Below are 43682 nucleotides of genomic sequence, written 5' to 3' on the forward strand. Positions count from 1 at the left end.
TGGGCGGCGGTAATACAGGCTCGATTAACGTCCACAGTGCATCATCCAAAATTGGTTTCGCCATGACAGCACCTCCTTGTGCTGCTACTACTGTAATTCACCCAAACAATATGCCCTAGGTCATTTTGTTAGACGCTCTAAGTCAACTTCGTTCGCAGTTGTCAAAGCTAACCAGTAATACTGAGGGCTCGATCCAGATTATGGCGGACAGTCCCTTGACTATCCCCCAATCTTTGTACCAGGGTCAGTGAGAGAATCAGGGTTAGTGGTTTGCGTGTGCTGCTGTAGCGCAGGCGTAGCCGGAGCGGAAGCAGCACACGCGGCGGCGAAGGCCGCGGGGGTCTGGTAATCCAACGCACTATGAATACGGCGGTGATTGTAGTCCAAGCGCCAACGATCGATCACCCACCGTGCCTCGTTCAAGCTCAGGAATAGCTCCCGGTTCAACAGCTCATCGCGGAGCTTGCCGTTGAAGCTCTCCACGTAACCGTTCTCCCAAGGACTGCCCTTGGCAATGAACAGGGTCTTCACATCGGCCTGAGCCAGCCATCTTCGAACGGCTTGAGCCACAAACTCCGGTCCGTTGTCACTCCGCAAATGTTCCGGCCGACCACGCACTGCGAACAGATACTGCAAATTCTCGACCACATTCTGGGCCGTGAAGGAGCGTGACGCCTCCAAGGCCAAGCACTCTCGGGTGTACTCGTCGATCACCGCCAAGAACTTCAACTGGCGGCCATCTTCCGTGCGATCCACCAGGAAATCGTACGACCAGACGTGATTGATCCGCTGGGATCGGTGTCGAATACAGCTGTTCTCACTGCTGCCAGGTAACCGGCGTCGACGATGCTGCTTGCTCGGCACTTGAAAGGACTCCTGTTTCCACAGTCGATGAATTCGTTTGTGGTTCACTTGCCACCCATTGGCTAACAACAGTTCATGAATGCGAGGGCAACCGAAACGCGGACGTTGTCCCGTCAAACGACGCATGACACCCAGAAGTTGCGGCTCGTCTTCCGCTCGGCGAGCCTGGTAACGTTGCGTGCCGCGGGGTTGACGCAGCACCCGGCAGGCTCTTCGCTCAGAAACCGATTTGGCCCCAAACGACGACGGACCTCAGTCACCATCCGTCTGCGTCGTTCGGGGCTCACCAGTTTGGGCGGGCGGCCTCCCGCAGAATCTCCATGTCCAAGGCCTGGTTCGCCACCAACTTCTTCAACCGCGCATTCTCCTGCTGGAGAGCTTTCATCTCCTTGGCCATCGTCGGTGCCATCCCGCCGTACTTCTGCCGCCAACGATAATAGGTCTGCTCCGTGATCTCCAACAGCTTGCAAACTTCAGGAACCTTCCGCTGTTTGCCCAGCTCCACGTCCGCTCGACGTAATTTGGCAATAATCTGCTCCACACTGTGACGCTGCTGCTTCATAAAAGAATCCTTTCCGGGCGACTTGGCCCGTCAGGATTCTCTCACAACCTCTGGCTCAATTTTAGGGGAGATGGTCAGAGATGGTCAATTGAAATGTACTCGCAAACAAGGGGAAACACATGGCAAGCATCTCTCAATTGAAGGGCGGTTTTAAGATCATCCAGTTCATCAATGGGGCTGGAAAGCGCAAATCCTTGCGGCTTGGAAAACTTTCCATGCAAGATGCGGAAATGATTCGCACCAAGATTGCCGAGTTGAACATAGCCAAAATCGCGGGAACGGACCTAAAGGTGGAAACCGCACGCTGGCTTGCCGACCGTCCCGACACGTTCTACACGAAGCTGGTCGCGGTCGGATTGGCTGCACCGCGTATCTCGGAACTGGACCCGGAGCCAATTGAAGCGCCGTTGATTTCAAAATTTATGGACGATTACATCGCTAAGCGTGGCGACGTGAAGCCCGCTACGAAAGAGATTTGGGGGCAAGGCAAACGGGGCTTGGTTGATTTCTTGGGCGCTGATAGGCGACTCAATCAAGTCACTGCGGGCGATGCGCAAGATTACAAAAGCAAAATGCTAAGGGATGGTCTAGCACCGTACACGATCAGTAAACGATTGCAGTTTGCCAACAAGATTTTCATTTACTCTGTCGATCACGAGCTAATCTCCAAAAACCCGTTCGCCAAAGTCAAAATCGTCAAGACAATGGCAGACCGTAAGCACTTTGTCAGCCCACAAGATACTGCCAAACTTTTGGAAGCCGCGCCCGATCAAGATTGGCGAATGATAATTGCCCTGGCGCGATTGGCGGGCCTCAGAACGCCAAGCGAAGTTCTTTCCATCAAATGGAGCCATATTGACTGGGTCGAAAAAATCGTCACGGTCCCGAGTCCTAAAACAGAACACCATGCCGGCAAAGCATCTCGCATCATTCCGTTGTTCCCGGAGCTGCGAGCCGAATTCGCGCGGGCGCTTGAGGTGGACCCTCAATCCGAGTATTTGGTTGACAATCCAAAATTTCGCAGAGGGTCGATTGGTCTCCACGGATGGCGAAATTGCAATTTGCGAACGACATTCCAAAGGATCGTCAAACGAGCAGGCTTGAAGCCGTGGCCGCGACTGTTCCACAATTTGCGGTCGAGCCGTCAAACCGAACTGGCTGAGAATTTTCCGCCCCACGTCGTTTGCGCTTGGTTAGGCAACTCGCCCAAAATTGCAGATAAGCACTACAACCAAGTCACTCCCGATCACTTCGCACGGGCAATTGGCAAATCTGGACAATCTGGGTTTGAAGAAGCGCTGCAAAAAGCGCTGCAGTCAGGAACGATTTCGGGTAGTACGGCGTCTCACCCCGTCACACGAAGTGTTGAATTTCCCGAAGGAAACGAAAATCGCCTGAACAGTAAAACTCAAAAACGGAGAGGATGGGATTCGAACCCATGGTGGGCTGTGACACCCACACCGATTTAGCAAACCGGCGCTTTCGACCACTCAGCCACCTCTCCAGCGATGGCAAACCATTCCGAACGCCAGTGGCGTCGCACAACATGTCGTGCTTCGCCGCTGCAATCATTGCATCCAGGCAACTCTGAATTGAATTGGCAACCTTCGGTGAACCGGCGTCATACTGTGCGACGCCACCGGACCGTCATTCTATGAATTCCACGGCCAACCGCAAGGTTCATTCCGTGCCACACGGCGCCGCGGTCCGTCACTTGGAGGAGTTGGGCTCGTAGGGTGCCGGCTCGGTGGAAATATCCCACTCGGTTATCGTTCCTTCCGTGGTCGAATCTGTTCCGACGATAGGAATAACCCATTGCCTATCCTTGTCGTTGGGCGTAACGATAATCGTGTTGCTGTCGGACCTGTTTGCAAGCTTTCCTTCTGGGTTGGTACGGTCAATATATCGAACCGTGTATTTAGCAGTCACCGCAAGCTTTTTATCCGTGGGATTGTTCAGCACCGCGATAATTTGGCCGGCGTTCGAACTGGTATGGTTAAATTTATTCGATTCGCTTTTACCATCAGCTTTTACTTGCTCTTTGGAAGATCGCTCGGAGTGATGCGTATCTTTATCGTGTTCGGCATAGCCCGGCGCGCCGTACCCGTTTCCATATCCTGGCGCATAGGGCGCTCCCGCATATCCGTAGCCATAACCATAGCCGGTTCCCACTTGGGCGTGCTCATTCACGGAATCGCTTTTTGATTCGGTCTTCCTGTCGTGATTATCGTTGTACTTCTTTTCCAGGCGCTCCAAGGACCAATCGCCCTGATTGAATTTGAAACTCACCAACTGAACGAGCACCGGCTTGTGTAAGTCTTTGTCTTCAACGGACACTTCAAATTCGCCCCCCGGAGGCAAGCCTGGGCTGCGCTCTTTCAACTGGTGTGTTTTCCCGTCGTTGGTTTCCACGTCGTACTTAAGCATCGAGGTCATCAATTGCTGTCCGCCGGGGCTGAAATATTTGGAGTCGCCGGAGGCAACTTCGACCCGCCAAGTATTAGCTTTCGGATCGCGCAATTGATCAATCTCTGCCTCCTCCCCGATGCCATTCTTATAACTTGTGACCCACACCTTGATGGGCTGCTTGGAGTTGTTCAGAAACCGGACGCGGCCGTTCAGTTTTGCCTGTGCCTCCACAGCGCTGTCCCAGAGGTGCGTCTTGCGGTTGAAGGTTAACTTGTCGTCATTCATCCGCACTTCGGTAATATCGCGGCCGGGCTTGTATTCACTCGGGACAGAGCCTTTTCCGTAACTGACCTTCACGACGCTCGAATCGATGTAAATCACGGACCCCGTCGTTTCCTGACCGCGCAAAATGAACTTTGCGTCCCCATTGAAATTACGCAGGTCAACCGCCGCAAGTCTGGAAGCAGCAACGAATAGAACCGCCGCCGCCAAGGTAGCGGAAACCACACCACGTCGATAGGAAACGTCATCGCGAGTTGACATCGCACAATCTCCACGGGTTGATAGTAAAGAACTGTCTTTTGAACCGGTCTTGGTGCCGCCGAACAGCGGTTCGATTAGGGACCAATGTAGCATACGAATGGGGGGCCAAGCAAGTTTTTGCGCCCCCGGCAAGTTATCGCAGATTTGCCGCCACGCACGCCGCAAGTTGATCAACTTGGTGGGCATTTTAATCCCCATCGCGGGCTTGGTTTTTCCGTCCATCAGCGCACCAATCCTGGTTGAATGTCCAAAGTTAGCGGCTCAATTAATCCGGCCTTCAGCCGCTCCCAGGCAATGGCGCCCATTACGGCGTTGTCGGTGCACAGCGCGGGCGGAGCAATGTGCAACGTTATGCCAGATTTTCGGCACGCCTCTTGCAGCCGTTCGCGCAAGCGCAGGTTGGCCGCCACGCCGCCCCCCACCGCCAAGGTGGTCAGTCCGGTTTTTTCCAAAGCCAGAAGCGATTTATCGACCAAACAATCGACCACCGCTTCTTGAAAACTCGCCGCCAAATCGGCAACAACTTGCTCAGTCAAATCCACACGCTCTTCCACCGGCTGCACTGTGCCGGGCGGAAAAATTTGATACCGCACCGCCGTTTTCAACCCGCTAAAGCTAAACGCCAGCCGATCACGATCCCGCAAAAACGCCCGCGGAAAGGAATATGCGTTGCGGCTTCCCGCGGCGGCGGCTTTCTGGATCGACGGCCCGCCCGGGTAAGGCAGCCCCAAGAATGTGGCGACTTTATCGAACGCTTCGCCGGCGGCATCGTCGGTAGTGCCTCCCAGGAGCGTGAAATCGATCGCACTGGTGCAGCGATACAAACTCGTGTGGCCGCCGCTGACGATCAGGCCCACGCACGGAAACAAGTTCTCCGCGCCCGCCACGCGGCAGGCGTAAATGTGGGCTTGCAAGTGATTGACCGCCACCAGCGGCTTGCCGATGGCCACGCACAGCGCCTTGGCCGCGGCCAGCCCCACCAATAGCGAGCCGGCCAAACCCGGCGTGTTGGCCACCGCCACGGCATCCAAATCTTGCACGCCAATACCGGCCCGGCGGAGCGTTTCATCAATGACCGGCAGAATTCGCTCCATGTGGGCACGGGAAGCAATCTCCGGCACCACGCCGCCGAATCGCCGGTGCAAATCGTCCTGCGACGCCACCACCGACGAAAGCACCGCCAGCGGATCGGCAATCACCGCCGCCGCCGTTTCATCACAAGTAGTTTCCAGAACAAGAATGGGCATGGCGGTTAGGGTTAGGGAGTAGAGGGTAGGGGGGTGGAGAGTAGAGGTTAGAGGGCGGAGCACGGTACGGTTTTTTCCGATTTTTTATTTTCGCGCCAAAACCGCGCTTGTTTGTCTGGGGCGCAAACTCGCCGGTGCGGCGAATTAGCAGATGGTCATCCGCTTGCTGGTGACAGAATGCGTCGAGTTTGGGTTCGAGATTAAGCATTTTCGATTGATTGTTGTCGGGAGTGGTTAGTGGTTAGGAGTTAGTGTGTGATGGGGTGAGCAGGTGAGGAGGTGAGTAGGTGAGGAGGTGAGGAGGTGAGCGGGTGAGGAAGGTAGTGCACAATTGCAATCAGCCACCAAAACCTCGTCCCTAGTTCCCCAGCTCTAGCCGCTAACCACTAGCCACCAGTCACTAGCCCCTAGCCACTCGGCTGTTCTGGCCCGCACATTTTACCAAACGAGTGGCCCAATTTTCGGAAGATTTTTTCGCGGCGAGAACATGGAGATACAGAACGAGCAGTTTTTATGAGGAAGCCAGGAAAGCAGGAACGTTCTTTTAGCCCCCTGTTTTACTGGGGGGTGGCACAATTGCAGATAGCCCGACTGTGTCAGTCGGGTGAGGGTGTCTTCTTCGTGCCGGCGAGGGTTTGGGTTAGGGTGCAGTTGCGAATGTGACAAGAAAGCTTTGAGGTTAGAAGGTTTATGCGACCGGGCGCTCTCGCAAGGTTAAGCCAAGGTAGCTTGCAAGTTTCGCAGCATTGGCGAATGAGATCCCCTTGCCAATCTTGAATCGGTAAATAACAGATTGTCCAAGGCCGGTTTTTTCTCCAACAAGATAATCGCTTTCCGCACGTTTGATTAGTGCGTGGCGGAGTGCGGCATCACTGGCTGTGGCGGTTCCAGCCTCTGGTTTTACCGGGTTGTAACGGCAATGGATTAGCGCGCGGGCGCAAATTGCCGGGCAGAGTCCAGCGGCTAAATCGAAGCACCCTCACCCCGGCCCTCTCCCATCAAGGGAGAGGGAGAAAGAAGAACGCCAGGGGAGCGGTTGGCGGAACTACCGGGCATACCATGCCCGGCTTTGGGAGAAAGCTTACTGGGCACGGGCCAATTCAGCGGAAAGATGCTCGAGCGCTTTTTGCAGTTGTACGCCTTGGGCGCACAACAAGTGCAATCAGGATGGCGAGCAGGAATGTGTTCGGCTCGGGAACAGGATCTGCTGAACCGTGGCCACTGAGCAACAAATTAAGCAAGGCTTGAATGTCGGTATTTGTCACGATGCCGTCGCCGTTGAGATCGGCAAGTTTTGTGAATGCAGCGTCGATTAAATCATGATTCGTTTTAAAGGCGGCTGGATCGACAAGCGCTTGCAGCAGGACCGGAATATCGGCGGCATCTACATGGCCATCGTGATTGAGATCGCCGGGCAATAACAGGTCGTAACCGATGACATCCATCGTGGTAATGTCGCCGGGTGAAATAGGATATTCGACGCCCGTGGGGAGGGTGGCATTGTAAGCGTCCAAGGTTGCGCCAGCCCAGTCGCTTAGGTCGCCGCCACCGGTGCCGTTGAAAGTATTGATTGCGGCGGCACCACCGTTAATTGAGAAGTAGGCGCCGTTTTCCGGTGTTAAATCCAGCGTGCCATTCGGGGAATAGCGGAACAGATCCAGCGGCGTATGATTTCCCGAGACGAGGCCGAACCGACCCATCACTTCGCTGATTTCATGTTCAGCGACGCCGATAAAATCGACTTTGCCGGGAACAGCCCGATTGTTGGGATCGAAGGTGAAGGGGTCCGCGCTATTGAAACCGACCGAGCCATCCAGGCCGGCCCCATTCCCGGCCATGAATCCCAAGGCCCTGGAATTAGCTCGGGACAGTTTGAACGTTCCGCCATTGGTCGGATCGGAAGCCGGCAGGTTGGCAACCGAGAGCAGGTCGGAGGAAGACTTGGCGTCATTGACCAGGGCGGATTTTACATTGGTAAAAGTAAAAAAACCGGGTTGAATGGCCGAGCTTTCGCCGAGAAATCCGGACGGGAGACTCTGGCCTGCAACCTCTCCCCAGCCGACTTGCAGGTTCATGGCGATGGGATCGTCAAAGGTCGTTTCGTAAAACTGGATGGCGGTATCGAAGGCCGTGAAGAAATTGGCCGGCGCGGCGGCGGTGCTGGCGTCAAAAGTGAGATTGAAGGTTAGCGCTTGCGCCGTTTGCCGAGTGCCGAGCAGCACGCCGATCAAGCAAAGCAAGCAACAGGAATGCCGACGTGTGGAGAACGCCATCTGACATTTCCCAAAGCAACTGCCCCTTGACGCCTAGTATAGGCAAAACATTTTTCAATCGCAACTTTAGCACTCGGCAATGCCATTCGGGCGATTCGGCCCCGGCCGGGAATACCCTGCCCGGCTTTGTGAGAAAGCTTACTGGGCACGGGCCATTTCAGTGGAAAGATACTCAAGCGCTTTTTGCAGTTGGCGGTCGGTGAATTTGAACGTGTGGATGGCGGGCGTGGATTTCGCTTCGGCATTGCCGGCAGACGATTTCGCATCGGCACTGCCGGCCGACGAGGGCTTCTCTTTGGCCGCGCTGCCCGGCGTTGTGCCGGCGCTTGAGGCTGCGCCCGATTTGCCTGCTGGCTCCTCGGCCGAGGAACTTTTGGTGGCGTGCTCCGGCTTTTCAGAGCCGCTGGACTTATCGGATTTTTCGCTGTGGCTGGTCTTCTCCGATTTTTTCGCGGCAGGCTCGTCGGCCGCGGCCGCTTCGCTCGGGTGGCTGTCGGCAGAGGCATGCTCCGCCACGGCGGCCAGTTGCTTCGGTTTTTCTTCGTGGATTTTGCCGGGCACAATATCGCGCTGGCGGAGGGCCAGAATCAGCCCGTCGGTTTCGGAGGAAGAAAGCCGCACTTCCAGCCCGTCGTTGGGCTTAACGCCCCATTCGTCGGTTTCCTTGGAATCGGGAAAGCGGTGAATGTTGTGGCCGTTAGGGCGCGTGTAGGTGGCGGTGGTCAGCTTCAGCGCGCTTTTGCCATCTTCCAAATCGATGACGTTTTGAACGCTCCCTTTGCCCCAGGTGCGCTCGCCGATAATCACGGCGCGGTTGTGATCTTGCAAGCAGGCGGAAACAATTTCGCTGGCGCTGGCGCTGTTGCCGTTCACCAGAATGACCATGGGAAAGCCTTCGAACTTGCTGGCCGGGGTGGCATCCCATACGCGCTCCGGCGTGTTGCGGCCCTTGGTGCTGACAATGCGGCCTTCGCTGATGAACATATTGCAAACCTCAATGGCCGATGTGAGCAGGCCGCCGGGGTTAAAGCGCAAATCGAGAATCAGGCCGCGCATTTTTTGCTGCTTCAAGGTTTCGAGGGCTTTTTTCAAATCGGCGGCGGTGTCGCGGCTGAAGGCGGTTATGCGGATGTAGCCGATGTGCTGATCGGAATCGAGCATGAAGTTCCAGGAATCGTCCGTTTGGCGCGATTCGCCCAGCACGGTATCGAGGTGGATGATTTCGCGCTGCACGTTGAACATTTCTTCCTTGCCGCTACTGTGCCGCACGGTGAACGAAACCGACGTGCCCACTTCCCCCTTCAGCCGGCGAACGACGTCGTCCAAGCTCAGGCCGTGGATCGATTCCCCTTCGATCCGCACAATATGATCGCCGGCCATCACGCCCGCTTTGTAGGCCGGCGTGCCCACTAGCGGCGTGCTGACTTTAATTTGCCCTTCGTCGGGAGTGATTTGAATGCCGATGCCGCCGAACTGGCTTTCGACCGTGGTGCGGAAGCTGTTGATTTCGTCGGGGCTGATGTAGCTGGAATACGGATCGAGCTTGCTCAGCACGCCTTTAATGGCAGCTTCCATCAGCTCGCGGCGGTCGATGGGCTTTACATAGTTGCGTTCCACCTGGTCGATGGTCTCGGCCAGCGATCTGTAGAATTCGTAATCTTCATCTTCCAGCTTTCGCCGGGCGGCCAGCTCGGCCGGATCGGTGGGAACGCGGATGCTTTCGGACGGCGCGGCTTCGTCCGATTTGTCGTGATCGGCCGATTTATCTTTGCTCGATTTATCGTCGCTCGATTTATCACTGCTGGATTTATCATCGCTGGTTTTGCTATCGGTGGCGTTGTCGGCAGCCCGGGCGATGGCCGTGGTCTGGGCAGTGAAGTGCGCGGCCACAAACGCCGACGACCAGCCGACGAAGGCCGCCAGCATAATCCATCGAGAAACATGGGAAACGACGCCACTGCCGCTGGAAAACGCCTTCATTCGAAATCTCCGTAGATGCCGCCGGCCAACTTCCCGATGCCTACTGCTAGGGTGCAACTTTCGGCCTGCATAACTTTGATTATAAACGACCGCCCGAGACGGGAGCATAGCGTTTATACAGAACTTTCCGGCCTTGCGGGGGCTGCGAGCTGGAATTCCGCCCCGTGCGGCCTGGCTTGGCTGGCAGCGCCCGAAAGTTTGGACCGGTCGGCATTTTGTGCGCCACAGGGTTTCTATTCACCACTATAAAGCGTGGGCGGTTTCTATAGTCGGCCCGGAAAACATCCGATTTTAAGTGCGGCTTGCTGTTGCGCAGGATAGCGCAAAGATTTCCCAGGCGGCGCCGCAAGCGGGGACGGCTTAGCGGCACATTTTGCATTGGCAGGGGGTTCGTTTGAAACCGTCGCTGAGCGTGCTGCTGTCGGTCCATAACGCCCAAGACATGCTCCAAGCGAGCATGCAAAAATTACTGGACACCTTGCCGGAATTGACCAGCCGGTTTGAGGTGCTCATTATCGATGACGGCTCCACCGACGCCACTTGCGAAGTGGCCTACGAGCTGGCCCGCGATTATCCGCAAGTGAATGTCACGAGCCATGCCACGCCCTTGGGTTGGGCGGCCGCGGTGGCCAAGCAAGCACGGCAAGCCAGCGGCGAGTACTTGATGATTCACTGCGGCGGCGCGGTCGATGCCGACGAAATGGTGTCGTTATGGCGGATGCGTCCACCAGGGAGCGCCACAGAATCCGCATCGACCAGCGCTGGTTTCACTCTGACGCCGCAGGGGAAGGCCTGGCGCATGGATTCCAAAGCGGCAAACGCCACGCCGCCGTCGGCAGGTAAATTTCAGTTCACGAATTTGCTCGACGGCAAGTGCATTCACGCCCGTGCGCCGAAATCGAATTTCTTATTGCTGCGACATGGGCATTTGGATCGGCTGGAGCATTCGCTGGCAGCCATTCCCCGGCCGAATTGGCTGGAACTGCCCGGAGCTAAAAAAGTGCGCGGACCTCTGGGTGCAAAATCCGTAGCGGACAAGGCCCAAGCATTGAAACCGCCCAGCTTTTTGGGGCGCGTCAGAAGTTTTACGCTGGGCGAATAGGGCAGGGCAATTTGCTGACGCAATCGCGATTGGCCTGCGCCGGCGCCAATCTGCATTTAGCAACGGCTAGGCTGGCCCGCGGCCCATTTTAACGGGCCGAATTCTCCGATAGAATGCACAGCGCTTTGAGTTTTATTGCCGGCGCCAAAAGCGGCAAGCCGGTTTCTTTTTACGCTGCGGGTCGCGGGGGATGTGCTGTGTATGGTGCGTTCCAAGATTGTCTCGAAAGACAACGTCGGAAAAATTCTCGAGCAGGCCCTGGATGCCGGCGAAGGCTTGCTGCGATTGACGCCCACTTGGGTGCCGCGCAGTTTTTTGCATCCCGGGAAGCGCATCAAACTGCATCCCGACGATTGGTATGCTTACGGGGCCCAGCGCGGCGGCATTGACGAGCGCTGGTTCGCCAGCACCACCGAAGCCGCCAACGAAAACCGCCTGCCCGACGAAGGCTTAAGCTACGCGGCGTTTGGCGGGCAGCGATTCATTCTGCGCGATGCCGTGGCAGAGGCCGGCAGGCGATTGATCGGCCAAGCGATGTTCGACAAATACCAGCGCTGGCCGGTGTACTCCAAATTCTTCGATAACATGGGGCCGATTCCGCATCACATGCACCAGGGCTTCGAGCACGCTAAACTCGTGGGCCAGGAAGGGAAGCCGGAAAGTTATTATTTCTGCCCGCAATATAACAACTGCGACAACCACTTTGCGTACACCTTCATGGGCTTGGAGCCCGGCACGGCGAAAGCCCAAGTGCGAAAGTGCCTGGAAAATTGGGACCGGGGGGACAACGGCATTTTAGATTTATCGCGGGCCTACCGGCTGAAGCGGGGCACAGGCTGGCTGATTCCGCCCGGCGTGCTGCATGCACCAGGCTCGCTGTGCACTTATGAGCCGCAGTGGGGGAGCGACGTGTTTGGGATGTTTCAATCGATTGTGGAAGGGCGGTACGTGCCGTGGTCGCTGCTGGTGAAAGACATGCCGCCAGAGAAGCACCACGATTTGGATTTCATCATCAGCGAGCTCGATTGGGAACGAAATGTGGATACACACTTCAAGGAGCACAATTATTTGGAGCCGATTGTGGATGCCGCGAAATCGGGGTCCGGATTTAATGACCGCTGGATTGTGTACGGCACGATCGACGGCGTGCAACGGTTTAGCGCCAAGGAGTTGACCGTGGAGCCCGGCGCCAAATGCACGCTGAAAGATACCGGCGCCAGCGGCTGGATTACGGTGCAAGGGCAGGGGCGAATGGGGAAGCTGAATTTGCAAACACCGGCGATGATTCGCTTTGGCGAAGAAACCGAAGACGAAGTGTTTATTAGCCACGAAGCGGCGGCCCGCGGTGTGGAAGTGGAAAACACTGGCAGCGAGCCGCTGGTGGGCTTGCGCTATTTCGGTCCCGACGTGCATTCCAATTTGCCGAAGGTTGGAGCATACGTGCGGCAGTGATTTTGAATAAACCGATGCGGCACTCTTACACACGGAGTGGCTTTTATGCCCACGCACACGCTGCCCAAATTGCACAACGCCATGTGGCCGGGGTTGGTCGGCACGGAGGCGGGAACCGATCATCCGCCGATTAGCTTGGACCGCATGTTGGAGCTGACGGCCGCCGCCACGGTCAATGGACAGAAATTCGACGGCGTCGATCTGTTTCTGTTTCATCCGCATACGGATCCGGATGCCAGCGATGATGCCATTCGCGCCATGGCCGATCATATTGCCGCCAAGGGTTTGGCCGTGGGCTCGCTGGTGGCGCCCGTGTGGCCGGGCACGGTGGGCGATTCGGCCATGGGAGATGCCGCGGCGCGAAAGAAGTTTGTGCTGGCGGTAGAAAAGGCCTGTCGGATTGCGCGGATTTTGAATCAACACGGCGTGCGCAAATACGGCGTGATTCGCATTGATTCAGCCGACAATCCCACGCACTGGGCCGCCGATCCGAAGAGGAACACCAAAAAAATTGCCGACACGTTTCGCGAAGCGGCCAAAGTCGCGAAAAACTTTGGCGAGCGCTTGGCCGCCGAAGGGGAAATTTGCTGGGCCAGCATGCACAGTTGGCGCGACATGCTGAATTTGCTGGAAGCCGTCGACATGCCCGACGTCGTGGGCTTCCAGGCCGACATGGCCCACACGTATTTATATCTGCTGGGCTGCAACGCGCCGGAGCAGGCGCTGGTGAAGCCGAATCACAGCGAGGCGGAGTTCTGGCCCGCTTACGAAAAAATGGTCAGCTCGCTGCGGCCGTGGACGATTGATTTTCACGTCGCCCAAAACGACGGCAGCGTACATGGCACAGGCAGCCACGATAAAACCGGCCGCCATTGTCCGGCGGACGATCCCAACGGCAAGCTGGATATTGTGAAGTGCGCCGGCTACTGGCTGAAAGACGCCGCCCAGCGCGGGATCCAACACATTTGCTGGGACGGCTGCATGTTCCCCAACGCTATGCTCGAAACGCAGCAAACGTGGAATACGATTTTGGAGGTGATGGTGAAGGTGCGGGAGGCGAATGGGTGGTAAGCCATTTCTGCGTTCGACAATCGCGTTTTACATCCGAATGCGGATAATGTAGGATTCACGGGTGGCTCAAATATAATAGCCTCTAATGGCGATTTGGGTGCAGTCATCACAAGGTTTGACCTCGATGGGAAAAGCAACCGAACAGCAGCTTCAGGAACTGACTCGCTCGCTCGTGAAGGAATTGAATCCGGTTCGTGTCATCCTTTTTGGCTCGCAGGCTCGGGGTACGCCAAATCAGAATTCCGATATCGATTTGCTTGTAGTCGATAGCAATCGATTTTCACCGGCCCGCAGTCGACGACGCGTTATTGGCCAAGCGCGCCGTTGCCTTCCACGAATTGGGATACCAATTGATTTGTTGATTTTCGACCAGCGCGAATATGACAAATGGAAGAATTCGACCAATCATGTAATTGCCGAAGCTCTGCACGATGGCCGGGTTTTGCATGAGCGGAGTTAGCTGATCATGAGCGATTTGGAACATGCTCAAAAACTCATCGCAATGGCACGAAGTGATTTTAAAGCGCTTCAAGGAATGGGGGATGTCGATCAGTTCGACGATGCTATTTTCGGCTTTCACGCTCAGCAGGCGGTTGAGAAAGGGCTCAAGTCTTGGATCGCCATGCTGGGAAAGAGGTATCCAAAATCTCACGACATTGATGCGTTGCTCGATATCGTAGAGCAATCAAGCGAAGATGTCACCGATCTTATGTCTCTGGTGGACCTCTATCCATTCGCAGTCCAATTTCGGTATGAAGCCATTGACGAAGAAGACGAACCATTAGATCGAGCAGATACACTTCGACGGGTTGATGATCTGCTCAGGCGTGTCGAGAAACGACTGCCGTCATAGTTCGTTTTCATTAAGCGTAGTTGATCAATGACTAAGCCTCTGAATCTCGGCATGATCGGTTACGGCTTTATGGGCCGGGCGCATTCCAATGCCTATCGGAAAGTGAACAACTTTTTCGATCTGGAATACCGACCGATGCTGAAGGCGGTTTGTGCGCGCAATGAAAAAAAGGCCCGGACCTTTGCCGAGCAGTGGGGTTACGAAGCGGTCGAAACCGATTGGCGGAAGCTGATTGCGCGGAAAGATATTGACGCCGTCGATATTTGCACGCCCAACAATTTGCACAAGGAAATTGCCGTTGCCGCGGCGGCGGCAGGCAAAATGATTTTGTGCGAAAAGCCGCTGGCGATGAACGCCGCCGAAGGGGCCGAAATGGTGGCTGCCGTAGAAAAAGCCGGCGTGCCCAATACTGTGTGGTACAACTACCGCCGCGTGCCGGCCGTCACGTTTGCCAAGCAACTGATCGAATCGGGCAAGCTCGGCCGCATTTTTCACTACCGCGCCAACTTTCTGCAAGATTGGACCATGTCGGCCGATTTGCCGCAGGGGGGCCAAGCTTTGTGGCGGCTCGATGTGGCCGCCGCCGGCAGCGGCGTCACCGGCGATTTGCTGGCTCACTGCATCGACACGGCGTTGTGGCTCAACGGCGGCATCCAAAAAGTCAGTGCCATGACGGAAACGTTTATCAAGGAGCGGAAGCACAATTTGACGGGCAAAGTGCAGCCGGTCGGCATTGACGATGCCTGCGCGTTTTTGTGCCGATTTGGAAACGGCTCGCTGGGCTTGTTTGAATCGACCCGTTACGCCCGGGGGCACAAGGCACTGTACACTTTTGAAATCAACGGCGAGCACGGCAGCCTGAAATGGGACCTGCACGATCTGCATCGGCTGGAATGGTTCGATCATCGCGATGAAGGCCCGCTGCGCGGTTGGCGGAACATTCACGTCACCGACAGCGAGCATCCCTACATGAGCAAGTGGTGGGTGCCGGGCCTACAAATTGGCTACGAGCATTCGTTTGTGCATCAAGTGGCCGATTTTTTGGACGGCCTATCCAAAGGCAAACCGACCAGCCCGACATTCCGCGAAGCGCTGGAAACACAAAAAGTTTGCGATGCCGTGCTAACCAGCGGCAAAACAGGACAGTGGACGGAAGTGACATAAAAATTGAACTCTCGCAACGATATGTCGGTCGGGGTATAATAAAACGATTGGAGTTTTATCATGCCAGAGCTTATTTTGTCCGACGCCCAGGCACAGGTCGTTGTTTCAACCGTCACGCAAATTCCAGTGCGCAATCAGCGCGGTACGCTTTTAGGTTATCTATCTCCCGTCGCGTTGGATCAGGATTTTTCGGCCGAAGAAATCGAGGCCGCAAAGGCCAGACTTCGCACGCCAGGGCCACGACGCCCGTTGAAGGAGATTGTTGCCGAACTTCAAAATATGAAGCGGCCATGAAGTTTACTGTCGTTTGCGATGAGGAGGTTCAATCGCAACTCCTTGGCATCTGGCTAAATGCTTCTGATCCGAACGCGGTGACGGTAGCCGCGAACGAGATTGAGCGGCTACTGTGCGAGCAACCAACACAAGCCGCCACACACGTTTCTGAGGGGCTTTGGAAATTGACATCGCCGCCGTTGTCTGCGCTATTTGAGGTACGGAACGCCGATCGAGTTGTAGTAATCGCCAGTTTTTCCCGTAGTCGTATGGGTTAAAGTTCAACTTTTCCTCTGGGTTTAACTCGGTATACTGGCAAGAACAATTCGCGCGAGACAACTACTGGAATCGTTCTCGTCATCATTTGCCACCACTACGAAATGCCCAAATACATTGTCCGTTACGGCTCGATGCGATTGCTCGGGATTATGACCACCCGGGGAGAGGAAGCGTTTACGCGCGGCTCGCAAGTGATGACGCGCACCGATCGGGGATTGGAATGCAGCGTGGTGCTGACCGAAGCCACGGAGGAAAGCATCAAGGAATTGAAAAATCCTGCCCAAGGGCAAATTTTGCGGGCCATGACCCCGGCCGATTCCATGGAGCAATCGCGCATTTTGGCCCAGCAGCGCGACGAATTTTTGAAGTGCCGGGAATACGTCGTCAATTCCGGCCTGCCGATGGAGCTGATCGACATCGAGCATATTTTCGGCGGCGAGCGCATCGTGGTATACTACCTGGCGGAAAACCGGGTCGATTTTCGCGACCTGGTGAAGCAACTGGCGGGCGAGTTTCAAACCCGCATCGAAATGCGGCAAATTGGCGTGCGCGACGAAGCCAAGCTATTGGCCGATTACGGCGATTGCGGCAAGCCGGTGTGTTGCAACACGCATTTAAGCGAAATGCCGCCGGTGTCCATGAAAATGGCCAAGCTGCAAAAGGCCACACTGGATCCCACGAAAATTTCCGGGCGCTGCGGGCGGCTTAAATGTTGCCTCCGTTACGAATATGATACATACGAGCAACTGCAGAAGGAGTTGCCGCCCATCGGCTCGGAAGTGCTGACCCAGCGCGGCCGGCAGCGAATTTTGGCCCACGAAATTTTAGCCCAGCAATTATTGGTCGAAACGGAAGATCATCGCCGGTTGTTGATTCCGGCGGCCGACGTGCTGACGGTGCTCAAGCGCGGAACCGGCGACGGAATGGATGCGGAAGCCGGCGGGGCCGGCGAGCCGCCGCTTCGATGATTCGCCATCAGAAGTAAAACAGAATAAGTTTCCCAAGATCAACCACAACGACGCCGCAGTTTCACCGATAAGCGTCAGAGATATTACTCATTATGCCGATGCTCGATCCTAATCATCCGCTGTCGAAGCTGCTAAAGCAGGACACGCGCTACAAGTTCGAGGCCTATGCGTTTGTGTTCGAATCGCTCAATTACGCCCAGGAAAAAATGGGCCTAGGTCAGGAACAGCCGACCGAGGAAGACGAATCGGAGTCGCCCGCCAAGCGCAAAGAGGAACCCACGGCGAAGCATAAAGAGGAGCCGGCCGCGAAACCCAAGGAAGAACCCGCCGCAAAACGTAAAGAAGGGGCCGCCGCCAAGCGCAAAGAGGGTTCCCCTGCCAAGCGCAAAGGAAAAACTGAGCGGCACATGACCGGCCAGCAATTGTGCGAGGCCATTCGCCAATATGCTTCGGAGCAATTCGGCCTGATGGCCAAGGCGGTGCTCAATAGTTGGGGCGTGCAGAGCACCGGCGACATTGGAAACATTGTGTTCAATTTAATCGAGATTGGGCAGATGCGCAAAACCAAGCAGGACAGCCGCTCGGATTTTGAGAACGTGTTTGATTTCGAGACGGTGCTGGTGCGCGAATTCAAAATTACGCCAGCGCCGGCCCAGACCGAGGGATCATGAGCAAGTCGCATCGGCAGCAAGATGTTGCGGCCCACAGTGCACGCGCGGCATCCCCGAGCTCGCCAGAGAAAAATCCGCCTGAACCGCCGCAGCCTGCTCCGCGCATGTGGCAAAAAATGTTTCTGCTGCTCGCTTCGTTCTGCTTGGCAGCCTGGCTGGTGGCGTTGCTTTTCCTGGCATGGAAGTAACGCCGCCAGGAATTGCCGCGACAAAATCGTCGGGCGGCAGACGTGATTTGCGGCTCATTTCACCCGCTTGCAACGCGCCCCAGGCCATGCGAAAATCTGCGTTGTTTGATCGCGGCTGACTCTCAGCAATTCTTGAGGCCCTGTGTTGGCCCGCGATTTTTCCAGACCGATGTCCTGTGGAGGTGCGGTTGCATGAACGTGGAGCCAGTGGGGAATCATGTAGTCATTAAACGCATGGAAGGGGAGAAAAAAACGGCCGGCGGGATTGTACTGCCCGATAGTGCCCAGGAAAAACCACAGCAAGGGCGGGTGCTTTCGGTCGGCGATGGCCGGCGCCGCAAGGACGGCACCCACATCGGCAGCCAGGTTCGCGAGGGAGATCGGGTAGTATTTACCTCGTATTCGGGCCTGGAAGTAGAAGTCGACGGCGAAAAGCTGCTGATTATGACGGAAGACGACATTCTAGCCGTCATCGACTAGCACTGGTTCCAAAACCTCTCTCGGTGGATGAGGTAGGGTGAGAACCGGCCGAAAAGCAGTGATCGACTAGCGCCCGGCGCGTTGTATAATTAACCGTCGAACAAAATCGCCGCCCAGCGATGTGCGAAACGCGGCAAAAAAGTGCTGTGTCTCTTTTTCTGGGAGGTTGATATGCGCGTGATGCTTTGCCGTGTGGTAGCGCAAGTGGGTTGTTTAACGCTGCTGTGTAGTTTTTTAAGCCCCGCCCGGGCCCAAGCTGCGGATAGCCCCGCCGATGCCAAATCGGCGGCTGTGCAATTCGATTCGCAGCTGTATCAAAAAACCGTCGATCGCGGCGTCGAATTTTTGCTGAAAAAGGGCGAAGCGGAAGATGGCTCTTACAGCGCCCAAATTAGTCCGGCCGTAACAGCCATTTGTGCCGATGCGCTACTGCGCAGCGGCCGCTCGCCGGATGATCTGGCCATTGCCAAAAGCTTGAAATTCCTGGAAGGCTTTATTCAGCCGGACGGCGGCATCTACAAGCCAGGCTCGGCCATCCAGAATTACGAAACGAGCATTTCGATCATGTGCTTTGCCGACGCCAACAAAGACGGCCGTTACAAAGACACAATCAAGAAGGCGGAGAACTACATCAAAAGCATTCAATGGGGCGCCGACGGAAAAGTAGATGAATCGGCCATGCAATATGGCGGCGCCGGTTATGGCCGGAGCAAAACGCGGCCCGATTTATCGAACACCAGCTTCTTGCTCGATGCGTTGCAAGCGGCCGGAGACGAATCGAACGACGCGGCCGTGCAGCGAGCATTGGTGTTTGTGTCGCGCTGCCAGAATTTGGACACCCAGTACAACACCACCCCGTTCGCTGGCAAAATCAAAGACGGCGGATTTTATTACACTCCGGCCGACGACGGCCAAAGCGCGCCCGGCGGAAAATCGGAAGACGGCGGCCTGCGCAGCTACGGCTCGATGACGTACGCCGGGTTAAAGAGCATGATTTTCGCCGGCCTCTCGCCGCAAGACGAGCGCGTGAAAGCCGCCATCGACTGGGTGAAAAAGCATTACGATTTGTCGCACAACCCAGGGATGGATCAAAACGGTCTGTACTACTATTACCACACGTTTGCCAAGGCGCTCAGCGAATTGAAGAGTGATAATTTCACCGACGACAAAGACGTGCAGCATGCGTGGAAGAACGAGCTGTTGCAAGAATTGGCCAAGCGGCAGCTAGACAATGGCTCCTGGGTGAACACCGCCGGCCGGTTTGACGAAGGGGACCGAAATTTGGTCACCAGTTATGCGCTGTTGTCGCTGAGCTACTGCCATCCGGCGGGCACCAAATAAATTGTGCCCAATGGGTAAACTATTCGGCCGCACAGCAGCCCGGGGAGAAAATTCCTCGGGCTTTTTTCGTGCAATCGTTTTTTCATGGCGGCCAAGCGTTACAATGAGAGCATGTCGACACAACATTTTATTTTCGCCACGTGCCAATGCGGCGCGGAACCTGCCTTGAAGGCGGAAATCTCGCGCAAATGGCCCGCCTTTCGTTTTGCATTTTCGAGGCCGGGCTTTACAACGTTCAAAGTGCCGACGGCGGCCGCCCTGCCCGACGATTTTGATTTACACAGCGTGTTTGCCCGGTCTCACGGTTTTTCGTTGGGAAAAGCGGAAGGAGAAACCGTGGAACAGCGCGCCCAGCAAGTGTGGAAGCTTGCTGAATCGCGCCAGTTCGATGCACTGCATGTTTGGCAGCGCGATTTGCACGAGCCAGGCTATCGCGGATACGAACCGAGTTTGACTCCAGTGGCCGCCGAGGCCGAAGCGGCAATCCGAGCAGCAGGCGGTGGTCCGTGGTCGGCGGCCGGTGGTCAGTCGGCAGACACGATCCCCGCACCAGTTGATTGCAATCAGTTATCGCAACCGCAATCTGCGGGCGGTTTGGCAACTATCGCGAAAACGCGGCGACGCTTCGCGCCAGCCAATACGGCCAGGGCAGGGGAGTTGGTGCTGGATTGCGTCCTTGTCGAGCCCGGCCAATGGCGGATTGGTTATCATCGGGCGTCATCCACTGCGTCACGTTGGCCTGGCGGCATGTTTCCGCTGGAATTGCCCGCGGATGCCGTTTCGCGCGCATTCTTAAAAATGGAGGAAGCGCTGGCGTGGTCGAAAATGCCGCTGCGGGCGAACGATTTGTGGGCAGAAATCGGCAGTGCTCCCGGCGGAGCTAGCCAAGCTTTGTTAAGCCACGACGTAAAAGTGATCGGCATTGATCCGGCCGAAATGGACGAGCGGGTGCTGGCCAATCCCAATTTCACGCACTGGAAAAAGCGCGGGGCCGATATTCGCCGCCGTGAATTCCGCAAAGTGAAATATTTGGTGGCAGATATTAACGTGGCTCCTAGTTACACCCTGGACACGGTCGAAGCGATCGTGACGCACGCGGAAGTGAAAATTCAAGGGCTGTTGCTCACGCTGAAATTGTCGGATTGGAAACTGGCCGAGCAGCTGCCCGAGTTTCTCGATCGGATTCGCCATTGGGGTTACGGCCAAGTTCGCGCCCGGCAATTGCATCACAACCGGCAGGAAGTGTGCGTGGGGGCGCGGCGGAGGGAGAAGTGATGGGTTGAGCAGGTGAGCAGGTGACGGGGGGCGTGAAGCGGAGTGCGCTCACCAATCTGCCGGCGGACGCAGTGTGCCGCTGGTGATTTCGCGCCGGCCATCGGGCGTGTCGAGCAACAGCGCGCCATCGGGGGCAATGCCCACACAGCGGCCGGTGATAGTTTGCTGGCCCTGATATACGGTCAGCGTTTCGCCGCGCTGCAGACAGAGCAAATCAAAACGCTGGCCGAGCGTTTCCAGCGGCTGGCTGAGCTGAACGAGCGCCGCCTCCAGATTTTCCAAAATGGCCAGCAGCAATTCGGTGTGATCGTGCAGCCGGCCCGTCAGATCACGCAGCGTGGCAATGGAATTTCGTAATTCCGGCGGCGCATCGTCGCTGGAATTGTTCGTGTTTAGGCCGACGCCAATGATGTGGCGGCCCGAGGGCAACACTTCAACCAGAATTCCCGCCAGCTTTTTATCGCGGACGAACACGTCGTTGGGCCAGTGCAAACCCAGCGAATGTTCGGCCAGGCGCCCAGCCAAAGCATCGACGATGGCCACGCCGGCAGCCAAAGAAAGCCGCGGCACCTTGCGGCGCTCGAAGCCGAATTGCGCCGGATCGACCAGCAGGCTGAACGCCAAACTTCCCTCGCCGGTATACCAGCGGTTGTTTGCCCGACCGCGGCCGGCGGTTTGCACATCGGCGACAATTAAAGCGGGCAGGGCACGTTTTCCGGCCGCTTCCTCCTCGGCCACCGCCCGGGCGCGCGATTGCGTGCTATCGAGCAGCGGGTGATGCTCCGCATAAGCCAGGAACGTGTTTGCCAGCAGGGCTTGCGTATCGAGCACGGGAATGGCCAATGGTGCGGAAGCGAGGGGTGCGAAGGTGTGGAGGTGAGCGGGTGATGGGGTGAGAACGGCACGGGTTTGCCAGCACAATGTCCCAGTTTAACGGGTGTGGAAGGATTTGCATTGACACATTTTGCAGCCCATCGCAATAATTCCGCCCCATTTTCCCGATTGCCGCGGTTCTCGCGGCAGTGCTTTTGGCGACGGTCGCCGCGCATAAGCGGCGGCCAGCGCAAGCTTTTCGACGGTTTTCGGTTTCACTCATCACAGCGGCTTTTGTTTCCAAACTTTGTTCGTAGAGCGGTCATTCATCTAACACTGCGCAGATAATGCGTAGCGAAGTTCCGTGACACTTGCGCGAATTGTAACTCGCACGCTCGCCGGCCTGGCGCCTTGTGCTGGTGCTGCGCGCCGAGGCGCCGTAGCGTTATTGACAGGAATGCTGCTTTTGGCCGCGACGCCGCTGACAATTCGCGCGCAAGAGGTGCGCGCGCCGCTACCTGATCCGCGATCGGTTCTGCTTTCGGACGATGATAACGCGCACACTGATGCAGAAAATCATCCCAATCCGCTGCGACAACCCAGCGATATGGAAACTAAGCCGGCGCCGCAAAAACAGGGCAATCAAAGCGGCGCAAAGCCGGCAAATTCCAATGGAACTAAGCCGACAAATCAAAATGGGGCAAAGCCTGGAAATCAAAACGCCGCGAACGGGACCAATCAAAGCGGCGCGAAAACATCGAATCCGAACGGTTCAAATGCATCCAGCGCCGCAGGCACAAGACAAGCCAGTGCTGTGCGTCCCGCTTCGGGCACCACGGCCGGAAGCAATCCTTCGGTGGCCTGGCAGCCGATGCGGCCTAGTGACGATCCGCCCGCCTTCCCCATGGCGCCGAACAGCTCCGCTCCGTATCGTTCCGCGCCGAACCCATCGATGAGCGGCCCGGGCTTGCAGCAACCTTTCAGCGCGCCGCCGGTGAATGCCGTGCCGCAAATGCCCCCTTCCAAATTCTCGCCGCTGCCATCTTATTCGCAGCCCTCGGGCGCGCCGCAAATGAACGGATCCCAGGGAGAGATTTTGCAGAGTTTGCCCAGCCACGCCTCTGCGTTCCCCTCGTCGGATAATACGTCCGAAGGTTGTGCCAACTGCGGTCCTAACGGTCAGGGTCAGTATGGTCCTGGAGGATATGGTCCACAAGGCAGCGGAACCGATGCACAAACGCCGTATATGTTTCAGCCCGATCATTATCCTCGGGCACTTGGTCCGGGCGAGCCGTTGGTGGGAACAAGTTGGCAGAACCGGCCGTTTTATGTTGAAGGATTCGCCGGCACCATGATTGGCGACGACGCCATCAAGAATTCGATCGGCCAGGAATCGGGCTTTTTCACCGGCGGCAGGCTGGGGTTAGATTACGACTATTACTGGGGTGTGGAATCGCGGCTGGGAATTGCGTGGATGTCGCTATTCGATAAGCGGAATCCCCTGAACGATTTGGGCAACGGCGACATTGTGGAATGGGACATGGCGCTGTTGTATTATCCTTGGGGCGATTCCAAATGGCGGCCGTTTTTGCTGCTGGGCACCGGCATTTCACAATTCGATACGTTTGGCGGAAATGCGCGCGGGTACTCGGCGACCTTGTTTGAATTTCCGTTTGGCGCCGGGATCAAATTTCACTTCAACGAATGGCTGGCGTGGCGGTTTGAAGTGATGGATAACTTGTGCTTCGGCGATGGCACGCTCGACACCATGAACAACATCTCCTTTACCGCCGGCCTGGAATACCATTTCGGCGGCCGGCGACGGAACTACTGGCCATGGAATCCGGACCCGAAGCATTAATTCACGCTTCAAAAACAGGCCGGCGGGCAGCAGGGCTCCTGTCAGATTGACAGGGTCGGTCAATTTCGCCTTCTCGATCCCGGCCGGCGCTGAATCCGAACTCATTGGCAGCCAATAAGTTGCTCTCTCAGCGAAATCTCTGGCGCGCCGGTTGCTTTGTATTGGCCACCCGCCGGTTCTACGCGCCGAATGGCAGGCGGATAAACTGAATTCTGACCCACATCAAACACATCAAACCGTGGAGAACGTAACGCATGAGTGCGACGGCAACCAAATCTAAGCCAAAAAGCAGCAGCAAAACTCGTTTGCAGCCGCTAGGCGATCGGGTGGTAGTGGAACGGGAAGAGTCGGAATCACGCACCTCGGGCGGCATTTTGCTCCCAGACAGTGCGAAGAATAAGCCTGCCCGCGGAACCGTCGTAAGCGTTGGCGAGGGAAAACTGGCCGACGACGGCAAACGCAAGCCGCTGCAAGTAAAGCCCGGCGACCGTGTGTTGTTCACTAGCTACGCCGGCGAGCAATTCAAAGTGGGCGACAACGAATTGCTCCTAATGCACGAAGAAGACATTTTGGCGGTGATTGAGTAAGACAAGCTTTTTACCACGGAGACACAGAGAAGGCATTTTTATAAGGAGGCCAGGAATGCAGGAAAAGAAATTGATTTGTTGAATTCCTTAATCTTCTTCCTGGTTTCCGGCTTTCTTATAAATCTGTTTCCTGTCTTCTCCGTGACCCTGTGTCTCCGTGGTAAATCACAACATCGTTCATAAGAAACTGACCAACAATTTATTCGAGGAGTAAATTCACAATGGCAAAGATGATGGCTTTCGATCAGGAAGCCCGCGAGGCAATGCGGCGCGGCGTTTCCAAGCTGGCCCGGGCGGTAAAAGTAACGCTTGGCCCTAAAGGCCGGAACGTAATTTTGCAAAAGAGCTTTGGCTCGCCGACGGTCACCAAAGACGGCGTCACCGTGGCCAAGGAAATTGATCTGGAAGACGTATACGAAAACATGGGCGCCCGCATGGTGCGCGAAGTGGCCTCCAAAACCAGCGACGTGGCCGGCGATGGCACCACCACCGCCACCGTCCTGGCCGAAGCCATTTTCAACGAGGGACTGAAGGCCGTTGTTTCCGGCGTGAATCCCATTCAATTGAAAAGCGGCATTGAAAAAGCCGTGGCCGACATTTTCGACAAGTTGCAAAAAATGTCGATCAAAATCAAAGGCAAAACCGAAATGGCGCAAGTCGCCACGGTGGCCGCCAATAACGACAGCGAAATCGGCAGCATTTTGGCCGACGCCATGGAACGGGTGGGCAAAGATGGTGTAATCACCGTCGACGAAGGCAAAAGCTTGAAGACCGAAACCGAATGGGTCGAGGGAATGCAATTCGACCGCGGCTATTTGTCCCCGTACTTCGTCACCAATCCGCAGCAAATGAAGTGCGAACTGGAAGACGCCTACATCCTGGTGTACGAAAAGAAAATTTCCAACGTGAAGGAAATTGTGCCGGTGCTGGAGCAAGTGGTGAATGCCGGCAAGCCACTGTTGATTGTGGCCGAAGAAGTGGAAGGCGAGGCGCTGGCCACATTGGTCATCAATCGGCTTCGCGGCACGTTCCAGGTGTGCGCCGTCAAGGCGCCCGGCTACGGTGATCGCCGCAAGGCCATGCTGGAAGACATCGCCGTGCTCACCGGCGCTACGCCCGTGTTCGAAAGCTTGGGCACCAAGCTGGAAAGCCTGACGCTGGCCGATTTGGGCCGCGCCAAAAAGGTGATTGTCGATAAGGACAACACCACCGTTATCGAAGGCGCCGGCAAAAGTGCGGAAATCAAGGGGCGCATCGAATCGATTCGCCGCGAAATTTCCACCTCGACCAGCGATTACGACAAGGAAAAACTGGAAGAGCGGCTGGCGAAGTTGGCCGGCGGCGTTGCCAAGGTCAACGTGGGCGCAGCGACCGAAAGCGAAATGAAGGAACGCAAAGCCCGCGTGGAAGACGCCCTGCACGCCACACGTGCAGCCGTGGAAGAAGGCATTTTGCCCGGCGGCGGCGTGGCATTGCTGCGGGCTAGCACTTCGGTCAAGCCGGAAGGCGTAAAGCACGACGAGGAAATTGGCTACAACATTGTGGTGCGGGCCTGCCGTGCTCCGCTCACGATGATTGCATCCAATGCGGGCCAGGATGGCACCGTGGTGTGCGAAAAGGTGTCCGAGCTGAAAGGCAACCATGGTTACAACGCGGCGTCCAACGAGTACGAAGATTTGGTGAAGGCGGGCGTAATCGACCCCACCAAGGTCACACGCACCGCACTACAAAATGCGGCCAGCGTAGCCACGCTGCTGCTCACCAGCGATGCGTTGATTGCCGAGAAGCCGAAGGAAGAAAAGGGCAAGAAGGGCCCAGCCGGCCATGGCGGCTACGACGACATGTATTAATAGAGGGCAGGGAGTAGAGGGTAGGGATTTTAGAGAGAGTTTCCAGAGTAATTATTTAGCCCCCGGCGAATTCGCCGGGGGCTTTTTTTGCGCGCTGGCGGGGTATTAAAGGGCAGGAAACGCATGATTGCAGCGGCGGTTGTGCGCGCGGTAAAATGAATTTGTGAATTACGATTCTGCTTTCATCATGCGTAGTGCAATCGGTTCGCTTTAGCACAAAATCGCCCGGGGAGCATTGGAACATGCACGGTCGGCTGTCGCTTCGCTTGGGAATGGTTCTGGCGTTGATGGGCGTTGCTGCCATCGCCTGGAGCGCTCCCAAAGGGGGCAAAGCCAAGCCAGGGGCCGCAAAAGCCAAGGCCGAATCAGAACAGGCCGGCGACAATTCGCAACCGGCCGCCGCCGATGCAGAAACCAGCGGCGGTGCAAAATCGGCCGATCAGCCGCCGCTGGTGGCACTGCAAGGAGGCGAAGGATCTGGCAATCCTGGGCCGCTGTATCACCAGGTAATGCATCAGGCGTTTTTGGCTACGGCCCGTGAGGAATTTGCGGCCGGCACTTACGATGCTCCGTTGCGCGAAGCGGCGCCCAAAACAACGCAGCATGTGGAAACATTTCAGCTGTTTTCCAATTTCAATCCGGCGCAAGTGAAATTTGAAGTCACGCTGAACCGCATGCAGGCAGGCAAAGCCACACAGTTGTGGCGTAAGCAATTCACGATCGAAAAGCCCAACCACGATGCGCTGGAAAAGGAAGTCACCCGAGCCGAAGCCGCCATGCACGCGGAGTTTTTCGACTCCTTGAAAGCCGACGGCCTGGCGCCGGTGGCCCACGCCTGGCGAGACGATGCCTCCGTGCCCGCCGATGTGCAAAACTTATTGACCACGTTGACCATTCCCAGCCAGTTTGCCGCGGCGCGGAAGCTGCACGCCTTAATTCGCGAAGATGCCGAATCGCCGGAGCGGCTTTCGGCCCTGGCTCGGGCTTACGCCAATTTGGGAATGCTGACCGAGTATTTCTGGACCACGTCGACAAAGGATTTGACGGCCCGAGCACTCTTGTATGCAGAACGGCTGTATGCCAAGCAGCCCGATGTGCCGGCCTTATGGTGCCGCGGATATGTGCGGGCGTTGGCGGGCCGGCAATCGACGGCGCTGGCCGATTTTGAAGCGGCCCATCAGCATGCGGCCAGCGACGGCGGCAAACCCAACGAGGCAACGCCGCCGACTTGGGCGGCTTTGGCCGAAGCGTACTGTAAATACGACGCCAAAGCGCTTACGGAAAACGTCGAGGAGCGCTATGTTCCGCTGGCCAGTTGGCTGTATTACTGTGCCGTCGAACCCTCGTACGTCTCGCCGTTTTTGGGCACCGTGGTCGACTCTGTGCTGGAGAAAACTCCGGATGCCTATCGGGTCATTGATGCCATGACGCGCGAAAGCAACTACCGCAATAACTGGGCGCTGCGGCAAATGGGAGCGGAATATGGACTGAGCACTTCGGGCCAATACATCTATTCTGAATTGAACGATTTGCCCGATGCCCCTGCCCCAATCAAAGAAATTTGCCAGGCAGTTAAGCCGGGGAGCGATGAAGGGGCGGAGGAATATAAGCGGCGGGCCAAGCTCATGGCGGCGCTGCGAGCCGCCGACGCCGATGTCAAGCTGCGAGGCGAGCCCAGTTGGAGCGCGCTGGCCTCGCTGTTCGAAGACGTGGCCCTGGTGCAGGTATTTCGTGCATTGAATTCGCGAGCTGGCGGCGCCGATGATCCGGTCGAGCAAATGTGGCCGTTGGTGGCCGATCATCCATTAGGACCGCTGGTGAAACTGCATTCCAACGATGATGCTGTCCGAAAGGCCGCCCAGCAAGCGGCCCAGAACGTCAAGCTTCAAAGCCTGACCATGAGTGGCCGGCACCTGTTCAACGGGCTGCCTTGGTACGGCGGGGATGAAAAAGTTTATGAAAAAATGGATACCGATGTGTTTCATCGGTTCGATGAAACTTTCCGCGACGATTGGCAAGTGTACCAAGATATCAGCGACGAATTTCGAGATCGCGTGCTGCTGGAGCAATTGCTCAAAGATGCTCCCCACATGCCCGTGACCGTGGGGGGTTTACTGGCGCGGCAACACGATTTGGCGGCGCCCCGGGTGGTTGCCTGGGAGCAGCAATATGCCGGCAATCCCGATATTTTGCTCCGGCTGGGGCGCTTTTATCGCGACGACGGCAAATACGATGAGGCCATTCGCATTTGGCAGGCGGCGCTGAAGCAGTATCCGGAGGAAGAAATTTATTCGCTGATGGCCGAAACGTACTTGAAGCAAGGAGACGAAGACCATTGGCTGGCCACGTGGGAAGAATGCATGGAAAAACTTCCCGAGCCAGAATCTAATCATACGGGAATTTTGAACAATATTGCCCGGCACTCCATGCGCCAGCGGCAATGGGAAAAAGCATGGCCTTATGCCCAGCGAGCGGTGGATTCAGGATCGAGCGAGTCGCTGCAGACCCAGGCGTATTGTGCCGAGGCGCTGCAAAAATGGGATCTGGCCAGCGAAGATTTTTCCGCATACAGCCAGCAAAATTCCAGCGACATCTTCGATTGGTATTGGTTTTGCCGCCGGACGGGCTTCGGCAATCAGGACGAGGCCTTGCAGTTGTTGCAAAAATCAATGGCCAACTACGAACCCAATTCATCCGATTTGATGCCGTATTATTATTCGGTTTCGTTGGCGCTGGACCGCCGGTTTGAAGAAGCCAACCGGTGGGTCAGCCTGGTGGTGGGGCGCACCAAGGACGAAGTCATTCTGATGTATGCGGCATTGCTGGCCGATCGCTTGGGCCATTCCGCCGATCGCGATGCCTATTTGCGAAAAATTCTGTCGGAATCTCCCCAGCACCCACCCGAGGAGCTAACGCGGCCGGCGGTGGAAATCATTTCTTTGGCGGAATTAATGGTCGACGATTTGGCGGCCGGCGGCGAGGGGAAAATTGATTACGACGAAGCCGCACGCCGTGGAGCCAGCGCCGAGCCGGGACAAAAGGGAGCGTTCTTTTTTTTCCTGGGCGACTATTACGAAATTCACGGCCAGAAGGCGCTGACCACCAAATGCTGGCAGCAGGCCATGTTGGATTCGCGGATCGATGGCACCGGCCGCACGCTGGCCGGGGCCCGGCTGTCGGATTCGTTTGTTTCGCCTGACGAATATCGGACCGCGCTGCAACAACCCCTAAGCAAGGAGGAATTGCACCCCGGTCCCCTGCCGAAATTGCGGCATCCGCCCGATGCCGTGGCATTCGGCGAGCATTACTACAAATTCATTCCGCACAAGGCCATGACGTGGTCGGAAGCCAAGCAACTGGCCGATTACATGGGCGGTTATCTGGCCTGCATTGGCAGCGAGGATGAAGAAAAGTTTGTGGCCAGCTTGTGCAAGCGCAAGACTGCGTGGTTGGGCGGTTACCGCGAAAAAGGCCAATGGAAGTGGCTTAGCGGTGAACCGTTTGGGTATGAAAACTGGGCGCAGCCGAATATCGAGCAGCCGTATTTGCATACGATGCCCGGCGGAAAATGGCAAGCGATGAAAAATTATCCCGGCCAGGCGGGCTTTGTTTGCGAATGGGGACGGTAGAGCGTCGCTTAAGTCACAGACGCTTATCAATGCAATTTCCGCAATCTTTACTGCCTACCGCTTGCTACCCTCAAACAAACCGCAGCAGCGCGTACGATTTTTTTCCGCTGCGGAGCACCAGCACAGTTTCGCTGGCTAAATCCGCCGTCGTGAGCTTGGCTTCCAATTCCCCCACGCGGCGATTGTTGACATAAGCCCCGCCTTGTTGGATCGTGCGGCGGGCATCGCCTTTGCTTTTTGCCAGTCCACTTTCGACCAAGGCATCGATTAGCGGCAGGCCTTCGCCGGCCAGTCGGCTGCGCGGAAGTTCGCGGCTGGGCACGTCGGCAAAAATTTCGGCCAGCTGCTTGTCGCTCAACTGGCTGATTTCGGCGCCGAAGAAAATTTCCGTGGCGCGGCGGGCGGTGGCGAGTCCCGTTTCGCCGTGAACCAACTGCGTCAATTCTTTCGCCAGGCGGCGCTGGCTTTCCCGTTTGCCGGGATCGGCGGCGCGGGCCGCATCGAGGGCTTCCACTTCGTTTTGCGGCAATTCAGTCAGAAACCGCAGGCACTTGCCGGCATCGGCATCGTCCACATTGATCCAATACTGGTAAAACTGATAGGGACTGGTTCGCTCTGCCGAAAGCCACAGCGCGCCGCTTTCGGTTTTGCCCATTTTGTTGCCATCGCTTTTTAGCAGCAGCGGATTGGTGAGGCCGTAAAGCTGCGCGCCGGACATGCGGCGGGCCAAATCAATGCCGGCGGTGACGTTGCCCCACTGATCGCTGCCGCCGATTTGCAGCTCGCAGTGAAACTGCTTATGCAAATGGACAAAATCGTACGCCATAACCAGCATGTAGCTGAATTCGGTGTAGCTGATGCCACTTTCACGCTCCAAGCGGCCCTTCACAGAATCTTTCGCCAGCATGACGTTGACGGGAAAGTGCTTGCCAACATCGCGCAGAAAATCGAGATACGTGAAGGGACCAATCCAATCAATGTTGTTGACCAGTTGCGCGCGGTTGTCGGCTGAGTCAAAATCGAGAAACTGCTTCAACTGCGGCAGCATTCCCGCAATGTTTTTTTGCAGGGTTTCCGCCGATAACAAATTACGCTCTTCGCTTTTGCCGCTGGGATCGCCAATCATGCCCGTGGCTCCGCCGATTAAGGCAATGGGCGTGTGCCCCGCCCGCTGAAAGCGGCGCAACAGCAACAGCGCCATTAAATGGCCCACGTGCAAGCTGTCGGCCGTGGGATCAAACCCGGCATATACCGTGCGAGGTTTTTCATTTAGCCAGGCGGCCATTTGCGGCGCAGGCTCGGTGGTTTGATGAATGAGCCCGCGCCACTCCAACTCTGAAATGATGTTTTGTACCATGCGCAGGCTTATCTCCACATGTCGTCCATGGGGTTGGTCGGGCCCAGCAGTTTTGGCTTGGGGAGCGCCTTGATTGCCAACTCGGCTAGCCGCAAATCTGCCCGGGCGGTGATTTTTAGATTGAGGGCCGAACCCGGCACAATGTTCACTTTTTGGCCCAGCCGCTCGACGAGTTGGGCATCGTCGGTGGCGACAAACCCGCCACGCTGGGCGTAGGCCTTTAACAAAATATCGCGGCGAAATACCTGCGGCGTTTGTGCTTCCCACAGGCCGTCGCGGGAAACGGTTTCTACAATCACGCCGCCCGATACGCGCTTGAGGGTATTGCCGACAGGAATGGCGGGAATGGCGGCGCCGCTTTTGGCCGCGGCGGCAAAAATTTCGTCAATCCATTCGTTGGCAATGCACGGCCGGGCTGCATCGTGAACAGCGATGAACTCGATTTCCGGTTTCACTTTCTCCAGTGCTTTTTGAATCGAATCGGCCCGTTCCGCCCCGCCATCGACCACGTTAATTCCCAAAATGGCGGCATTGGCGGCGAACTTGGATTGAAAATATTCGCGGTCTTCCGGCGAAATCACCAAAATCAACTGCGGCACATCGGATCGGTTCAAAAACTTTTCTGCCGAGTGCAGCCACACGGCGCGGCCCTCCAGCGGCGCAAATGGCTTTTTGTAATTTTTGTCCCGGAACCGAGTGCTCTTTCCGGCGGCGGCAAGAATGACAGCGAATGTGGACACGACCACCTCCCTTCAAACAACCCTGTGATGATCGCCATTGTGCCGATTGAATCAGGCGGGTCAATTGGTTTCGATCCGAAGTCGTTTTAAGCGGGCGGCTTCCGGCACGCCGCAGCAATCCGAAATTTGACTCTCCCTCACCGGGGTCTATAATCGGGCGTGTAATTGTTGTCTGCGCAAGAGCTTGCGCATTTTCACATGGATTGGCTCTGGCCCGATATGACACTGGCAAAACACGCCTGTGGCGCGTCAGGACGGAATGGCGTGCGGCGGATTTCCCATTGGTTCATTTCGCATTGCCTGGTCTGGCAGTGCGCGATGTTAGCCGTGGTTTGCTTTACTTCGTCCAATCCGTTTTCGGCCTGTGCAGCCGATGATGAACCCGCTCCGGCGGCTACCGCCGATAAAACTGGAGATTCGGCTGCCGCTCAAAAACCGGCCGAAAACAAACAACCCAGTGAGAATGCCCCTGCCGATCGCCCAGACAGCGAAAAACCAGCCGACTCAGCGCGTCGCGGGCAAGGCTTTTTGGTGCGGGTAGATTTGCCTATTACCGACGATGTCGATACCCAAGTTCGCCGCGGCATCACGCAGTTGCTCGGTAACCTGAAGCCGGGCGGACCGCGGCCGATATTGGTCGTGGAGTTGTGGCCAGGGCAAACCGAGGGCGGTGCGGGGAGCGATTTCTTCCGTTCCTTGTCACTGGCAAAGTTCCTCTCGCGCGATTTGCGTGATTTGGCCCGCGGCGTAAAAACCGTCGCCTATATTCCCAAAACGGTGAAGGGGCACGCAGTGCTGGTGGCAATGGCCTGCGAAGAAATCATCATGGCGCCCAATGCCGAAATTGGCGAAGCCGGCATCGACGAATCGGTCATCGGCCCCACGATTCATAGCGGCTACAAAGAAATTGCCGACGCCCGGGGCACCATTCCTGCCGCCATTGCACTCGGCATGCTCGACAAAAATCTCAAAGTGCTAAAAGTTTCGACGGAAGTTGGCACTGAGTATGTCTTGGAAGACGGGCTGGACGAGCTCAAAAAGCATCGGGTGGTGCAAAATGTGGAAGAACTGCAGCCCCGGCCGCTGTTGGTCGATGGTCGGCAGGCTCGGCAAGATTTGGGATTCGTCAGTTATTTAGCCGACGACCGGACCGATGTTGCCCGGGCTTTGAAAATTCCAATCGATTCGCTGCAAGACAATCCCGGCCTGGTCGGCGGTTGGCGGCCAGTGCAGGTCGATTTGAAGCGCCCCATTACCGCAACCACGGTCAGCCGCGTGCAGAAACTGATGCAAGACCAAATTCGCGTCAACGATGTGAACCTGGTTGTGCTGTATATCGAGAGCGACGGCGGATCGTACGACGACGCTTTGCGCTTGGTGAGTTATCTTGCCGGGCTCGATTCCAGCAAGGTTCGCACCGTGGCCTACGTTCCGCACCGGGCGCGCGGCGATGCCGCACTGATTGCGCTGGCCTGTGATCAACTTGTGATGGGTCCGAATGCGAAGCTCGGCGGCGAAGGAGCCGACGTGCTGAAGGCCGATGCCAGGCCGCTGGCCGTGAGCGTGCTGCGCGAAGCGCTGAGTAAAGATAAATCGCGCTCCTGGTCGCTGCCGGCGGCGATGATCGATCCGGAATTGAAGGTGTATCGCTACACCAATCCCAGCACGAATATGTCCGGCTATTTCTGCGAGGAAGAATTAAAGCAGCAGCGCGATCCCGCCGCATGGAAGCAAGGGGAATTGGTCACGGGGACTCGCGGCCCATTGCAGCTTACCGGGCCTAAGGCGGAACAGTTGGGGTTGGCTTGGAAAGTGGTCGATAACTTCGAGCAATTCAAGCAGGCCTACGGCCTGGAGCGCAATCCGGCAATGGTCGAGCCCGGCTGGGCCGATTTTTTAATCGACGCGCTAACGTCCGAAGGGGCGCGCATGTTTTTGCTGATCATGATTTTCGTCGGCGTGTATTTGGAAGTGCACGCGCCGGGCGTGGGAATTGGCGGGTTTATTGCCTTGCTTTCCGCGCTGTTATACTTTTGGGCGCAGCATCTGCAAGGCAATCCGGTGGCGTTGCAATTGATTCTGTTTTTCGCAGGCATATTGTGCGTGGCGCTGGAAATTTTTGTGCTGCCGGGTCTCGCCATTTTCGGCTTTGGCGGCGGGCTGATGATTATTGCCTCGTTGGTGCTGGCCAGCCAAACGTTTGTGATTCCCGGCAATGAATATCAATGGGATAAGCTTCGCAATTCGCTCTTGGTGCTCGGCGGGGCCATCTCGGGAAGCTTAGTCGCGGCGGTGGTTATTCGCCGGTTCCTGCCGCATGCGCCGGTGTTTAATCGGATGATGCTGCAGCCTCCCTCCAATGAAGAAATGGAAATTATTTCACAGCGGGAAGCTCTCGCCGATTTCCGCCACTTGCTGGGGCAACAGGGGGTGGCAACCACCCGGTTAATTCTGTCAGGCAAAGCCCGCATTGGCGATCAGTTGGTCGACGTCATTGCCGATGGGGAAGCCATCGACCGTGGCATGCCGGTTACCGTCGTCGACGTGATCGGAAGCCGGGTGGTGGTACGCTCGGTGCGGGCATAAACTATGCGGGGGATCAATGTGGCCGCCGGGCCCCGAGTTCCCCTCTTTCGCAATTCCGCGTAAAATTTCCGGCGTGTCGATTGTTCGCTCCTTTTCTCCTTTGATCCTCGCCTCGCACTTCAAAAGATGTCTCCAGTTTTTTGGTCCGCTCTGCTGCTAATGGTGGGACTGTCATTAACGATGGCAGAGATTTTCGTCCCGTCGGGGGGCGTAATTGGGTTTCTTTCGTTCGTTTCCATCATTGCCGCCATTGTGATGGCGTTTTTGCAAAGTGGGCCAACCGTGGGAATTATGTTTTTGTCCGTGGCCTGCATTGCGGTGCCGGCAGTGTTGGCGGCGGCGTTTCGACTTTTGCCCCGCACCCCGGTAGGCAGACGGTTGCTCCCAAGCATTCCCACGGCCGAGGAAGTGTTGCCCGACAGCGACGATCGCCGCCGCTTGCGGCAACTCGTGGGTCGGGTGGGAGAAGCGAAATCGAAAATGTTGCCTAGCGGCGCGGTGACCGTCGACGGCCAAACCATTGACGCCATGAGCGAGGGACAGCCGATTGAACCGGGCCAGGCGGTACGGGTCATTGAAGTCCGCGGCACGATGGTCGTGGTTCGGCCCATCGATCCCGCGTCGGCCGGGGATGTTAGGGGAAAAGACGCGGAGCAGGCTGACGATATTTTGTCGCGCCCCATCGATACGTTGGGACTCGATCCGTTCGATCCATTACAATAAAGGCCCTGGTTTTCGCGGCAATTCATTGCTGGGAATGCCCTGCGGCTTGACACGACCCCACAGGTTGGCAACACTGCGCAGTTGGTTGGCGATGGCCTAAATTGTGCTATGCCGGAAGAGGCCAGCAACCTACACGACTGAACCCGCGCTGCAATTTCCAAGTTGAGATTTTCATGCCCATGCTCATTGCCGATGCCGAAGTTGGTCAAGTGGTGACAATCGCTATTATTTTGGTGGGCATTGTCGTGGCGCTCGTGGCGCTGGTAGTGTTTGCCCGGTATTTTCGCCTCTGGATTCAGTCCGTCACCACGGGGGCAAGCATTGGCATTTTCGATTTGTTGGGCATGACGTTTCGCAAAGTGAACCCAGCGGTAATTGTGCGCAGCAAAATTATGGCCGTGCAGGCCGGTTTGGGGGAAGAAACTGGCATCACCAGCAAGGCGCTAGAGGCGCATTATTTAGCCGGCGGGCGAGTGCCGCTGGTAATTCGAGCCATAATTGCCGCCAATAAAGCCAAAACCATCAAGCTTGGCTACAAATTGGCCACCGCCATCGATTTGGCCGGCCGCGACGTTTTGGAATCGGTAAAAACCAGTGTCTATCCCAAGGTCATCGATTGCCCGGCTCGGGGCTCCGGCAAAGAAACGCTCGATGCCGTGGCCAAAAATGGCATTCAATGCCGGGTAAAAGCCCGCGTGACGGTGCGCACGAATTTGAATCAGGTGATCGGCGGGGCGACGGAGGAGACCATTATTGCCCGGGTGGGCGAAGGCATTGTGAGCGCCATCGGCTCGTCGGAAACTCACATGGACGTGTTGGAAAATCCGGATCGCATTTCCAAGGCCGTACTGGCGCGGCGGCTCGATTCGCAAACCGCGTTTGAAATTGTGTCCATCGATATTGCCGACATAGATGTGGGTGAGAATATTGGCGCTCGTCTGCAAGCCGACCGGGCCGAGGCCGACATGCGCATCGCCCGCGCCAAAGCCGAAGAACGTCGAGCAATGGCCGTGGCCTTGGAACAAGAGAACATTGCCTCGATTGAAGGCGCCCGGGCAGGCCTGGTGGCGGCTGAAGCAGAAGTGCCCAAAGCCATTGCCGCGGCGTTCCAAAACGGGGCCTTGGGAATATTGGATTACTACAAGCTGCGGAACATTCAGGCCGATACCGAGATGCGGCGCAGCATTTCCGGCGTGGGTGTAACGACGACGCCGACCTAATTGAAGCGCCGCGGGCAAGGATCGAAGGGGCAGGGCAGGGAAACGGAACTGCGAATCAGCCTGAACATCGAATTATAAGTGACCATGTCCATGTATTTGTTGGCTTTCGGGTGGAACGACTTTTTAACCCTCATGCCGTTCATTATCGCCCTGTTGGTGTGGGTGATTGGCCGCTTTGCCGGACAGGTTCCCCAGAAGCCGCCGCAACGCGGGGCTGCACCGCCGAAGCCGCTTCCGCAGCAACAGCCTCCCCAAGGGGCCGGTGATCCGCTGCAATCGGAAATCGATCAATTTTTGCGGCAAGCGCAGGCCGCGCGCGAAGGGCGCGCCGCTGCCAAGCCTGCCAAGGCAATGCCAGCCGCTGGCCAAGTGCCCGCCACTGGTCAAGCTCCAGGAACCATGGAGCCTTCCAGCGGTCGCCCAGGCAATGTGCAAAGGCAGCGTCCCTCTCGTCGGGCACCGGCAGCACAACAGCCGGGAGGTAGTTCGCGGCGGGAGGAAAAACCTTCCTCTTCGCGTCCCGCTAGATCCCCGAGGGTAGAAGTGGCGCGCGCTCCGACGCCAACACCGCCGGCAACCCCTCGGGAATCGGTTGCCCAGCATGTTGCAGAAACATTAGATGATTCCGTATTTGCGAGGCGGACTGTGCAACTCAGCCGCGTGAAAGCGGCCGACGACGATTTTCGCGCCCACATGCAGCGGGTGTTTCAGCACGATGTGGGGAGCTTAAAAGATAACAATCTATCCCCTGGCAGCAGGGCTAGCGTGACCGGAGCTTCATCGGCTACTGGTGGCATGTCTCCAAACGCAGCGGCAGCCATTGCGCCGGTGGCACGGCAATTGAACGATCGCAAACTGGCCGGCGATATTGCACTGCTGTTGGCTGGCCGCAAGGGCCTTCGCGATGCCGTCATTCTGACCGAAATCTTCCAGCGGCCGGAACGGTGGGAAGACTAAGGCCGAGGCCGAGGCAGCAGCAGGCGATCGGGAACAGAAAACACATCGCGCATCATCCATTGGCAATACGAGGATTTATGGATACTGTTGCTCCGGGAAAAACGCGCTTGGGATGGATCGGCGCCGGCGTGATGGGCCGCAGCATGTGCGGCCATTTGATCGACCGGGGTTTCGCCATGACGATCTTCAGCCGCACCAAATCCAAAGCTGAAGCGCTCTTGGGCAAGGGGGCCCAATGGGCCGATTCGCCGCAAGCTGTGGCTGCGCAAGCCGACGTGGTGTTCAGCATTGTTGGGTTTCCAGCCGATGTCCGCGAAATTATGCTCGGTCCGCAGGGAGCGCTGGCTGGGAGCAAACCGGGCACCGTGCTGGCCGACATGACCACAAGCGAACCATCGCTGGCCGTGGAAATTGCAGAAAAGGCAAAAGCCAAAGGAGTACACGCCGTCGACGCGCCCGTTTCCGGCGGCGACGTGGGCGCACGTGAGGCGCGGTTGTCGATGATGATTGGCGGCGAGCGCAACGTGGTAGAAGCCTTGCAGCCCTGTTGGGAAGCGATGGGCAAAACCATTGTGTATCAGGGACCGCCCGGCGCCGGGCAGCACACAAAAATGGTCAATCAAATTCTGATTGCCACGGGCATGATCGGGGTGTGCGAGGCGCTGTTGTACGGTTACAAGGCCGGCTTGAATTTGGAAAGCGTGATGCAATCGGTTTCTTCCGGGGCGGCGGGAAGCTGGTCGCTTTCCAATTACGGGCCGCGGATCATGGCCAATAATTTCGACCCAGGATTTTTTGTCGAGCATTTCATCAAAGACATGGGAATTGCTTTGGAAGAGTCCAAACGCATGGGCTTGTCGATGCCCGGGCTAGCGCTGGCGCATCAGTTGTATGTGGCGCTGAAAGCCCAAGGACATGGCCGCGACGGCACGCATTCGCTGATGTTGGCGCTGGCGTCGTTGTCGAATGTCGATTGGAAGAAGCGTTGATGGCAGGTTGATCTTTTTGCTCGATCGCTGCGCGAACAGTCGTTGGGAAGCCCGACTTGCCGATTCGGCTCTTGTCGCGCCAGCATCTCGTGTTAGAATCAGCGGCCAATTAGGCGGCGAGAACTCACCAGCCAGCAAGCAGCCGGCCGACGCCGCGAACATTCGATTCCGCCAACTTTCATCACACGGAGATTGCTGTGGGTGTCAAGAAGACAGGTAAAGGCCGCCGCAAACTAGGTCGCAAAAAACGCCGCATGCGCTCTCGTATTCGGCATCGCAAGGGCTAGTACGTTGTTGCCCGCGAAAAATATCGCGAAAATTCTCCGCTTGTGGCGTTTGCACATCGCCACACGGCAAGCTAGGGTTGCCTGACCGCAACGTGGGGTAATATTGCAACGCGGTCAGGAGCGATGAATATGCGCAAGTTGACAATCTTGGCGGTCCTATCGATTTTGCCGGCACTGGGTTGTGCCGATTGCACGGAGACCCTGCGACGGGTCGAGGTGTGGAAGCTGCAAAATTGGTTTGCCGATTCACAGCCGGTTGTGACCTCGCCGCCGTGCGGTAATCCGTGCCCTGCGGTCGCAGCTTCGGCAGCGCCTGGTTGCAGTTGCCAGCAGGGGGCCATGATTCCTGGCGCAACAGTTTCTACGATGGCTCCCATGCCTGGGCCAGCCGACCAGGCCGTGACCGTTCTCCCTGGAAACGCCCCGCCGGCGGAAACTGCGGTTCCCGGTTCGGTAACCACCGGTTATCCGGCGGAATCGGGCGAAGCGGTTTCAACGGAAGAATTGGACGGCGTTTTGAAACAGCCTTAAGCCATCGCCCACTTCGGCTGCCTCGCCCCGTGTCCAACGAGGATGCTGCGTGAAATCAATGTGCCGCTCCGGATGCGGCATTAACCCCAAGACGTGGCCCGTTTCATCACACATGCCGGCCACGTTTGCTTGCGCTCCATTGGGATTATCGGGATACGCTACCGGCTGATCGGTGATTGCTGGGCCAGAATCGTTTTGCGTTGAGCTTGGTTGGGGCGCGTATCTCAGCGGTAATTGCCCACGCCGGATTAGTTCGGCCAGCACGGTTTCATTGCGGGCGAAAAACCGCCCCTCGCCATGTGCTACCGGCAGGTACATTTGGGAAATGCCGGCTAGAAAAACGCACTTGCTTTTATCGGCGGCCAGGTTTACCCAGCGGTCTTCAAACTTTCTGGATGCGTTCCAGGCAAGCGTGACGGCCGGACCATGAGCCGGATCATCCGAGGCCAACAAGCCGCATTTGGACAGTATTTGAAAGCCGTTGCAAACTCCCAGAATTAATTTTCCCGCCGCCTTAAATTGCTGCAGCGCATCGGCTAGGTGATGCTGCAATTGCACGCCGAAGATGCGGCCGGAGGACAGATCGTCGCCATAGCTGAAGCCGCCGGGAATGCACAGCACTTGATACTCGTTGAGCAGCCGCGGATTTTCCAGCGCCCGGCGCACATGCTGAATTTCCGCTTGTCCGCCGGCACGCTGGAAGGCGTAAGCGGTTTCGCCATCGCAATTAGTGCCCGGGGCTCGCAGGATCAAAATTTTCGGTTGCATTTCAGACATCCAAACCGACGATTGGTCGCCGGCATTGCTTTACCACATCAGCGGTTTTTGCCAGGCTGACTTAAGCGCTGCGACCTCCAGTTCCACGACGTGCCGATCCGTTGCGGGATCGACATCGACAATTCGCAATTGCGGCGCAGCGGTTACTTCGCCGATGGCGGCGTGGGGAACGTTTCCCATCAAGGCTTCAAAGTGCCCAACATATTCCGGAGAAACCTCTACCAGAAACCGGCTGTTCGATTCGGCAAATAACAGCACCGTGGCCAAGCCGCCGGAAACTTCCGCCGCCTCTGCCGATTGCACTTCGTGCGGCACTTCCAGTAAATACAAACGCGCGCCCAAGCCACCGGCGAAGGCCATTTCCGCGGCAGCAGCGGCCAAACCGCCTTCGCTTAAATCGTGGCAGGAGTGCACGCAGCCGGCATGAATGGCGGCGTGCAAGGCGGCGAAGGTGGCCTTTGCCCGGGCGACATCAACTTGCGGCACGTGTCCGCCGCTCAAGCCATTGACCAGAGCAAAATGTGAGCCGCCAAGTTCGTTTTTCGTGGCGCCGACTTGATACAGGATGTTGCCGGCCCGTTTGACATCCATCGTCACACAGCGGCGGACATCGTCGACCTGCCCCAGGGCGCTAATGAGCAGCGACGGTGGAATGGCCAGGCCGCGCTTTTCGCCAGTGGCATCGGTAAATCGGAATTCATTGTTGAGGCTGTCTTTGCCGCTGATAAACGGCGTGCCCAGGGCGACGGCTACATCGTGACAGGCACACGCCGCGCGAACCAGCGAGCCCAAAGTTTCGGGCTGTTCGCAATCGCCCCAGCAGAAATTATCGAGAATGGCAATGCGCTGGGGGTCGGCGCCCACGGCGATGCAATTGCGTACGGCCTCGTCGATGGCGCTGGCAGCCGTGTGGTAAGCATCGAAATCGGCATAGCGCGGATTCATGCCGCAGGAAATAACAATGCCGCGGTGCGAGTTTAGCACCGGCCGCAGGACGGCGGCGTCGCTGGGGCCGTCGTTGCGAATGCCAACCAGCGGCTTAATTACGCTGCCTCCGAGCACTTCGTGATCGTACTGGCGGATCACCCATTCCTTGCTGCACACGTTGAGCGAGCTGAGAATTTTGAGCAGCGTGTTGTTGTGATCGATAGAATTCAAGCCGGCTTCAACATTGGAATTCGACGACAACGATTCCAACGGCTTTTCCGCTGACGGAGTGTACACGGCGGTGCGCACGACGGGCGGCCGTCCGTCGTGCAAGAATTGCATCGACAGCTCGGCGACCTGCTGGTCGTTGTAGAACAGTTGCAACAAGCCTGTGGGACGAAATTCGCCAATGGCAGTGGCTCCTACATTCTCCAATTCGCATAATGCCTTCAATTCTGGCCAGTTCGCCGGCGGCACCGACAGAACCATTCGCTCTTGGGCTTCGGAAATCCAAATTTCGGTATACGACAGGCCCGTGTATTTCAGCGGAACTCGGTCCAGCCAGACGTAGGCGCCCAATTCGGCCCCCATTTCGCCGACGGCGCTGGAAAATCCGCCCGCGCCGCAATCGGTAATGGCCGTGTACAAGCCGCGATCGCGGGCTTGCAGCACCACGTCGAGCAGCATTTTTTCGGTAATGGCGTTGCCAATTTGAACCGCTCCTCCGGAAAGGGTTTCGCTATCGCTGGTCAATTCGGCAGAGCTAAAAGTCGCCCCGTGAATGCCATCACGCCCGGTGCGGCCACCGATGGCGACAATCAAGTCGCCCGATTGCGGCTGCTTGTGCGATTTATCGACCGGCAGCAGACCAACGTTGCCGCAAAAGACCAGCGGGTTGCCCAAATAGCGAGAATCGAAATAAATCGCGCCGTTGACGGTAGGAATGCCCATGCGGTTGCCGTAATCTCGCACGCCGGCAACAACGCCTTTCATGACACGGCGAGGGTGCAACACGCCCGGCGGTAGCGTATCAGCCGGCGTATCGGGGGGCGCGAAGCAAAACACATCGGTGCTGGCCACGGGCTTGGCCCCCAGCCCGGTGCCTAAGGAATCGCGGATCACGCCGCCGAGCCCTGTATTTGCACCACCGTACGGTTCCAAAGCGGAAGGATGATTGTGTGTTTCAACCTTGAAAACGACGTGGTACTGGTCATCAAATTTCACCACGCCGGCATTGTCTTGAAACACGCTTACGCACCAATCGTCTTGGCCGCTTTCTTTTTTGGCCGCGCGAATTTTCTGCGTGGCGGCAAAAATGGTTTCCTTCAGCATGTTTTCAAAATGGTGCGATTGCGGCTGGATGTTCGTCGAGGCAGCCGTGGTGGAAGCATAATTTGTGCAACCAACGGAAGCGCTCGGGCCATGGAACGGACCCGTGTAAGCTATGCGGCCGGCCAGCGTTTTGTGGCTGCAATGCTCGCTCCAGGTTTGGGCCAATGTTTCCAATTCGGCGTCCGTGGGATCGCGCCCCAACTGGCGAAAGTGCGCCTGGATGGTTTGCATTTCGTCCAGCGATAAGAACAGTTGCCCAATGCGGCTGAGTTTTCTCAGGGCGGCATCATCCATATCGCGCAGCGGCACGGTGACCAGCAGGAACGCATAGTCGGAGCCCAATTCCAAACGATCGAATTTCAACGAGCCGATCACAACTTGCTCAATGGCGTCGTTGGCCAACACTTTTGCCGCCAGCAACGGCAGTTTTTCCGCAGGCAAATTCGCCAACCAGAATTTTCGCAGCGTGCGAACCGCTTCCACCGAGAGGCCGAAATCGGCAATTGCCGCTTGGGCACTTTGCGCCACAGGGTCCATTACGCCGGGCTTGGAAAGCACGTGAACTAATTGAGGTGGGGCGGTTAAATTCGGCCCCACACTCCCCTGCCCTGCTCCAAGCGGAAAGTTCTTCAAAAAGCCAGCCAAGTCGGCTGGAGGAACTGGGGGATCTTCGCCCACCAGCGAAACCACGGCCTGCTCCACTACGCGGTCGGCAAACAATTCTCGAGCAAGCCGTTCTACTTGAGGGCGCTCCAGCCTGCCTTGCAGCAAATAGCCGGCCGCGGCCACAACGTGTAATCCAGAGGCGATTCCCAGCTCTGCGGCATCGGCAGCCACTTCCAAAGCCAACCGATCGGACTGGCCCGGCGCCGGATAGATATCAATCTCCCAGAGCATCGCGAACTTGTTTTCCTTCCGTGAGCAAAGCACGGAGGCTGGCGGTGTCTCCGCGCTCAATCGCCGAACGAAACGCAGCCACCTTTGTCTCAAACCCGGCCAGCGACTTCAAGACGTTAACCCGATTTTCCAGCAGAATTTGGGCCCACAGTGCCGGATCGCCCGCCGCAATGCGAGTTACATCGCGCCAGCCGCCGGCGGTAAGAGGCAAATCGGCCTGCGGCGTGGTTCCGGCCAACGCCGAAGCAATCACATGCGGCACATGGCTGGTGCCAGCGAGTATTTGATCGTGAACTTCCGGAGACATGGTCAGTAGGTTGGCTCCCAGTGACGACCATAAGTCGGTAACTGCTTGGAGGTCGGCCGGCGAAGTGCGAGTTGTGGGTGTGATGACGACCACACGATTTTCAAATAAATCGGCCTGGGCGAATTGAACTCCTTTTTTCTCGCTGCCAGCCAGTGGATGGCTGCCCACAAAATGTTTGCCGGCCGGCAACGCAGCTTCTATTTTGGAAACAATTGCAGCCTTGGTGCTGCCGGCGTCAGTCAACAGTGCGCGGTCGGGGGCCGCGGCGGCCGCTTGTAAAATGTGGCCGGCAATTTCGCCAACTGGTGTACAAACGA

The 43682-nt window shown here is 56.9% G+C and carries 34 protein-coding genes, 1 tRNA gene and 1 pseudogene; 24 read left to right on the plus strand and 12 right to left on the minus strand.

Translation table 11 applies throughout. The features are described from left to right. Positions 1-333 precede the first annotated feature (333 nt). From VFE46_11860 to VFE46_11885, 6 genes and pseudogenes are all read right to left on the minus strand, one after another. Positions 334-1426, minus strand: a pseudogene (locus tag VFE46_11860) (IS3 family transposase). Between the two features lie 1415 nt (positions 1427-2841). Further along, positions 2842-2930 (minus strand) — tRNA-Ser (locus tag VFE46_11865). A gap of 206 nt (positions 2931-3136) precedes the next feature. Beyond that, entirely contained in the window at positions 3137-4510 is a 1374-nt protein-coding gene (locus tag VFE46_11870) for a hypothetical protein (protein HZZ28689.1), read from the minus strand. 89 nt (positions 4511-4599) lie between these two features. Further along, entirely contained in the window at positions 4600-5625 is a 1026-nt protein-coding gene (tsaD, locus tag VFE46_11875) for a tRNA (adenosine(37)-N6)-threonylcarbamoyltransferase complex transferase subunit TsaD (GenBank protein ID HZZ28690.1), read from the minus strand. Between the two features lie 1100 nt (positions 5626-6725). Continuing rightward, complete coding sequence (locus tag VFE46_11880) at positions 6726-7898, minus strand: NF038122 family metalloprotease (GenBank protein HZZ28691.1); 1173 nt, start codon at positions 7896-7898, stop codon at positions 6726-6728. 138 nt (positions 7899-8036) lie between these two features. Then, on the minus strand, positions 8037-9878 hold the full coding sequence (locus VFE46_11885; protein HZZ28692.1) for a S41 family peptidase: 1842 nt from the start codon (positions 9876-9878) through the stop codon (positions 8037-8039). Positions 9879-10272: 394 nt separating this feature from the next. On the opposite strand from VFE46_11885, the gene VFE46_11890 reads away from it, so the two are divergent. The 14 genes from VFE46_11890 (at position 10273) to VFE46_11955 (ending at position 20995) form a co-directional block, all read left to right on the plus strand. Beyond that, on the plus strand, positions 10273-10980 hold the full coding sequence (locus tag VFE46_11890) for a glycosyltransferase family 2 protein (protein ID HZZ28693.1): 708 nt from the start codon (positions 10273-10275) through the stop codon (positions 10978-10980). 201 nt (positions 10981-11181) lie between these two features. Further along, positions 11182-12432 carry a hypothetical protein gene (locus VFE46_11895; protein HZZ28694.1) on the plus strand — a complete coding sequence of 417 codons (1251 nt, stop codon included), beginning with the start codon at positions 11182-11184 and terminating at the stop codon, positions 12430-12432. A gap of 45 nt (positions 12433-12477) precedes the next feature. Beyond that, complete coding sequence (locus tag VFE46_11900) at positions 12478-13503, plus strand: TIM barrel protein (GenBank protein HZZ28695.1); 1026 nt, start codon at positions 12478-12480, stop codon at positions 13501-13503. A 124-nt stretch (positions 13504-13627) separates the two neighbouring features. Then, positions 13628-13963 carry a nucleotidyltransferase domain-containing protein gene (locus VFE46_11905; GenBank protein HZZ28696.1) on the plus strand — a complete coding sequence of 112 codons (336 nt, stop codon included), beginning with the start codon at positions 13628-13630 and terminating at the stop codon, positions 13961-13963. Between the two features lie 6 nt (positions 13964-13969). Next, the gene (locus tag VFE46_11910) at positions 13970-14356 is read left to right on the plus strand and encodes a HEPN domain-containing protein (protein ID HZZ28697.1); all 387 of its coding nucleotides are present in this window, start codon (positions 13970-13972) and stop codon (positions 14354-14356) included. 27 nt (positions 14357-14383) lie between these two features. Further along, entirely contained in the window at positions 14384-15520 is a 1137-nt protein-coding gene (locus tag VFE46_11915; protein ID HZZ28698.1) for a Gfo/Idh/MocA family oxidoreductase, read from the plus strand. Positions 15521-15580: 60 nt separating this feature from the next. Next, a complete protein-coding gene (locus VFE46_11920; GenBank protein ID HZZ28699.1) occupies positions 15581-15814 on the plus strand; it encodes a hypothetical protein in 234 nt (77 codons plus the stop codon). Beyond that, positions 15811-16071 (plus strand): hypothetical protein, encoded by a 261-nt coding sequence (locus VFE46_11925; GenBank protein HZZ28700.1) that lies wholly within the window; start codon positions 15811-15813, stop codon positions 16069-16071. Before VFE46_11920 ends, VFE46_11925 begins: the two co-directional genes overlap by 4 nt. A 102-nt stretch (positions 16072-16173) precedes the next feature. After that, positions 16174-17040, plus strand: a complete 867-nt coding sequence (ricT, locus tag VFE46_11930) for a regulatory iron-sulfur-containing complex subunit RicT (GenBank protein ID HZZ28701.1) — start codon at positions 16174-16176, stop codon at positions 17038-17040. Positions 17041-17138: 98 nt separating this feature from the next. After that, the gene (locus VFE46_11935; GenBank protein HZZ28702.1) at positions 17139-17711 is read left to right on the plus strand and encodes a Minf_1886 family protein; all 573 of its coding nucleotides are present in this window, start codon (positions 17139-17141) and stop codon (positions 17709-17711) included. Then, positions 17708-17899 (plus strand): hypothetical protein, encoded by a 192-nt coding sequence (locus VFE46_11940; protein ID HZZ28703.1) that lies wholly within the window; start codon positions 17708-17710, stop codon positions 17897-17899. Before VFE46_11935 ends, VFE46_11940 begins: the two co-directional genes overlap by 4 nt. A gap of 192 nt (positions 17900-18091) precedes the next feature. After that, a complete protein-coding gene (locus VFE46_11945; protein ID HZZ28704.1) occupies positions 18092-18379 on the plus strand; it encodes a co-chaperone GroES in 288 nt (95 codons plus the stop codon). A gap of 171 nt (positions 18380-18550) precedes the next feature. Next, the gene (locus VFE46_11950) at positions 18551-19720 is read left to right on the plus strand and encodes a prenyltransferase/squalene oxidase repeat-containing protein (GenBank protein HZZ28705.1); all 1170 of its coding nucleotides are present in this window, start codon (positions 18551-18553) and stop codon (positions 19718-19720) included. A gap of 111 nt (positions 19721-19831) precedes the next feature. After that, a complete protein-coding gene (locus VFE46_11955; protein HZZ28706.1) occupies positions 19832-20995 on the plus strand; it encodes an SAM-dependent methyltransferase in 1164 nt (387 codons plus the stop codon). Positions 20996-21043: 48 nt separating this feature from the next. Here VFE46_11955 and VFE46_11960 read toward each other — a convergent pair whose 3' ends face one another. Then, positions 21044-21826 carry a biotin--[acetyl-CoA-carboxylase] ligase gene (locus tag VFE46_11960; protein ID HZZ28707.1) on the minus strand — a complete coding sequence of 261 codons (783 nt, stop codon included), beginning with the start codon at positions 21824-21826 and terminating at the stop codon, positions 21044-21046. 346 nt (positions 21827-22172) lie between these two features. Here VFE46_11960 and VFE46_11965 point away from each other — a divergent pair, with 346 nt between their 5' ends. From VFE46_11965 to VFE46_11980, 4 genes are all read left to right on the plus strand, one after another. Continuing rightward, positions 22173-23669 (plus strand): outer membrane beta-barrel protein, encoded by a 1497-nt coding sequence (locus tag VFE46_11965; protein HZZ28708.1) that lies wholly within the window; start codon positions 22173-22175, stop codon positions 23667-23669. A 254-nt stretch (positions 23670-23923) separates the two neighbouring features. Then, positions 23924-24256 (plus strand): co-chaperone GroES, encoded by a 333-nt coding sequence (locus VFE46_11970; protein HZZ28709.1) that lies wholly within the window; start codon positions 23924-23926, stop codon positions 24254-24256. 221 nt (positions 24257-24477) lie between these two features. Next, positions 24478-26106 (plus strand): chaperonin GroEL, encoded by a 1629-nt coding sequence (gene groL / locus VFE46_11975; protein ID HZZ28710.1) that lies wholly within the window; start codon positions 24478-24480, stop codon positions 26104-26106. A 242-nt stretch (positions 26107-26348) separates the two neighbouring features. Continuing rightward, complete coding sequence (locus VFE46_11980) at positions 26349-29735, plus strand: lectin-like protein (GenBank protein ID HZZ28711.1); 3387 nt, start codon at positions 26349-26351, stop codon at positions 29733-29735. Positions 29736-29805: 70 nt separating this feature from the next. Here the strand turns inward: VFE46_11980 and tyrS are convergent, their stop codons facing one another. Both tyrS and ispD read right to left on the minus strand, forming a co-directional pair. After that, the gene (gene tyrS / locus VFE46_11985; protein HZZ28712.1) at positions 29806-31092 is read right to left on the minus strand and encodes a tyrosine--tRNA ligase; all 1287 of its coding nucleotides are present in this window, start codon (positions 31090-31092) and stop codon (positions 29806-29808) included. Positions 31093-31100: 8 nt separating this feature from the next. Beyond that, a complete protein-coding gene (gene ispD / locus VFE46_11990; protein ID HZZ28713.1) occupies positions 31101-31832 on the minus strand; it encodes a 2-C-methyl-D-erythritol 4-phosphate cytidylyltransferase in 732 nt (243 codons plus the stop codon). Positions 31833-32030: 198 nt separating this feature from the next. On the opposite strand from ispD, the gene VFE46_11995 reads away from it, so the two are divergent. The 6 genes from VFE46_11995 (at position 32031) to VFE46_12020 (ending at position 39125) form a co-directional block, all read left to right on the plus strand. Continuing rightward, the gene (locus VFE46_11995) at positions 32031-34418 is read left to right on the plus strand and encodes an NfeD family protein (GenBank protein ID HZZ28714.1); all 2388 of its coding nucleotides are present in this window, start codon (positions 32031-32033) and stop codon (positions 34416-34418) included. Positions 34419-34598: 180 nt separating this feature from the next. Beyond that, on the plus strand, positions 34599-35141 hold the full coding sequence (locus VFE46_12000; protein ID HZZ28715.1) for an NfeD family protein: 543 nt from the start codon (positions 34599-34601) through the stop codon (positions 35139-35141). 179 nt (positions 35142-35320) lie between these two features. After that, a complete protein-coding gene (gene floA / locus VFE46_12005; GenBank protein ID HZZ28716.1) occupies positions 35321-36361 on the plus strand; it encodes a flotillin-like protein FloA in 1041 nt (346 codons plus the stop codon). Between the two features lie 84 nt (positions 36362-36445). Then, a complete protein-coding gene (locus VFE46_12010; protein HZZ28717.1) occupies positions 36446-37318 on the plus strand; it encodes a hypothetical protein in 873 nt (290 codons plus the stop codon). 77 nt (positions 37319-37395) lie between these two features. Further along, positions 37396-38307 (plus strand): NAD(P)-dependent oxidoreductase, encoded by a 912-nt coding sequence (locus VFE46_12015; protein HZZ28718.1) that lies wholly within the window; start codon positions 37396-37398, stop codon positions 38305-38307. Between the two features lie 416 nt (positions 38308-38723). Next, a complete protein-coding gene (locus tag VFE46_12020; GenBank protein HZZ28719.1) occupies positions 38724-39125 on the plus strand; it encodes a hypothetical protein in 402 nt (133 codons plus the stop codon). Here the strand turns inward: VFE46_12020 and VFE46_12025 are convergent. The 3 genes from VFE46_12025 to VFE46_12035 form a co-directional block, all read right to left on the minus strand. Further along, the gene (locus tag VFE46_12025) at positions 39087-39893 is read right to left on the minus strand and encodes a phosphoribosylformylglycinamidine synthase subunit PurQ (protein HZZ28720.1); all 807 of its coding nucleotides are present in this window, start codon (positions 39891-39893) and stop codon (positions 39087-39089) included. The genes VFE46_12020 and VFE46_12025 overlap by 39 nt on opposite strands. A gap of 39 nt (positions 39894-39932) precedes the next feature. Next, positions 39933-43058, minus strand: a complete 3126-nt coding sequence (purL, locus tag VFE46_12030) for a phosphoribosylformylglycinamidine synthase subunit PurL (protein ID HZZ28721.1) — start codon at positions 43056-43058, stop codon at positions 39933-39935. Further along, positions 43042-43682 (minus strand): prephenate dehydrogenase/arogenate dehydrogenase family protein (locus VFE46_12035; GenBank protein HZZ28722.1); only part of this gene is annotated, 641 nt, incomplete at its 5' end. The genes purL and VFE46_12035, both read right to left, overlap by 17 nt.

Source organism: Pirellulales bacterium, assembly GCA_035656635.1.
In the GTDB taxonomy this organism is placed as follows: Bacteria; Planctomycetota; Planctomycetia; order Pirellulales; family JADZDJ01; genus DATJYL01.

Coding starts and splice junctions, on each gene's coding strand:
- VFE46_12025 (HZZ28720.1), bottom strand. CDS start 39,893: ATGCAACCGAAAATTTTGATCCTGCGAGCCCCGGGCACTAATTGCGAT.
- VFE46_11995 (HZZ28714.1), top strand. CDS start 32,031: ATGGATTGGCTCTGGCCCGATATGACACTGGCAAAACACGCCTGTGGC.
- ricT (HZZ28701.1), top strand. CDS start 16,174: ATGCCCAAATACATTGTCCGTTACGGCTCGATGCGATTGCTCGGGATT.
- VFE46_11880 (HZZ28691.1), bottom strand. CDS start 7,898: ATGGCGTTCTCCACACGTCGGCATTCCTGTTGCTTGCTTTGCTTGATC.
- VFE46_11920 (HZZ28699.1), top strand. CDS start 15,581: ATGCCAGAGCTTATTTTGTCCGACGCCCAGGCACAGGTCGTTGTTTCA.
- VFE46_12020 (HZZ28719.1), top strand. CDS start 38,724: ATGCGCAAGTTGACAATCTTGGCGGTCCTATCGATTTTGCCGGCACTG.
- VFE46_11935 (HZZ28702.1), top strand. CDS start 17,139: ATGCTCGATCCTAATCATCCGCTGTCGAAGCTGCTAAAGCAGGACACG.
- tsaD (HZZ28690.1), bottom strand. CDS start 5,625: ATGCCCATTCTTGTTCTGGAAACTACTTGTGATGAAACGGCGGCGGCG.
- VFE46_11925 (HZZ28700.1), top strand. CDS start 15,811: ATGAAGTTTACTGTCGTTTGCGATGAGGAGGTTCAATCGCAACTCCTT.
- VFE46_11910 (HZZ28697.1), top strand. CDS start 13,970: ATGAGCGATTTGGAACATGCTCAAAAACTCATCGCAATGGCACGAAGT.
- VFE46_12015 (HZZ28718.1), top strand. CDS start 37,396: ATGGATACTGTTGCTCCGGGAAAAACGCGCTTGGGATGGATCGGCGCC.
- VFE46_11955 (HZZ28706.1), top strand. CDS start 19,832: ATGTCGACACAACATTTTATTTTCGCCACGTGCCAATGCGGCGCGGAA.
- floA (HZZ28716.1), top strand. CDS start 35,321: ATGCTCATTGCCGATGCCGAAGTTGGTCAAGTGGTGACAATCGCTATT.
- VFE46_11980 (HZZ28711.1), top strand. CDS start 26,349: ATGCACGGTCGGCTGTCGCTTCGCTTGGGAATGGTTCTGGCGTTGATG.
- VFE46_11915 (HZZ28698.1), top strand. CDS start 14,384: ATGACTAAGCCTCTGAATCTCGGCATGATCGGTTACGGCTTTATGGGC.
- VFE46_11945 (HZZ28704.1), top strand. CDS start 18,092: ATGAACGTGGAGCCAGTGGGGAATCATGTAGTCATTAAACGCATGGAA.
- VFE46_11885 (HZZ28692.1), bottom strand. CDS start 9,878: ATGAAGGCGTTTTCCAGCGGCAGTGGCGTCGTTTCCCATGTTTCTCGA.
- VFE46_11905 (HZZ28696.1), top strand. CDS start 13,628: ATGGGAAAAGCAACCGAACAGCAGCTTCAGGAACTGACTCGCTCGCTC.
- VFE46_11950 (HZZ28705.1), top strand. CDS start 18,551: ATGCGCGTGATGCTTTGCCGTGTGGTAGCGCAAGTGGGTTGTTTAACG.
- VFE46_11900 (HZZ28695.1), top strand. CDS start 12,478: ATGCCCACGCACACGCTGCCCAAATTGCACAACGCCATGTGGCCGGGG.
- VFE46_11970 (HZZ28709.1), top strand. CDS start 23,924: ATGAGTGCGACGGCAACCAAATCTAAGCCAAAAAGCAGCAGCAAAACT.
- groL (HZZ28710.1), top strand. CDS start 24,478: ATGGCAAAGATGATGGCTTTCGATCAGGAAGCCCGCGAGGCAATGCGG.
- VFE46_12010 (HZZ28717.1), top strand. CDS start 36,446: ATGTCCATGTATTTGTTGGCTTTCGGGTGGAACGACTTTTTAACCCTC.
- VFE46_11895 (HZZ28694.1), top strand. CDS start 11,182: ATGGTGCGTTCCAAGATTGTCTCGAAAGACAACGTCGGAAAAATTCTC.
- purL (HZZ28721.1), bottom strand. CDS start 43,058: ATGCTCTGGGAGATTGATATCTATCCGGCGCCGGGCCAGTCCGATCGG.
- VFE46_12000 (HZZ28715.1), top strand. CDS start 34,599: ATGGCAGAGATTTTCGTCCCGTCGGGGGGCGTAATTGGGTTTCTTTCG.
- VFE46_11940 (HZZ28703.1), top strand. CDS start 17,708: ATGAGCAAGTCGCATCGGCAGCAAGATGTTGCGGCCCACAGTGCACGC.
- tyrS (HZZ28712.1), bottom strand. CDS start 31,092: ATGGTACAAAACATCATTTCAGAGTTGGAGTGGCGCGGGCTCATTCAT.